The sequence below is a fragment of the Paucisalibacillus globulus DSM 18846 genome, from assembly GCF_000482485.1.
Taxonomy (GTDB): domain Bacteria; phylum Bacillota; class Bacilli; order Bacillales; family Amphibacillaceae; genus Ornithinibacillus; species Ornithinibacillus globulus.
In genome coordinates this window covers 230,685-288,355 of sequence record NZ_AXVK01000015.1, presented here as the reverse complement: position 1 = coordinate 288,355, position 57,671 = coordinate 230,685, and the positions used below count along the sequence as shown (strand labels likewise).

56 protein-coding genes and 2 other annotated features (2 of these 58 cut by a window edge) are annotated in these 57,671 nt (G+C 34.7%); of the genes, 49 read left to right on the top strand and 7 right to left on the bottom strand.

Annotation, left to right across the window (positions count from 1 at the left end; translation table 11 throughout):
- Nucleotides 1–763 carry the 3' portion of an alanine dehydrogenase gene (ald, locus tag K332_RS0104990; protein WP_026906468.1) on the top strand. The gene continues 353 nt to the left of window position 1, outside the view, so only the last 763 of its 1,116 coding nucleotides appear in the window; its start codon lies beyond the left edge, outside the window; the stop codon is at nt 761–763.
- Between the two features lie 41 nt (nt 764–804).
- Here ald and K332_RS0104985 read toward each other — a convergent pair whose 3' ends face one another.
- Nucleotides 805–1,902: a M24 family metallopeptidase gene (locus K332_RS0104985; protein WP_026906467.1), complete on the bottom strand. Its 1,098-nt coding sequence runs from the start codon at nt 1,900–1,902 to the stop codon at nt 805–807.
- Nucleotides 1,903–2,043: 141 nt separating this feature from the next.
- On the opposite strand from K332_RS0104985, the gene K332_RS0104980 reads away from it, so the two are divergent.
- The 17 genes from K332_RS0104980 to K332_RS0104900 all read left to right on the top strand — a co-directional run bounded on the left by K332_RS0104980 (nt 2,044) and on the right by K332_RS0104900 (nt 18,097).
- Entirely contained in the window at nt 2,044–2,709 is a 666-nt protein-coding gene (locus K332_RS0104980) for a PspA/IM30 family protein (protein ID WP_026906466.1), read from the top strand.
- A gap of 205 nt (nt 2,710–2,914) precedes the next feature.
- Entirely contained in the window at nt 2,915–3,595 is a 681-nt protein-coding gene (locus tag K332_RS0104975; protein WP_026906465.1) for a metal-dependent hydrolase, read from the top strand.
- A 31-nt stretch (nt 3,596–3,626) separates the two neighbouring features.
- Nucleotides 3,627–3,833 (top strand): hypothetical protein, encoded by a 207-nt coding sequence (locus K332_RS0104970; protein WP_026906464.1) that lies wholly within the window; start codon nt 3,627–3,629, stop codon nt 3,831–3,833.
- A 201-nt stretch (nt 3,834–4,034) separates the two neighbouring features.
- Entirely contained in the window at nt 4,035–4,787 is a 753-nt protein-coding gene (locus tag K332_RS0104965; RefSeq protein ID WP_026906463.1) for a prepilin peptidase, read from the top strand.
- A 226-nt stretch (nt 4,788–5,013) separates the two neighbouring features.
- Nucleotides 5,014–6,534 (top strand): G5 domain-containing protein, encoded by a 1,521-nt coding sequence (locus tag K332_RS0104960; RefSeq protein WP_026906462.1) that lies wholly within the window; start codon nt 5,014–5,016, stop codon nt 6,532–6,534.
- 22 nt (nt 6,535–6,556) lie between these two features.
- The gene (locus tag K332_RS0104955; RefSeq protein ID WP_026906461.1) at nt 6,557–8,212 is read left to right on the top strand and encodes a GspE/PulE family protein; all 1,656 of its coding nucleotides are present in this window, start codon (nt 6,557–6,559) and stop codon (nt 8,210–8,212) included.
- A gap of 11 nt (nt 8,213–8,223) precedes the next feature.
- Nucleotides 8,224–9,264, top strand: coding sequence for a type IV pilus twitching motility protein PilT (locus K332_RS0104950; protein WP_026906460.1), 1,041 nt, complete (start codon nt 8,224–8,226; stop codon nt 9,262–9,264).
- A gap of 2 nt (nt 9,265–9,266) precedes the next feature.
- Nucleotides 9,267–10,478: a type II secretion system F family protein gene (locus K332_RS0104945; protein ID WP_026906459.1), complete on the top strand. Its 1,212-nt coding sequence runs from the start codon at nt 9,267–9,269 to the stop codon at nt 10,476–10,478.
- A gap of 95 nt (nt 10,479–10,573) precedes the next feature.
- Nucleotides 10,574–11,020 carry a type II secretion system protein gene (locus K332_RS0104940; protein ID WP_026906458.1) on the top strand — a complete coding sequence of 149 codons (447 nt, stop codon included), beginning with the start codon at nt 10,574–10,576 and terminating at the stop codon, nt 11,018–11,020.
- 144 nt (nt 11,021–11,164) lie between these two features.
- Complete coding sequence (gene pilM, locus K332_RS0104935) at nt 11,165–12,139, top strand: type IV pilus biogenesis protein PilM (RefSeq protein WP_026906457.1); 975 nt, start codon at nt 11,165–11,167, stop codon at nt 12,137–12,139.
- A complete protein-coding gene (locus K332_RS0104930) occupies nt 12,140–12,733 on the top strand; it encodes a PilN domain-containing protein (RefSeq protein WP_026906456.1) in 594 nt (197 codons plus the stop codon).
- Nucleotides 12,726–13,430 (top strand): HAD family hydrolase, encoded by a 705-nt coding sequence (locus tag K332_RS0104925; protein WP_026906455.1) that lies wholly within the window; start codon nt 12,726–12,728, stop codon nt 13,428–13,430. The genes K332_RS0104930 and K332_RS0104925 overlap by 8 nt, the downstream gene beginning before the upstream one ends.
- A 99-nt stretch (nt 13,431–13,529) precedes the next feature.
- A complete protein-coding gene (locus K332_RS0104920; protein WP_026906454.1) occupies nt 13,530–13,988 on the top strand; it encodes a type IV pilus modification PilV family protein in 459 nt (152 codons plus the stop codon).
- Nucleotides 13,975–14,478 carry a PulJ/GspJ family protein gene (locus K332_RS23190; protein WP_026906453.1) on the top strand — a complete coding sequence of 168 codons (504 nt, stop codon included), beginning with the start codon at nt 13,975–13,977 and terminating at the stop codon, nt 14,476–14,478. The genes K332_RS0104920 and K332_RS23190 overlap by 14 nt, the downstream gene beginning before the upstream one ends.
- Nucleotides 14,468–16,396, top strand: a complete 1,929-nt coding sequence (locus tag K332_RS0104910; protein WP_026906452.1) for a hypothetical protein — start codon at nt 14,468–14,470, stop codon at nt 16,394–16,396. The genes K332_RS23190 and K332_RS0104910 overlap by 11 nt, the downstream gene beginning before the upstream one ends.
- Nucleotides 16,397–16,532: 136 nt before the next feature.
- On the top strand, nt 16,533–16,712 hold the full coding sequence (locus tag K332_RS0104905; protein ID WP_245604631.1) for a hypothetical protein: 180 nt from the start codon (nt 16,533–16,535) through the stop codon (nt 16,710–16,712).
- Nucleotides 16,713–16,789: 77 nt separating this feature from the next.
- Nucleotides 16,790–18,097, top strand: coding sequence for a DRTGG domain-containing protein (locus tag K332_RS0104900; RefSeq protein WP_026906450.1), 1,308 nt, complete (start codon nt 16,790–16,792; stop codon nt 18,095–18,097).
- A gap of 108 nt (nt 18,098–18,205) precedes the next feature.
- Here the strand turns inward: K332_RS0104900 and K332_RS0104895 are convergent, their stop codons facing one another.
- A complete protein-coding gene (locus K332_RS0104895) occupies nt 18,206–18,502 on the bottom strand; it encodes a YtpI family protein (protein WP_026906449.1) in 297 nt (98 codons plus the stop codon).
- A gap of 120 nt (nt 18,503–18,622) precedes the next feature.
- Here K332_RS0104895 and K332_RS0104890 point away from each other — a divergent pair, with 120 nt between their 5' ends.
- Nucleotides 18,623–19,561: a DHH family phosphoesterase gene (locus K332_RS0104890; protein ID WP_026906448.1), complete on the top strand. Its 939-nt coding sequence runs from the start codon at nt 18,623–18,625 to the stop codon at nt 19,559–19,561.
- A gap of 45 nt (nt 19,562–19,606) precedes the next feature.
- On the opposite strand, the gene K332_RS0104885 is transcribed toward K332_RS0104890, so the two are convergent.
- The 3 genes from K332_RS0104885 to ytrH all read right to left on the bottom strand — a co-directional run bounded on the left by K332_RS0104885 (nt 19,607) and on the right by ytrH (nt 20,952).
- Nucleotides 19,607–19,804 (bottom strand): YtzJ family protein, encoded by a 198-nt coding sequence (locus K332_RS0104885; RefSeq protein ID WP_026906447.1) that lies wholly within the window; start codon nt 19,802–19,804, stop codon nt 19,607–19,609.
- A 312-nt stretch (nt 19,805–20,116) separates the two neighbouring features.
- On the bottom strand, nt 20,117–20,620 hold the full coding sequence (ytrI, locus tag K332_RS0104880; protein WP_026906446.1) for a sporulation membrane protein YtrI: 504 nt from the start codon (nt 20,618–20,620) through the stop codon (nt 20,117–20,119).
- Nucleotides 20,620–20,952, bottom strand: coding sequence for a sporulation membrane protein YtrH (ytrH, locus tag K332_RS0104875; protein WP_026906445.1), 333 nt, complete (start codon nt 20,950–20,952; stop codon nt 20,620–20,622). The genes ytrI and ytrH overlap by 1 nt, the downstream gene beginning before the upstream one ends.
- A gap of 131 nt (nt 20,953–21,083) precedes the next feature.
- Here ytrH and dnaE point away from each other — a divergent pair, with 131 nt between their 5' ends.
- The 8 genes from dnaE (at nt 21,084) to K332_RS0104835 (ending at nt 32,036) form a co-directional block, all read left to right on the top strand.
- Entirely contained in the window at nt 21,084–24,437 is a 3,354-nt protein-coding gene (dnaE, locus tag K332_RS0104870; RefSeq protein WP_026906444.1) for a DNA polymerase III subunit alpha, read from the top strand.
- A gap of 120 nt (nt 24,438–24,557) precedes the next feature.
- Complete coding sequence (ystJ, locus tag K332_RS0104865; protein WP_084287741.1) at nt 24,558–25,760, top strand: NADP-dependent malic enzyme; 1,203 nt, start codon at nt 24,558–24,560, stop codon at nt 25,758–25,760.
- Nucleotides 25,761–25,817: 57 nt separating this feature from the next.
- Nucleotides 25,818–26,423 carry a FadR/GntR family transcriptional regulator gene (locus K332_RS0104860; protein ID WP_036688128.1) on the top strand — a complete coding sequence of 202 codons (606 nt, stop codon included), beginning with the start codon at nt 25,818–25,820 and terminating at the stop codon, nt 26,421–26,423.
- A gap of 165 nt (nt 26,424–26,588) precedes the next feature.
- Nucleotides 26,589–27,449 (top strand): acetyl-CoA carboxylase, carboxyltransferase subunit beta, encoded by an 861-nt coding sequence (gene accD, locus K332_RS0104855; protein ID WP_026906441.1) that lies wholly within the window; start codon nt 26,589–26,591, stop codon nt 27,447–27,449.
- Nucleotides 27,446–28,402 carry an acetyl-CoA carboxylase carboxyl transferase subunit alpha gene (accA, locus tag K332_RS0104850; protein ID WP_026906440.1) on the top strand — a complete coding sequence of 319 codons (957 nt, stop codon included), beginning with the start codon at nt 27,446–27,448 and terminating at the stop codon, nt 28,400–28,402. The genes accD and accA overlap by 4 nt, the downstream gene beginning before the upstream one ends.
- A 425-nt stretch (nt 28,403–28,827) precedes the next feature.
- Nucleotides 28,828–29,787 (top strand): 6-phosphofructokinase, encoded by a 960-nt coding sequence (pfkA, locus tag K332_RS0104845; protein ID WP_026906439.1) that lies wholly within the window; start codon nt 28,828–28,830, stop codon nt 29,785–29,787.
- Nucleotides 29,788–29,804: 17 nt separating this feature from the next.
- On the top strand, nt 29,805–31,565 hold the full coding sequence (gene pyk / locus K332_RS0104840) for a pyruvate kinase (protein WP_026906438.1): 1,761 nt from the start codon (nt 29,805–29,807) through the stop codon (nt 31,563–31,565).
- An 84-nt stretch (nt 31,566–31,649) separates the two neighbouring features.
- On the top strand, nt 31,650–32,036 hold the full coding sequence (locus tag K332_RS0104835; protein WP_026906437.1) for an FxsA family protein: 387 nt from the start codon (nt 31,650–31,652) through the stop codon (nt 32,034–32,036).
- Nucleotides 32,037–32,042: 6 nt separating this feature from the next.
- Here the strand turns inward: K332_RS0104835 and ytvI are convergent, their stop codons facing one another.
- On the bottom strand, nt 32,043–33,149 hold the full coding sequence (gene ytvI, locus K332_RS21925) for a sporulation integral membrane protein YtvI (RefSeq protein ID WP_051359346.1): 1,107 nt from the start codon (nt 33,147–33,149) through the stop codon (nt 32,043–32,045).
- Between the two features lie 379 nt (nt 33,150–33,528).
- Between ytvI and citZ the strand changes: the two genes are divergently transcribed.
- From citZ to thrS, 18 genes are all read left to right on the top strand, one after another.
- Entirely contained in the window at nt 33,529–34,644 is a 1,116-nt protein-coding gene (gene citZ / locus K332_RS0104825) for a citrate synthase (RefSeq protein WP_026906436.1), read from the top strand.
- A 77-nt stretch (nt 34,645–34,721) separates the two neighbouring features.
- A complete protein-coding gene (icd, locus tag K332_RS0104820; RefSeq protein ID WP_026906435.1) occupies nt 34,722–35,993 on the top strand; it encodes an NADP-dependent isocitrate dehydrogenase in 1,272 nt (423 codons plus the stop codon).
- A gap of 21 nt (nt 35,994–36,014) precedes the next feature.
- Nucleotides 36,015–36,953: a malate dehydrogenase gene (mdh, locus tag K332_RS0104815; RefSeq protein ID WP_026906434.1), complete on the top strand. Its 939-nt coding sequence runs from the start codon at nt 36,015–36,017 to the stop codon at nt 36,951–36,953.
- A gap of 507 nt (nt 36,954–37,460) precedes the next feature.
- Nucleotides 37,461–38,921 carry an Msr family ABC-F type ribosomal protection protein gene (locus K332_RS0104810; RefSeq protein WP_026906433.1) on the top strand — a complete coding sequence of 487 codons (1,461 nt, stop codon included), beginning with the start codon at nt 37,461–37,463 and terminating at the stop codon, nt 38,919–38,921.
- A 217-nt stretch (nt 38,922–39,138) separates the two neighbouring features.
- Entirely contained in the window at nt 39,139–39,831 is a 693-nt protein-coding gene (locus K332_RS0104805; protein WP_026906432.1) for a response regulator transcription factor, read from the top strand.
- Nucleotides 39,828–41,189, top strand: coding sequence for a two-component system histidine kinase PnpS (gene pnpS / locus K332_RS0104800; RefSeq protein ID WP_026906431.1), 1,362 nt, complete (start codon nt 39,828–39,830; stop codon nt 41,187–41,189). The genes K332_RS0104805 and pnpS overlap by 4 nt, the downstream gene beginning before the upstream one ends.
- Before the next feature lie 330 nt (nt 41,190–41,519).
- Nucleotides 41,520–44,159, top strand: coding sequence for a DNA polymerase I (polA, locus tag K332_RS0104795; protein ID WP_036688096.1), 2,640 nt, complete (start codon nt 41,520–41,522; stop codon nt 44,157–44,159).
- A gap of 12 nt (nt 44,160–44,171) precedes the next feature.
- A complete protein-coding gene (gene mutM, locus K332_RS0104790) occupies nt 44,172–44,999 on the top strand; it encodes a DNA-formamidopyrimidine glycosylase (protein WP_026906429.1) in 828 nt (275 codons plus the stop codon).
- A 12-nt stretch (nt 45,000–45,011) separates the two neighbouring features.
- A complete protein-coding gene (gene coaE / locus K332_RS0104785; RefSeq protein ID WP_026906428.1) occupies nt 45,012–45,617 on the top strand; it encodes a dephospho-CoA kinase in 606 nt (201 codons plus the stop codon).
- A gap of 129 nt (nt 45,618–45,746) precedes the next feature.
- Entirely contained in the window at nt 45,747–46,280 is a 534-nt protein-coding gene (locus tag K332_RS0104775) for a GrpB family protein (RefSeq protein ID WP_026906427.1), read from the top strand.
- A gap of 128 nt (nt 46,281–46,408) precedes the next feature.
- On the top strand, nt 46,409–47,440 hold the full coding sequence (locus K332_RS0104770) for a glyceraldehyde-3-phosphate dehydrogenase (RefSeq protein WP_026906426.1): 1,032 nt from the start codon (nt 46,409–46,411) through the stop codon (nt 47,438–47,440).
- Nucleotides 47,441–47,590: 150 nt separating this feature from the next.
- Nucleotides 47,591–47,977 carry a hypothetical protein gene (locus K332_RS0104765; protein ID WP_026906425.1) on the top strand — a complete coding sequence of 129 codons (387 nt, stop codon included), beginning with the start codon at nt 47,591–47,593 and terminating at the stop codon, nt 47,975–47,977.
- A 29-nt stretch (nt 47,978–48,006) separates the two neighbouring features.
- The gene (gene nrdR / locus K332_RS0104760) at nt 48,007–48,474 is read left to right on the top strand and encodes a transcriptional regulator NrdR (RefSeq protein WP_026906424.1); all 468 of its coding nucleotides are present in this window, start codon (nt 48,007–48,009) and stop codon (nt 48,472–48,474) included.
- A gap of 31 nt (nt 48,475–48,505) precedes the next feature.
- Complete coding sequence (locus K332_RS0104755) at nt 48,506–49,870, top strand: replication initiation and membrane attachment family protein (protein ID WP_026906423.1); 1,365 nt, start codon at nt 48,506–48,508, stop codon at nt 49,868–49,870.
- Between the two features lie 21 nt (nt 49,871–49,891).
- Nucleotides 49,892–50,824: a primosomal protein DnaI gene (gene dnaI, locus K332_RS0104750; RefSeq protein ID WP_026906422.1), complete on the top strand. Its 933-nt coding sequence runs from the start codon at nt 49,892–49,894 to the stop codon at nt 50,822–50,824.
- Nucleotides 50,825–51,212: 388 nt separating this feature from the next.
- On the top strand, nt 51,213–51,668 hold the full coding sequence (locus K332_RS0104745; protein ID WP_026906421.1) for a hypothetical protein: 456 nt from the start codon (nt 51,213–51,215) through the stop codon (nt 51,666–51,668).
- Nucleotides 51,669–52,117: 449 nt separating this feature from the next.
- On the top strand, nt 52,118–52,966 hold the full coding sequence (ytxC, locus tag K332_RS0104740; protein WP_026906420.1) for a sporulation protein YtxC: 849 nt from the start codon (nt 52,118–52,120) through the stop codon (nt 52,964–52,966).
- A 58-nt stretch (nt 52,967–53,024) separates the two neighbouring features.
- Nucleotides 53,025–53,242: a binding site (T-box leader), on the top strand.
- A gap of 65 nt (nt 53,243–53,307) precedes the next feature.
- The gene (gene thrS / locus K332_RS0104735) at nt 53,308–55,257 is read left to right on the top strand and encodes a threonine--tRNA ligase (RefSeq protein ID WP_026906419.1); all 1,950 of its coding nucleotides are present in this window, start codon (nt 53,308–53,310) and stop codon (nt 55,255–55,257) included.
- A gap of 91 nt (nt 55,258–55,348) precedes the next feature.
- On the opposite strand, the gene K332_RS0104730 is transcribed toward thrS, so the two are convergent.
- On the bottom strand, nt 55,349–56,017 hold the full coding sequence (locus tag K332_RS0104730) for a Uma2 family endonuclease (protein ID WP_245604630.1): 669 nt from the start codon (nt 56,015–56,017) through the stop codon (nt 55,349–55,351).
- 112 nt (nt 56,018–56,129) lie between these two features.
- Nucleotides 56,130–56,254, top strand: a sequence feature (ribosomal protein L20 leader region).
- 66 nt (nt 56,255–56,320) lie between these two features.
- Here K332_RS0104730 and infC point away from each other — a divergent pair.
- From infC to K332_RS0104710, 4 genes are all read left to right on the top strand, one after another.
- Nucleotides 56,321–56,827, top strand: coding sequence for a translation initiation factor IF-3 (infC, locus tag K332_RS0104725; protein WP_026906417.1), 507 nt, complete (start codon nt 56,321–56,323; stop codon nt 56,825–56,827).
- A 32-nt stretch (nt 56,828–56,859) separates the two neighbouring features.
- The gene (gene rpmI, locus K332_RS0104720) at nt 56,860–57,054 is read left to right on the top strand and encodes a 50S ribosomal protein L35 (protein WP_026906416.1); all 195 of its coding nucleotides are present in this window, start codon (nt 56,860–56,862) and stop codon (nt 57,052–57,054) included.
- A gap of 75 nt (nt 57,055–57,129) precedes the next feature.
- The gene (gene rplT, locus K332_RS0104715) at nt 57,130–57,489 is read left to right on the top strand and encodes a 50S ribosomal protein L20 (protein ID WP_026906415.1); all 360 of its coding nucleotides are present in this window, start codon (nt 57,130–57,132) and stop codon (nt 57,487–57,489) included.
- Between the two features lie 64 nt (nt 57,490–57,553).
- A protein-coding gene (locus K332_RS0104710) for a DUF1294 domain-containing protein (RefSeq protein ID WP_026906414.1) crosses the window boundary here: on the top strand, nt 57,554–57,671 show its start. It continues 143 nt past the right edge of the window; 118 of the gene's 261 nt are visible here — the first part of the coding sequence; the start codon lies at nt 57,554–57,556; its stop codon lies off the right edge, out of view.

Sequence of the window (57,671 nt, the reverse complement as noted above, 5' to 3'; positions counted from 1 at the left end):
TGTTCAGTTGGAAAATCGAACTCTTCCATTACTTACACCAATGAGTGAAGTTGCTGGTCGAATGGCCGCACAAATTGGTGCGCAATTCCTTGAGAAATCTAAGGGCGGAAAAGGGATATTGCTCGCGGCAATTCCTGGTGTTAGACGTGCAAATGTAACCGTTATTGGGGGAGGAGTAGTTGGTACTAATGCAGCAAAAATAGCTGTTGGTTTAGGAGCAAATGTAACTATATTAGATTTAAGTCCAGAAAGACTTCGTTATTTAGATGATGTCTTTGGATCTAAGGTTAATACGATGATGTCGAATCCAATGAATATTGCAGAATGTGTTGCACAATCTGATTTAGTTATTGGTGCCGTTTTAATTCCAGGGGCTAAAGCACCAAAACTTGTAACCGAGGAAATGGTTAAACAGATGTCTGAGGGTTCTGTTATTGTGGACGTTGCGATTGACCAAGGTGGTATTTTTGAAACAAGTGATCGTATCACAACACATGATAATCCAACTTTTACAAAGCATGGTGTGCTTCACTATTCTGTTGCCAATATGCCTGGTGGGGTACCACGTACCGCAACAATTGGCTTAACGAATGTAACCGTACCGTATGCACTTCAAATTGCTACTAAAGGATATGCACAAGCGTGTTTGAGTAATCCTGCATTATTAAAGGGACTTAATACATTGGATGGGTATGTAACTTATGAAGCCGTTGCATTATCACATGGATTAGAACATAGAAAGTCAGAAGAATTATTAGGCTAATAATAGAGGCAGACTTCATTAATAAGTCTGCCTCATTTATGTTATTCTACAATTTGTAATTCTTTTGGAAACTTAGTTAATACTTCCGCACCATTTTCTGTTACAAATATCATATCTTCAATCCGAACCCCAGCAATTTGTGGAACATAGATTCCTGGCTCGATTGTATAACACATCCCTTTCTCTAATGGAAGTGTGTTCTTTCCATGAAGGGAAGGATATTCATGTGTTTCAATACCCAATCCATGTCCAATTCTGTGATTAAAGTATTTTCCAAAGCCATTTGCTTCAATATGGTCACGTGCAGCTTTATCGATATTACCAACCGCTGTACCAAGCTGTGATACTTCAATTGCTTTTAATTGTCCTTCAAGTACTGTCTGATAAATTTTCTCTTGTTCATCATTTACAGATTTAAAGGCAACCGTCCTTGTAATGTCAGAACAATACCCTTCATATATTACCCCAAGGTCGAATAGCACCATATCGCCAGGCTGTAATTTAGCAGAACCTGGTGTGCCATGTGGAGATGCAGCTTTCTTCCCAAACAAGACCATTGTAGAGAACGACATGGCTTGTACTCCTTGTTTTTTGAGCTCATATTCAATCTCAGCGATAACTTCAAGTTCGGTAATTCCTTCTTTTAGTGCATTTACTCCCGTTTGAACACCAAAGTCTGCAAGCTCAGCTGCTTTTTTAAGTAATTCATATTCTTGATGATTTTTAATTACTCGTAATGATGCTAAAAGTTCTTGTGCCTGCTTTACTTCTGTTTCTGGTAGGATTCCTTTTATGCTGTTGTAGCGACTTAATGTAAGATTGTCTTCTTCTACACCGAGTGCAGCAGGTATTTTTCCTGACTTTTTCAGAAATGCTAGGAATAATTCCCAAGGATCCTCATGGTCATGATAATCAATCATAGAATAATTCCAGCCAGCTGCTTTTGCATCTTCAGTTTCCATAGCTGGTAAGATCATAATTGGATCATGATGTGTTGTAACGTAAATAGCAACAACCCGCTCGTGTGGATCAGTATAATAGTTACTTAAATAATAGATGTTTGCTGGAGAAGTAACCAATATGCTATCTAGTTGCTGTTTGTTAAGTTCGTCTAATAATGTTTTAATTCTTGTAGACATATATATCACCTCTTTTATTACTCATTATAAACTTTTCAAAAAAAATTGTACAACAAGAGAATTTTTTGAAACCATTTTGTTTTATTATCGTATTATAGGTAAACGTGTTACAAAAATTAAATTAGTTGGAGGGAACCTATTATGTTTAAGTTTTTCAAACGAATGAAGACAGTAGTTAGTTCAGAACTCAATGCAATGTTAGATAAAGCGGAAGATCCTGTTAAAATGCTGGATCAATTCTTGCGTGATATGGGAGAAGATATTAGAGAAGCCGAAGCAGCAGTAGCGAAGCAAATTGCTAATGAAAAAATCCTTAAGCGTAAAGCAGAAGATGCTCAAAGCATGGTAGATAAAAGACAGGCCCAAGCTGAAAAGGCTGTTGTAGCAGGAGAAGATGAGCTTGCAAAGCGTGCATTACAGGAAAAGAAAGAATACGAGAACCAAGCAGTATTACTACAACAATCCTATGAGCAAGCTAAAAATGACTCTGAAATTCTAAAGAGTAAGCTTGATGAAATGAAGAAAGAATACCAAGAAATGAATCTTAAGAAAGATTCTTTAAAAGCTCGTGCGGAGTCTGCGAAAACACGTACGAAGATTAACCGTAGCATGTCTTCCATAGGTGGCGATGAATCAAGACGTGGCTTTGAAAGAATGGAAGAAAAAGTTCTTCGCTTTGAAGCGGAAGCAGAAACAAGCGAGGATTTATCTACACAAAGTCGAACATTAGATGATGAATTTAGAAAATTAGATTCGGATGTTGATGATGAGTTAGCAGCTTTGAAAGAAGCAATGGGTAAAGAGTAAATCGAGGTGGAAAGACAGCATTTTAATTAGATGCTGTCTTTTTTTTAGTAGAAAGAAAAGTATATTTACATTATGCGCGTGTAGAAAAACTAATACACTCGCTAAAGAATGAGCGAATATGTTATTTTTTCTAATGATTTGAAAGGAATATTTGTGTACATGTAGAATCTATAATAATAAACTTATTTTTGGAGGGATGATTTTTATGAAGGTATCATATCATGGGCATTCTGTAGTAAAGGTTGAAACAGGAAAGTATACGATTTTAATTGATCCATTTATCACAGGTAATAGCTTATGTGATTTAAAAGCGGAGGAAGTAAAAGCAGATTACATACTGTTAACACATGGACATAATGATCATGTTGGGGATACATTTGAAATTGCGAAACGTAACAATGCGATAGTCATTGCACCAAATGAGCTTTCTGATTATATGGTATCAAAAGGTATCAAGTCGCATGGAATGCATATCGGTGGGTCTCATATGTTTGACTTTGGAAAGGTGAAGTTTACTCAAGCATTCCATGGTTCTGCATTCACGGAAGAAGATGGAACAATGGTCTATACTGGAATGCCATCGGGAATACTATTAACTGTTGAAGATAAAACAATTTACCACTTAGGTGATACCGCATTATTTACGGATTTAAAGATGTATGGCGAAATGAATGATATTGAAATTGCTTTTATTCCAATCGGGGATAATTTTACAATGGGGCCTGAAGATGCTTTAGTTGCGGCAGATTGGATTGATGCAAAAATAGTGGTACCTATACATTATAATACTTTCCCAGTTATTGAACAGAATCCTGAGGAATTTGTTCAAAAGGTACGTACAGGAAAAGGAGAGGTTATGCATCCTGGTAATGAGTTAGTATTGTAAGAAGTTACTAAGATAATAAAGGAGTGAATGAATGGATTTTCTTAGTTGGAATGATTTCATTCAACCAACCAATCCGTTAGCTTCGATATTTTTTGGGTTCATCTTTACGATTATTGTAACTGTTGCTGCATGGTTAGAGACGAAGGAGAAGAAGACTGCGATTATCTTCTTTATTACAGGGGTAATTATAGTCATTATTGGGGTATTTGCATTAAGTATATTTGGTTACTATAAGTAAAGAGATGACATAATTAATAGAAGAGTAAACTTTATACAGCCTTTAACTCTATTATAGGGTTAGGCTGTTTATTATTTTAAAGAACAATTAAAAGGTATTTTTAAAAGTGAACATAATTTTTCCCATATTGAAAATTTTAAATAGTTGTTTTTACTATTAAATGATATAATCTACTAAGTTTATGTCGAAGGAGGTAAAATTATGGAAATTTTTGCAATAGGCTTCTTATTTGTAGTCGGAATGGTATTTGGTTCATTTTTTAATGTTGTAGGATTGCGTTTGCCTAAAGGTATACCTTTTTCAAATGACCGGTCTATATGTCCAGTATGTCGCCATCAGTTGTCCTGGTATGAGTTAATACCGGTAGTTTCATATTTAATTCAGGGAGGGAAATGTCGACATTGCGCGGAAAAGATTTCATTTATTTATCCCTTTATGGAATTGTTAACTGGATTCCTATTCTCTTATAGCTATGTCCAATTAGGATTTACATTGGAATTAATCAAAGCACTACTACTTATTTCACTCTCTATGATTTTAGTTGTCTCGGATATAAAATATATGATTATTCCAAACAAAGTTCTTTTATTCTTCTTGCCCTTTTTTATTGTTTTAAATATTTTTCGTCCTATTGAACCGTGGTGGTCGCCCATTGCTGGTGCAGTAGTAGGATTTAGTATGATTGCCCTTATTATAATCGTCAGTCGAGGCGGGATGGGGGCAGGAGATATGAAACTCTTTGGATTACTGGGATTAGTATTAGGTTTGCCAAAAGTACTCCTAACCTTCTTCATAGCCTGTTTATTAGGGTCGGTATTCGGTATTTTCTTTATGTTAATCGGAATAATAAAAAGAAAGCAACCTGTGCCTTTTGGACCTTATATTATTATTGCCACTCTAATTACATACTTCTTTTCTGATCCTATCCTTCATTTTTACTTTAGTTTAATTTAATTACAGAAAAAATTCTGATAAGTTTGTAAAAAATGTAGAATTATGTTGACAGTGCTGTTTTGGTGTTGATACTATGAACATAAGACTAAAGAACCAATATTACTCTATCACTATAGTGATAGAGTAATAGATTATGCTTTTTATATAGTTATAAACTACTACGTTTGAATATCTTTAACTAGTTGAAATATACTATGTTCATCACTCGAAAAGGTGGATTTTTTCCATGATGGTGTCGAAAAAAACAGTTATTCTTAGCCTTTTATCATTGATTGTTGCTGTTTTCCTAGGATTCTTAGCTTTTCAAGGGTTAACTAAGTATCCAAAAGGCACACAAGTTGCCGGTGTTCTTGTGGAGGGCATGAGTAAGAAAGATGCAAGTGCATTGTTACATGAAAAAATTAATATCTGGAAAACAGAAGAATTTTTATTTGCACAAAGTGAACATGAAGAGGTAGCTATTCCACGTTCTATATTTCATTTTGATATTGATACAACATTAAACCAATTACAAGCTAGAACAAAGGGGTGGATTCCTCTTGTTAAAAAGTCAAATGTTGTTCAACCACTAGTCGTGGAAGTTGAAAAAAATAATACAGAACTAACCAATTTGCCAACTTATGTTGATATTCATTCAACATTAACTAGAGCAAGCACAATTGCTAGTAATTTAGATGATCATATAGTTGAAATTGAATATGCTGTGGATCGAAATCAACAACTAGCTATAGTTGCGGAAACATCCATCACTATTCCAAGTGAACTCTCAAATCCTACATTAAATAATTTAATTTCTCAGTTAAATGGATGGTCAATTAAATCAGAAGAAATATTCTCAGTTTCAGAAGCTTTGTCACCTATTACTGATACGGAACTACCTGAGATTAACTTAATTGCTTCAGGACTATATTCTGTAGTGCTACAAAGCAATTTGACGGTGTTGGAACGTTATTCACAAGGGAGTATTCCTGTTTACGCAGAGCCTGGCATTGAGGTTAGTATAAATCCAAAAGTAGATAAGGATTTTATTTTCTACAATCCAAATGTTGATTCTTACACGCTAGGGTTGGTACTGGATGCAAATCAATTACATATAAAGTTAGAGTCATTTGTGCCGGAGGATGCTCTAAGTTATCACGTTAAAAATGTAAGTGAAGTTCAGCCTAGAACGGTATATCGATATAGCAAAGGTTTAAGTCCGGGAACAAGTAGAACAATCCAAGAAGGCGTTTCTGGATTGGAAGTTGAGGTCTATCGAACAGAACAAGGCGAAGAAAAATTAGTTAGTAGAGATTTTTATCCACCGGAACCAAAAATTGTCTTACTACCAATTAGTAGTGGAATGTTAACTGAAAATGGTACTAGTATTGGTTCACTAGAAGGGGAAAACGATATTTCTGATTTTGACAATTTCCTACAAAATGAAAACCCAGGTACTAACGAAGGCAATGAATTGGATTTAGGGAATGTTTCAGAAGGTAATCAAGAAGGTTCGCTAGATTTTTATAATTTTGTCTCTGCATACTGTGCGGGTATGGAAGCGGAAAAAGGTGAATTGAATTCATATTATGTTGAAGCTGAGAACGAAGAAATTAGAAGTTGTATTGAAAGTCTAGATAACAATCAGTTGCAATTGTTACGACTAATGTGGGCTTCGAATAATCCGCCTGATACTAATGAAGGTATAAAGAATGAAGATAATCAAAATCAAGATAGTGAAGAAGAGGAACAAATCTATGTAAAATAACCTTAAATTGAGGTGTTCAATCATGGTAAGGAAAAGATTAGGGGATTTACTCGTCAATGCAGAGTTATTAACAGAGGAACAATTAGCTAGAACACTTTCTGAAAAATCACCTGATGAAAAATTGGGAGATGCACTTCTAAGAGAAGGATACATTACGGAACAGCAATTGATTGAAGTACTAGAATTTCAATTAGGCATACCACATGTCAATCTCTATCAATATACAATTGACGAAGATGTTGTAAATTTAGTGCCTAAGGATCTTGCCAAACGATATCTTCTTATGCCACTTCGGATAGAAGGAAATAAACTATTTGTAGCCATGGCAGATCCAATGGATTACTTTGCTATAGAAGAATTAAGAATAGCAACAGGACTTCAAATAACTCCTGGTATAGCAACGAAAGATTCTATCTATCGGACAATTACCAAGCATTATGATCTACAGGAATCCATTGAGGAATTGATGGGGGATTATGCTCCACAAGAGGCGATTGATGAAACGGGTATAACCGATGAGGATTCTCCAATTGTACGTTTGGTCAATCAAATAATTACGAACGCTGCTGCACAAAAGGCAAGTGATATCCACTTTGATCCACAAGAAGGAGAACTTAGGGTTCGCTACCGGGTTGATGGTGTGTTACGAACGGAGCGTACGTTACCGAAATATATGCAAAGCATGTTGATTGCTAGGATTAAGATTATTAGTAATCTTAATATTACCGAAAGTAGAATGCCACAGGATGGTCGGGTAAAACTGGAAATCAACCATCGACAAGTAGATATACGTGTTTCCACACTCCCGTCTATTTTTGGTGAAAAAGTGGTGATGCGGATACTTGATATTGGTAATGCACTAAACGATATAACGAGATTAGGATTTACAGATTCTAATTTGGCTAGTTTCAAGCAGATGATTGAAAAGCCAAATGGAATTATCTTAATTACCGGGCCAACTGGATCTGGAAAATCTTCTACCTTATATGCAGCATTAAATCGTTTAAATCGGGAAGAGGTAAACATTATTACGATAGAGGACCCGGTTGAATATCAACTGGCTGGAATTAATCAGATCCAAGTAAAAGAAGAAATTGGAATGACCTTTGCGGCTGGTTTGCGGTCTATATTACGGCAAGACCCTGATATTATCATGATTGGTGAAATTCGTGACTTTGAAACAGCACAAATTGCAGTCCGTGCATCACTAACTGGACATCTTGTATTAAGTACACTTCATACGAATAGTGCCGTTGATGCCTTAACACGATTAATTGATATGGGAGTAGAGCCTTTCTTACTCTCTTCCTCTTTAAACGGAATAGTTGGGCAACGGTTGGTTAGAAAAATTTGCAAAGATTGTGGTGAAAAGGTTAAACCAGCAGAGCGAGAGAGGCAATTGTTTGCTAATGCAAATATGGAAGTAACAACTGTTACAAGAGGTAAAGGTTGTCCAAGCTGTGGAATGACCGGTTATAGAGGAAGACTTGCGATTCATGAAGTTCTACCAATTGATGAAGAAATCCGCCGCTTTATTTTAAACACAGGAACTCGAAGTGAAATTCTTCATTATGTGAAGGAAAACGGAATGTTATTTCTTTTAGATGATGGTCTTCAAAAAGTTGCCCAAGGGCTAACGACAACAGAGGAAGTATTACGAGTTGTTTCATCGAATTAGGAGGTTAAGCTATGCCATACGAGATTAATGAATTACTAAATAAAGCCTATTTCCATGAAGCATCTGATTTACATATTACCGTTAATTCACGTCCTATATTAAGGATTAATGGCAAATTAACACCATATGGTGAAGATGTCTTGACTAGTAACGATACGGAAGTTCTGGCGAGAGAGCTTTTATCTGAGTCAGAATGGGACAATCTTGTTAGCGTTGGTGAAATTGATAGTTCTTATAGTCTGGAGAACGTATCTCGTTTCCGGATAAATATTTTCCATCAATTAGGAAATATAAGTATTGTTGCACGGGTTATCCCGAAAGATATTCCTTCTATGGAACAGTTACAAATGCCCAAAATTCTACAACAATTGGCGATAAAGACTCACGGGTTAATACTAGTTACTGGTCCAACAGGTTCTGGGAAGTCAACTACACTTGCTTCCATGATTGATTATGTCAACCGCTATAAGGCGAAACATATTATTACATTAGAGGATCCAATTGAATTTGTGCATAACCATCAGAAATCCATTATCAACCAAAGAGAAGTAGGAAAAGACACAGAGAGTTTCGCGAATGGATTACGTGCAGCTTTAAGACAAGATCCAGATATCATTTTGGTTGGGGAAATGAGAGATCATACAACCATATCAACGGCACTAACCGCTGCTGAGACAGGCCATCTTGTTTTAGCAACACTACATACAAATAGTGCAACTCAAACAATCAATCGAATTATTGATGTATTTCCACCACATCAGCAAAGTCAGATTAGAATTCAATTAGCCTCCGTGCTAGCAGGAATAATTTCACAACGACTTCTTCCAAAAGCGGATGGTTCAGGCCGAGTAGCAGCAACAGAAATACTAGTCAATTTACCATCTGTGGCTAATTTAATTCGAAATGAAAAAGTAGATCAGGTAAATAATATAATTCAGACGTCACGTGCTGCTGGAATGCATACATTGGAGACGTCAGTCAAAAGCTTATTAGAACAAGGTATTATCAACCCTGATGATGCACAAGAAATGCTTTACATTGCAGGTGATTAATCATGCCAGTATATAAATATGTTGGACGAACTCCAAAAGGAATATTAAAAAAGGGGACGATTGAGAGTGTTTCACGTTCCCAGGCTATAACAGAAATTCGTGAAAAGGGAATTAGTCCCCGCGAAGTGACCGAAACAAAGGCAACGATATTTAATCGTGATATATCAATAGGCGTAAATAAAGTAAAAAGTCAGGACTTTGTTATTTATTGTAGACAATTTGCTACATTAATTCGAGCGGGTATTTCGATTGTGGAAGCAACGAATATTTTGGCTGAGCAAACCGAAAGCAAAGGATTAAAGAAAGCACTTTATGCCGTTGAAACTGAACTTAAAGAAGGACTAGCATTTTCGGAGGCAGCAGAAAAGCAACAGAAGGCTTTTCCATCACTATTTGTAAATATGATTCGGGCAGGAGAAGCAACAGGTAATATTGACGATACATTGGATAGACTGGCTGTTTACTTTGAAAAGCAAAATAATATTAAGAAAAAAGTAGAATCCACCATGGCTTATCCTGCTGTGTTGTCCGTAATTATTGTTGCAGTGGTTATATTCATGATGGTATCCATTGTACCAAGTATAACTTCTACTTTTGAAACTTTTGGTGGAGAATTACCACTTGTAACGAAAATGGTTATGGGAATGAGTGAATTTATTCAGCATTCCTGGTGGTTAGGTCTATTAATTATAGCGATAATCGTTATCGTCTTCATGCTTTTTTATAAGAATGACAAAAAGTTTAATTATACCGTTCATTTTTTACTATTTAAATTTCCGATTTTTGGTAAGCTACTTCAAAAATCAGCAATTGCAAGAATGACAAGGACATTGTCTTCTTTAGTCTCCAGTTCTGTCCCAATTTTGCAAGCTCTGACTATTGTAGAGAAAGTCGTTGGGAACCCAGTAATTGGGAGAGTAATACTTGCCTCTCGTGAAAGCTTAGAAAAGGGGAGACCATTATCAGAACCTCTAAAGAAAAGCTGGGTCTTTCCTCCATTAGTTACACAAATGATCGCAATTGGGGAACAGAGTGGTCAGCTTGATTTGATGCTTTCAAAAGTAGCAGACTTTTATGAGGAAGATGTGGATCGAACTGTGGACACGCTTAAGTCCCTAATTGAACCATTAATGATTGTTGTTCTAGCTGGTGTCGTTGGGTTTATTGTAATTGCGATTATGGTTCCAATGTTTTCTATTTATCAAGAAATTTAGTAAGAAAGGTATGTAAGGAGGTGGGGGTACAAACAGGACAATGGGATTTTGATTTTATAAATTATCTAATAAACATAAAAATGGAGGTAATGTGTATGTTGAAAAAATGGTTACAACTACTTAAGAAAGATGAAAGAGGTTTAACGTTAGTTGAGTTACTTGCGGTTATTGTTATTTTGGCTATTGTTGGGGCTATTGCGTTTGTTGCGATTGGGAATGTAATGGAGAATTCAAGACAAGATGCTCATATTGCTAACGCTCAACAATTAATCTCATCAGCTAAATTGTATGAAGCTTCTGGGAATGACATCCCCCTAACAGGTGGTAGCGGTACTGTTACGAGTACTGATCTGGTGAAAGGAGGATTTTTAGATGCTCTAGTAAGTCCTTGGGATGATACAGATTACTCAGGTACTGTAACTAAAACAGTCGGCGATGAGGGTGGCGTTTCATACTCAGTAACTTTAAACGGTGAAGGATGTAGTATAGATAATAGTGAAGAAGATATTAAATCAGGTGATAGGGATTCCCTTTGCGATTAACTCTATGATTACTATTCTTCCTGGTTAAGAAAGACAGGAAGAATAGTAATTCTTTTAACCATTTTATTATTTTATTATTACATAATGATTTGGTTAAAAGAATTACTACTTTTATCCTAACTTACAACAGGGTGGTGAAGTTTTATGTTTGGTAGACCGACCAAAGTAATAAATATCGATATAGAAGACTATGTTATGCGATTAATTGAAAGTAATGGATCAAATAACATTTCATCAATTAAAATAATGGAAGAAAGGGTAATCCCCTATGGTTTAATTGAAAACGGTAAAATTATAGATGAAATTGGCTTTTTTGAATACATGAAAGATTTGGTTAAGGAATTGGTAATCAAGCACCGACACGTTCGCTTTTATGTCCCGAATTCTCTTGTTATCATGAGACAGGTAGAGTTTCCCGCTGATTTAAGGGATAAAGATATCCATGATTTTTTTAAGGTGGAGATTGGGAAAAGTTTACATCTTCCTTTTAAGAATCCTGTTTTTGACGTACATTACAATGAAAACGTTAGGTTGGAAAATGATATTCGAATGGGTACTTTTTTTGCAGCTCCGAGGGAAGAATTGGTTAAGTATACAGAGATTCTAGCTGATGTCTCTCTTAAGCCTGTTGCAGCGGATGTTTTAGCTCTTGGGATTTATCGGTATTTCCACCATACTACAAAAGTAAATCGGGAAAAAGTGTATTTATTTGTAGAATTAAATGCCACTTCCATTAATTTAAGTATTTTTAGAAATCATGACATAGAATTTTTGCGTTTTCAAAATCTGGATCTCCATTTAATAAATCGCGGAGAAACAGGAGAATTAGTTTTCAAGGAAGATGCGGACTTTGTTACTGGAATTCTTGAAGATCAAATTTCTGAGTTAGAGCGGATTATGAACTTTTATCGGTTCTCTATACAAAAAGGGGAAAAAATGGTGGATGAAATTATTCTTTTAGGGGATCATCCTGAATTAAAGAGTTTTTACCAAAAAGTTAATGAACGATTTGAAATTCCTGTTCAACTATTGAAAGGTGTTTTGTTAGAGAAAAAGGACAAAGAAGTAGAGTCAAAATATATTCCTGCTCTTGGACTTGCATTAAAGGAGATACATTAGATGCTTCCAGAAATTAACCTATTACCGAAAATTGAACGACAGAGCTCTGTCCACTATATTATTTTTTTAAGCGGTTTAATAATATGCTTATTATTATTTAGTGCTCTTATTTATTTTTATTTGAATGCAAAAAGTGATTTAAATGAAGTTAATCGGAATATAAGCCAATTAGAACAAGAGAAAACAATATTAGAGCAACGAATAAATAATCTTGATACAGGTGATGAAACAGATGTATTTGAAAAAGTGGCTACATTTGTAGAACAACAAATTATTCCAACTTCAAATTTCATTGATGAGCTGCTTGTGCTTTTACCTGAGCATGGTTATTTAAGTAATTATGCTTACAATTATCAAAGCGTACAAATAGAAACGCAATTTGAAACAATGACGGCTGCCGCTGATTATGTGGAAGATTTAAATAGTTCAGATTATATTAAAAATGTACAAGTTAATACAATGAATACTTTTGAGTTGGGTGATGCGCAGGATGATAATGAGGAAATTTATAGTACCATCCCTCGTTATACAGTGAACATTACTATTGAGGTAGATGAGCAATTTATGATTCAGGAGGGAGAAGGACATGAATAACATATTCCAAGAAAACAAGAAGTCCTTCTTTCTACTACTAGGTTTATTATTCTTATTACTCATTGTGGCTTACTTTTTCTTCTTTCAACCGGCTAGTAAAGAATTAAAAACTCGGGAGCACCAATCCGGAACATTGGAAAATGATAATCAAGTTCTTCAAATAGAAATTAGTAATGCAGAGAATAATTCAGGAGAAGAATTAGATGTTGATAACTATTTATTAGAAAATAAATTACCGCTTAATCCTGAAATAGAGGATTTAATCCTTACTCTTCAAGAGATTGAATTTGTTAGTGGGAGTAGGTTTGATAATATTAGCTTTTCTTATGGTGGCTCTGCCCCGCAACGAGAGCAAGAAGCAACTGAATATGAGGCGGAGAATGGAACAGAAGCTGTAGAGGAGTCTGATAATGAATTGGAAACAGATTCAGATGTGGCTGAAACTACTCAGGAAGATACTATGATATTTGAGGAAATCCCTGGAAATCTGCAAGTAATCACGGTTAGTTTTAGTGTAACTTCCCCTGATTATGATCATTTTCAACAGTTTATTAATCAAATTGAAAAACAGGAACGATTGATGACTGTTACAAGTATGGATTTTCAAAAGCCAGCAGAGAGAGAATTAGTTATAGATGAAGAAGCTGAAACTATTACTTCTGAGGTAAGTGTAACGACTTTCTTTTTCGAGAATTAAAATCGTAGTCTATTGTTGATTACGGTTTTCTTTTTAATGAATGTATTAGTTTTACTAAGAAGTACCTCTTTTTAAAACGCAAAAGTAAGGGGCTATCAAATGTATTTGAAAACAGTGATTCGTAAAAAAGAAGAGAGTGGTTTTACACTTGTGGAAGTTATGGCATCACTTGTTATCATTTCTATTATTCTCATTGGAACATTTAACTTAATTACTTTCACAAATAAAGTAGCTGTATCTAATAATGATCGTCTTGTTGCTATTAATCTTGCTACTGCGACCATTGAACGTATCAAGGTAGATCCATTATCCTACTTCAATGTACCAGAAGATGTTAATCTTAAACAAACGTTTAGTTACGATTATTGTGAACCGGAACATTGTAATAGTCTATATAGTATTCTCTTAAATGATAAGGAGTATAGGTTAACATTATATGTGAATCAAAGTTCTGAGGAAAAAGTAATGGAGTTAGTTGAAGTAATTGTTACGATAGAACTACCTGAGGAAAATATAAGGCATAAAGTAGAAGGGTATGTCAGCTATGGGAATGGATAACGAACGCGGTGAAACTCTTGTAGAGTTATTAGCTGCTATTGTTTTAACTTCGATAATTGGTGTAATTGGTTATTCATTATTAATTAGTGGTTTTTCAACTTATGACCGTGTGAAAGACGAATCAGCTTTACGTGATGAAGCAGATTTGATTATTGCTTCCTTAATTAATGAACTATATCCTCTTAAGAATAGTGAAATCAAAAATAGTTATTTACCGGAAAATGGAACTGATAATTATTATTTTGTTTTAGAAAATGATGAAAAGATAGGTTTTATAAATAATACTGTCTTTATTAGAAATAGAAAAATTAACCTGTCGGATGCTAACATTCAACTATTATCAAATACTCAAATAGTAGAAATTAGTAAAGACCGTTACCGAATTAGGTTAGTACTTAAAATAAAAGATAGCAATCAAACATTAGAAACTATCAGTGAAATTGGGATTATAAACGACACATTGTGGGAGGTGGGGAACGATGAAACCTAAAATGAAAGTTGAACAAGGGTATACATTGTTACTTGCAGTCCTAATAGGTGTTTTGTTTAGTATTATGATTGTTTCATTAATTACTATTACGATGTCGGGTGTGTCTAAAAATGATGTAAGAGAAGATAATCAGCAAGCTACTGCATTGTCCCAAAAAGGTTTGGATCATATTGCAAATTATATCTCTACTGATTTAAAAGAGAAAATTGGGGACGGAATACCACAGGATGATTTTATAGTGGTTCTAGATGAATTGTTGGATAGTTTATCTTGTGATAACGAACCTATACTACATAATATTAATTCTGTTACAGGTAATTATGATGTTTGTGTAAATAAACATCATAAAGATATTAATGAGGCAGGGCAAGAAGTTCCAACACGGCAAAAAGTAGAATTTAAAAGTTTAGGTATAGTGGATGGTACAGAAAAGGAAATGGTTTCAACAATGATAATTGGTGCTCAAGCTGTCCCAGATGCTTTAAATTATGCTATTGGTTCACATTGTATGGATAATTGTGATGATATACCAGGGGAAGGGAATTTATTTCTTCATGGAGGCATTGAAGTTAAAGGAGATTTGAAAGTTGACGGGAATATTATTACTACGAATCAAGGTATAGCAAGGCAGGGGAGAGTAGATCAGGATAAGGATGACTGGAATGATTATTGGATTGGTTCGATTAGACCCGCAATTTATTCTGATTCTGAAAGTAGTAATGGAAAAGCAAAAGTTGTTCTAGGAAAAGAAATATATACATTTACTGGTAACAAGGATTATTCCGACCACATTAAACTTCTTAACTTTAACAGTAGTGGATATAGTAATGCTACAAATAACTTATCGAATGCCTTTAGCGTTGCACCTGAAATTGTTAACCGGGAGCCAATAAGGGATCAAATTAATGTAAAAAGTAAAATAGAGGCATCTAATGATTGGGTAAATGACGTAGATGTAAGAAAGATACAGCAATCAACTTTTACAAATACAAATTATAGTAATAGTAAAGTCTATGCGTATACTGGTAGTATTACGAATGGTAGTTGTGTAAAATGGAAGACTGAATACGAAGAACAATTTGTATGGATTGGTCCCTGGCCTTGGAATTGGGGATGGAAGACGTATGAAGTAGAAGTTTGTGCAGAGTATGAACAAATAATTAATGAAAGCAATGGTACAATAAATTTACGTGGAAATAATTCATTTAAACGATTTGCCACTAGGGAAAATCGTGATGTTAAGATTAGTGGAGATAATAAATTGAATGTTTCTGAAATCATGTATGTTGGTGGGGACTTAACTATAGGTAACGAAACGAGTAGTTATAATCCTAATGACTATGACGACATAGAACTTCAAGGCAGAGAGATATATGTGAATGGTGATTTAACAATAAAGGGTGCAAATGCAAGTGTAGACGTAATCATGTATGTAAAGGGTAAGGTTTCTATTCAAAATACAGTTATCAATGGAAAAAGTCTTCAAAATGGTGATACAGGATCTTTAATTATTTTTGCTGATAAGGCAATCGATATATCAAATAATAGTGTTAATCAGGATACCCCAAGTCGCATCCACGGATATTTTTATTCAAATGATGTTTTTGAAATGTATGGTGTAGGTTCTAACATCGAAATTACCGGAGGTATCTCAGCTCGTAGAATAGTCCTTAATGCTGTAAGAGGAAAAGTTAAGAATCCAACTAGGGGATGGGATAGATATTATTATTGTGAATCAGGATATAGCCTAGTTAATGATTCATGTTATGCACAAAGCCAGAATTTGAATTTAAACTCTCGCTTAAGTGTTATCTATAATCCAGGTATCGTTGGACGCTTTTCAGAATTAACATTTTCTGAACCGATTATCTATAATGTAGAGCCACCACAACTAATTGATCGAGATAATAATTCTTAACCAAAAACTACAAACAGTAGATATCTGTTTGTGGTTTTTTAGTGATTATTTTTATATTCCTTCATAAATTTATATAAAGGAGGGGATTATCATAAGACACTATGCATTCCTACGCCTACTACTAGCAGCATTCTTCATGTACTTCGCCTGGCCACTAATACCGCAGGCAAGTTCACAATTAGAAATGCTCTTTTGGGGCGCTTGGTTAGTATTTTTTGTATTAGTATTTGGAGCGAACTTTGCAACACTATTGAAAATGTCAGAGCCACCAGTTATGGAACAGGAGTATGCTCAAGTTAGACAGACAGATCGTTAAACATTGAGTATCAAGCGATTCAACTGTATAATATAGTTACAAAACTAGACTAGTACAGTTGGAAGTTGGTGACTTAGATGGCGACTAAACATGAACAAATTATTCAACATATCATTTCATTGTCTGTAGGGAGCAAAATCTCAGTTAGACAAATTGCGAAGGATTTAAATGTAAGTGATGGTACAGCGTATCGCGCTATTAAGGAAGCGGAGAATATTGGCTTGGTTAGTACGATTGAACGGGTTGGTACTATTCGTATAGAACGAAAGAAGAAAGAAAACTTTGAGAGACTTACTTTTGCTGAGGTCATCAATATTGTAGATGGACAAGTACTTGGAGGACGCGAGGGACTCCATAAAACGCTTAATAAATTTGTAATTGGTGCAATGCAATTAGAGGCAATGATGCGTTATACAGAAGCTGGGTCATTACTAATTATAGGTAATAGGGTAAAAGCCCATGAGTTAGCTCTTAATGAGGGGGCAGCTGTATTAATCACTGGTGGATTTGATACGGAAGATTATATTAAGAAACTTGCTGATGAAAAAGAGCTTCCGATTATTTCAACAAGTTATGATACATTTACTGTAGCGGCTATGATTAACCGGGCTATCTATGATCAGCTAATAAAGAAAGAAATTGTATTAGTTGGCGATATTTGTACACCTGCTGAAAATGCGCATTACTTACAAGTAGGTGATCAGGTTAAGGATTGGTATGAGATTAATGAAAAATCTACTCATTCTAGATTTCCTGTATTAGATGGAAAAGACCGTGTTGTTGGAATGGTAACATCTAAAGATATAATTGGAAAAGAGAAGGATTATCCAATTGATAAAGTTATGACGAAGAATCCGATTGTCGTACAATCTAAAACTTCTTTGGCATCTGTAGGACATATGATGGTATGGGAAGGAATTGAACTAGTACCTGTGGTTGATGAATCGTCGGTACTAAAAGGGATTGTTTCAAGGCAGGACGTGCTAAAAGCATTACAGCAAATCCAACGCCAACCTCAAATAGGGGAAACGATTGATGATATAGTAAAAAACAATGTGGAATCCTCTGAAAATGACAAAACCATCTATCGTGCCAAGGTTATTCCACAAATGACAAATCAGTTGGGAACTTTATCCCCAGGAGTATTTACTTCACTAATTACTGAAGCAAGCAGTCGCTTATTACTCCGATTGAAAAAAGGTGATCTAGTAGTCGAAAATATTACCGTCTACTTCATCAAACCAGTTCCAATTGACTCGAATATAATTATTAAACCGAACATCATCGAAACCGGGCGCATCTATGCTAAAATAGATGTAGAAATGTACAATGAGAAAAAATTAGTAGGAAAAGCCCTATTAATGGCACAAATTATTGATAGGTAGTAGATGATTGCGTATAACAAATGTCGTCCAATCTGGAAGTGTATGTTTAGTGTATTCATTCTGGACTTGGACTCGACTAGAAACATAAAAAAAGCTGACTAGTAAAAGCTAGTCAGCTGGATTTAATCTTTTCCATTCATTACGATAATGCTTCGTTTCTCGGGTGCCTCTTACAAGCTGCATACCACCAAGAAGGATAAAGAGAATACCAATAAATAAAGAAATCTTTGTTTGATAGAATACATATTGGTTTATTCCAAAAGTGAATAAAAATAAACCAAGGCAAATTCTAGATTTTGCATTAAAATAGCTTTGAGTTAACCCATCCTTTGTCCTGAGGATTGCAACCTTATAATATATGTACATAACAGCGGATAGGACAATAATAATTGGAAAAATAACCATAAAATCCATAAAATCTACTCCTAATCAATAAAAAAGTTGTCCAATATATATTTTAACATTTTATACATAATTTTAGCTAGTTATTGTGTGATAATAATTTGAACAATAAGGAGAACTACAATGTCTATAAAAGCAATACAACAAGCCATTAAGGAATATAACACGATTATAATTCATCGACATGTTCGACCAGACCCTGATGCACTGGGCTCTCAAGCGGGCCTAAAAGAGTTAATTAAAGCATCCTATCCTGAGAAGCGAGTGTATGTTGTTGGTGAAGACGATCCATCACTTACATTTCTAGTTGGAATGGAAACAATGGATGATTCCATTTATCAAGATGCTCTAGTGATTATTTGTGATACTGCTAATACAGCAAGAATTGATGACCAACGATATTCACTCGGTGATAAAATTATTAAAATTGATCATCATCCTGATGTTGATCAATATGGAGATATTAGATGGGTAGATACAACAGCAAGCTCAACAAGTGAAATGATTTATGAGTTTTATTTACATGCAGAAGGATTAATAATGAATGATGATGCAGCGAGATTACTGTATGGTGGAATTGTAGGGGATACGGGAAGATTTTTATTTCCTAGTACGACAAAAAAAACACTACAATATGCTGCAGAGTTAGTGACATACGATTTTGATCGTACAAAGTTATATGATGGTATTTATAATGTCAAGGACAATATCGCCAGAATGCGAGGGTACATTCTTCAAAACTTTACACTTGATAATGGTCTGAGTGTCATTAAACTAAAGAGGGATATTCTTGATGAATTTAATATTAGTCCTTTAGAGACTGGACAGCTAGTTGGTACATTAGGAGAAATTGAAGGAATTCTAGCTTGGGTGTTCTTTATTGAAGAAGAAGATCAAATCCGTGTTCGATTACGTTCAAAAGGACCAGTTATTAACGGAGTAGCTGCAAAATACAACGGTGGTGGTCATCCATTAGCCTCCGGAGCCTCTGTTTATTCATGGGATGAAGCAGAGGGTGTTGTTCGAGATTTGAAAGAAACAGTTGAACGTTATAAAATGTAAGCCGTAAACAAAAACGTGCTGATTTCTCAACAGAAATCAGCACATTTAACTACTCTTGCTAGTTGTGATAGGAATAAACCAGCAACCAGTAGGTGTTTCATCATAATATACTTGAAGTCCATATCTTTCTATGTCTCTCTTAATCAAGCGAATGACTTCTTTGGATTCTGCATAAGCTGTACGGCCATTCATTAATTGTTCAATCTTACGGTCTCGTGTAGTTCTCTCATTCATGATTAACATATGAATCCTCTCCTTTCATAATTTATTAAAGAATTATATAGTTTTACGGATAAGGTTTTTAACAGGTATTTCCACTTTTGCTATTATATGAATGATTATTCATCTATATCCATATTTTACTTGAAAATTATTGGAATTAATACCTACAAAAGAACTGTTTCATGAAATGTTCACATAATAAAAACTTAATTCTAAATATTATTGTTTTTAAAGGGATTACCAAGTTGGTAAATATTGGGGAATTCCGATAAAAAACCTTTCCCAGTAAACATATGTTAAAGGAAAGGTTTAGGTGTTTGTTTACAAGTGAAGTTAATTAGAAATCTTTGCTTTAACAACAATTCTAACGGTAGGAGCAATGACTAATCTTTCTATTTCAAAATAGTAGGTGAAATCATCCACTTTAAAGGTTTTATTTTCTATGGCGGAGAATATTAGGGTATCACTTTCCCCAATTGACTGAATTTCTCTTCCGATAATGTCTTCGATTTCTTCTTTAACAAGGCTTTCTAACTGGTGTTGTAGTAAAGTATCTATTTTTAAATCGGTTGCATTCAAAATCTCTAAATCAATTTCTTCCACGGTAATTTTTTGTTTGGATAATTCATTTAAATCTGCTTTATCCTTTTCTAGTGCCAGGACTTTTTTTTCAGCGTTTTCCAACTTTCCTTGGATTTCACTGTTTTCTTCTAATAAACGCTCATACATTGTTCCGTACATAAATAATACAACCCAATAGGAAAAAAGTGCACCAAAGAAGATTCCAACTAAAAATCGTTGCCATCCAGGTTTTCGATAATACCTAGGGATATGCATTATGTAATTTCCTCCTGAACGAGCCATTCAAGAATAATCATCGCTGTTTTTGCGCCCCCCATAGCTGACAGTATCAGCAGTCCTTGTTTTAAAATTTCTATAGAAGTTCCCTCAAGAAAACCATCCTGGAATTTTTCAATGGCATCAAATGTTCCGCCAATTGCTGCAACGATTGCCCAGATTCCTAGTTTCTTTCCAATTCGGAGTACCTCAGTTAATGGTGCATCCCCTGTTGCAAATGCACCGATACTTCCTATTAGTGATCCACCTATAATTACACCAAAGGCAATAAAAAAACAATGGATAAATTGTGCGAAAAATCGTTCTTCCATTATGAATACCCCTTAACTAATAGTTGTGTTCCCTTCATTCTATGAAGATTAGGGACAAGTTATGTTTGTTGATATACAGATAGCGTCAAATTTGGCTATAATAGAATAAGAGAAAGAAGAGGCGGGATAGTATGTCATTTACTCATTTGCAAGTTAAAACAGCTTATAGCTTTTTAAATAGTACAATCACAATTGAAAAGTTAATAAATCAGGCCAAACAGTTAGGATTTAGTGGTTTGAGTATCACAGATGAGAATGTGTTATACGGGGTAATTCCCTTTTATAAGGCATGTATGAAGAGTGGAATAAAGCCTATTATTGGAATGACAGTAACCGTGTTAGACGATGAGGAGAATTCAGAAGAAATCATTTTACTAGCTAAAAATAATAAGGGCTATAAGAACTTAACTAAATTAAGTACAGATATTCAAAGAAGTCAGCAACATGGAATTGAAAAAGTTCAATTAGCTGATTATATTAATCACTTAGTTATGATTCTCCCAGTGGGTAAAAGTAGAGTATATCATTTAATACAAAACTCCTCCTATGAGCAAATTGAAAACTACCTCTCATTCTGGAAATCACTTGTTGGAAAAGACGATTTTTATTTAGGAGTTGTCGACTTTGGTTCTGAAAACGACAAACTGTTTAATAAAGGAATAAAGGCCTATCAGGATATATACCAGACAAAAGCTGTTGCAATTAATGATGTTTCTTACTTACGGGAAAAGGATGTCTATGCATATGATTGTCTACAAGCAATGAAGCATGGTAAAAATTGGTCCATACAGCATGCAAAACTGAATAATAAACAACATCATTTGCGACCTATATATGAGATGGAGCAATTATTTCATGATTGGCCAGAAGTTATAAAAGAAACTACAAATATCCAGGATAAATGTACGGTTACATTAGATTTTGATGCGAGAATGCTTCCGACATATCCAGTTCCAAATGGGTTTTCTGCACATGAATACTTGGAGAAAATTTGTTGGGATAATATTAAAAATCGTTATCTTCATGTTACAGAGCAGATTAAAGCAAGACTGGAACATGAACTTTCCATTATTAAATCAATGAACTTTAGTGATTATTTTCTTATCGTTTGGGATTTTATTAAATATGCGAAAGAACAACGTATTATGGTTGGTCCCGGTCGTGGTTCTTCAGCAGGATCTATCGTTGCCTATTCATTAGGAATAACGGACGTGGATCCTATTAAATATAATCTATTGTTTGAACGATTTTTGAATCCAGAACGAATTACCATGCCTGATATTGATATAGATTTTTCCGATATTAGACGGGATGAGGTGATTGCATATGTTCGGGATAGATACGGGCCCGAGCATGTTGCGCAAATTATTACCTTTGGTACATTTGCTCCTCGTTCCTTAATTAGGGAATTGGGAAAAACGATGGACATTAACCAACAGGATATATACTTTATTCTAAACCATATTCCGAACCAAACTTCCGGTACATTAGCAAGCATATTAAATTCATCTAATGAGTTAACAAATTACGTACAGCAATCTGAGAGTTTGAAAGGTCTATTTAAAATTGCAACTATATTAGAAGGTATACCGAGACATGTTTCCACCCATGCTGCAGGGGTTGTAATTAGTGAGAAACCACTTGTTGAACATGTTCCATTAACGATAGGAGCAACTAGTACAGCTTTAACGCAGTATCCTATGAATGACCTTGAGTCATTAGGTTTACTTAAAATGGACTTTTTAGGGTTGCGAAACTTAACACTTATTGAGCGGATTGTAGATTCTATTCGTTATAAAGAAATGAAGGATTTTCAGCTAGATGAAATTCCCGAACACGATGACTTAACTTTTGATTTATTAAAAAAAGGAAAGACTAATGGTGTTTTCCAATTGGAATCTGATGGAATGAAGCAAGTATTGGAACAATTACAGCCGAGTTCTTTTGATGATATTGTAGCAGTAAATGCTTTATATAGGCCCGGTCCTATGGATTTTATCCCGACATACATTGAGAGAAAACATGGTAGGAAAAAGGTAACTTATCCACATCCAGATTTAGAACCTATTCTGAACAGTACGTATGGTGTTTTAATTTATCAGGAACAGATTATGCAAATTGCCCATCACATTGCAGGTTATACACTGGGAGAGGCAGATGTCTTAAGACGTGCAGTAAGTAAAAAAAAGCAAGACATTATGGACCAGCAAGAAGAAGACTTTATCCAAGGGTGTATGAAGAATGGGTACGAAAGAAAAGTTGGAGAAGAGATTTTTGCATGGATTGTGAAGTTTTCTAATTATGGATTTCCAAAAAGTCATGCAGTTGCCTATAGTAAAATATCCTATCGATTGGCCTACTTAAAGATTCATTTTCCAAAGCATTTTTATGCGGAACTCTTAACATCCATTGGTAATCAGCATGACAAAATTCATATGTATATCAAAGAAATGAAGGACTTATCCATTAAAATTAGTTCACCTTCTATCAACAGAAGTTATGGTCGTTTTACGGTAGAGAATGATTGTATTCGAATGGGATTACAATCCATTAAAGGTGTTGGGAAACAGGCTGTTCAGGAGATTATCGGTGTCAGAAAACATGGCCCATTTAAAAACTTATTTGATTTTTGTCTACGTATTTCACCTAAAATCGTCAATCGTGCAACGATGGAGTCATTAATAATGGCTGGGGCATTTGATGACACTTACGATAATAGAGCGAGTCTTTTAGCTTCTATAGATCAAGCGGTTGAATCAGGTGAGTTGTTTAGAGAATTTACAGATCAACCAAGTTTATTCCAAGACCAAATAGATCTTGTACCTAATTATGTAGATATTGAGGACTTCACCCAAATTAAAAAGCTTTCTGATGAAAAAGAGTTACTTGGCATCTATATATCTAGTCACCCACTTCTGCAGTATCGAAACCAGTTAAGAGAGAATGGTTACATTTCCTTAAACCATGCTGAAAGTATTGAGGAAAGTAAAAGTTTCAAAAGTGCCGTAATTATCCAAGGAATTAAAACGATTCGTACAAAACGAGGCGAACCGATGGCTTTTCTAATCCTTAGTGATGAGACGGAAGATATGGATGCGGTAGTATTTCCTGAACTTTATCGTAAGGAAGGTCGTTTTATTGAAGAGGAAACGTTAATATTTATCTCTGGGAAAATAGAGAAGCGAAATGGCAAGAAACAATGGTTACTTTCAATGATTGAACCATTTGATGAAAAGAAATTGGTTAATAAAGTTAATCAGAGGTTGTTTATTAAGACAACAGAGCAAACTAGTAAGGATGCTCTGCCTGTAATTTTAAATATTGCAAAAGCAAATCCTGGATCAACTCCGGTTATTGTTTATCATGAAGAACAAAAGAAGACCTATCGGTTGGCAAAAGAATATTTTATTCATGTGAATAAAGAAACATTGAACACCTTGACAGACTTTTTTGGAAAACCAAATGTGGTTTATGAACGAACGTAAAATAAACGAAACTTTACAGAGTACAACATTTTGATATAATGTAATAGTTAAGTGGTCAGACCACTTCAACTCGCAAAAAGGAGCTAAATAGAAGTGAATTTAAAAGATGAAGCATTGCATATGCACAAACAAAATAAGGGAAAACTGGAAACCGTAACAAAGGTGCCAGTAACAAATGCAAAGGAACTAAGTCTAGCTTATTCTCCCGGAGTTGCTGAACCTTGTAAGGTGATTCATGACCGTAAAGAAACGGTTTATGACTATACGATGAAAGGGAATATGGTTGCCGTTGTAAGTGACGGTTCCGCAGTTCTTGGTTTGGGTAATATTGGTCCAGAGGCCGCACTTCCAGTTATGGAAGGGAAGGCAGTATTATTTAAGACATTTGCTGGAGTGGACTCCTTCCCAATTTGTTTAGATACACATGATGTGGATGAGATTGTGAAAACTGTAAAATTGATGGAACCTACATTTGGTGGGGTTAATTTAGAAGATATAGCGGCTCCTAACTGCTTTATTATCGAAGAACGATTAAAAAAGGAAACGAATATTCCTATTTTTCATGATGACCAACATGGAACAGCTATCGTTACAGTGGCTGGTTTAATCAATGCATTAAAGTTAGTTGGAAAGACTTTTTCAGAAATAAAAGTTGTTGCAAATGGTGCAGGTGCGGCAGGAATTGCAATCGTTAAATTGCTGTATCATTTTGGAGTACGTGATGTTATTATGTGCGATTCTCGAGGTGCGATTTTTGAGGGACGTTCTTATGGGATGAATGATGTAAAGGACTCTATATCTAAAATAACAAACCGTGATAAAAAAGAAGGTTCATTGGAAGAAGTGTTAGATGGTGCTGATGTATTCATCGGTGTATCAGTAGCAGGTGCATTAACAAAAGATATGGTTAGAAAAATGAATGCCGATCCAATTATTTTTGCGATGGCTAACCCAGATCCTGAAATACTACCAGAGGACGCAAAAGAAGCAGGGGCAAAAGTGATTGGCACAGGTCGATCAGATTTTCCAAACCAAGTAAATAATGTACTTGCATTTCCAGGGATTTTCCGAGGTGCACTAGATGTACGAGCTACTCGTATTAATGAAAAGATGAAAGTTGCAGCAGCAGAAGCAATTGCATCATTGATATCTGAGAATGAATTGAATGAGGATTATGTTATCCCTGCCCCTTTTGACCCAAGAGTAGCCCCATTAGTGGCTTCGGAAGTGGCAAAAGCAGCAATGGAATCAGGTGTTGCACGCATCCAGGTGGACCCTGAAGAAATTATAGAAAAGACAAGAAAGCTTGCAAATATTAAGTAATTACATTTCCTTTCAAGAAAAGGGTTTTTACTTAAAGGAGTGAAACATGGGGTGTCCATGTCACCTAAACAAAAAGTATATCAAGGGGTATTAGAAGAAATTCGCAAGTTTATCGAGGTTAATGATTTAAGGCCTGGAGATAAACTTCCTTCTGAAAGGGAATTGTCGGAAAAGTTAGGTGCTGGCAGATCATCTATACGAGAGGCATTAAGGGCGATGGAGTTAATTGGAGTGATAGAGACAAGACACGGTGGTGGCACGTATTTAAGTAAGTATCGCCCATATCATACGGTTGAGCTATTATCTACATTCATACTTAGTCAAACTACTAAAGATGAATTGCATATCGTGAAGCGTCTTTTAGAGAAAGAGGCAGCTAAACTTATTTGTCATCAGATGGATCAAGTGAAACTGGAACAATTAGAGAATAAGTTGAATAATTCCTCTACCACTATAAAAGAACAACATTATTCGTTCTTTAAATATGTTTTAGAGTTGACTGAAAATCAATTATTAGCACGTATGTGGGGGTTAATTGATGAATATTCAAAAAGTTTTTCGAATCACTACTCAAGTGAATTTTATACTAATTTAATTGAAATCTATAAAACCCAAAACTATCCATCTATTGAAGGTCTATTTAACGAAGAAAAACTATATTAAGTTTTGAAATTATAATCTATTATTTTTTTCTTTTTCTTCGACTATTAATGACAACTTTTTTGTATAGACTTCTGTATAGTTAAATAATCAGGTTTTAAGAGTGATGTTAGACCGAATGGAAATCTGTTATGTATAGTGGTTGGTTAATAAAGGGGGACTCATATCTTGCTTAAGGATCTTTTTAATAATAAGAAGAAATACGCCTCTATCCCTACCGAAGGATCAAAGGTTGATATTCCACAAGGATTAATGAAAAAATGTGATAACTGTAGTAAGATTATTTATCGTAAAGAATTGAGCACTAATTTAAATGTATGTCCAAACTGTGGTCACCATCATCAATTAAATGCTTGGGAACGAATTGATAGTCTGTTTGATAAGGGTACTTTTAAAGAATGGGATAGTAACTTAATCACCTCCAATCCATTGGATTTTCCGGATTACGATGAAAAAATGCAAAAAGACCGGGAAAAGACCGGGCTAAATGAAGGTGTGGTCACTGGTAAAGGTTTAATAGACGGGCAAGAAACAGCATTTGCCGTAATGGATTCAAGATATCGTATGGGAAGTATGGGCTCTGTAATGGGTGAAAAGATTGCTAGAGCAATTGAAAATGCTAGAAAAGAATCTATACCGTTTATTATTTTTACCGCATCTGGAGGAGCTAGAATGCAAGAAGGTGTACTAAGTTTAATGCAGATGTCTAAAACATCAGTGGCAATTAAACGATTTTCAGATGCTGGAGGACTGATGATTTCTGTTATGACTCATCCTACAACTGGTGGGGTTTCTGCTAGTTTTGCCTCTTTAGGAGACTATAACTTTGCCGAACCAGGTGCATTAATCGGTTTTGCTGGAAGACGTATCATTGAGCAAACGACCAGGGAAAAGTTACCAGATGACTTTCAAACTGCAGAATTCTTATTAAAGCATGGCCAGCTAGACAAAGTAATCCATCGCCATGACTTAAACAATATTTTAGGAATGCTGCTTAAGATGCATCAGAAGGGGGCTCGTCCTGAATGAAGCAAATACTTGAATTTGAAAAGCCAATTGTTAACTTAAAAGAAAAAATTGCCGAATTAAAGAAGTTCACTGGTGAAAGTGAAATAGATTTGTCTGAAGAGATTGCTACTCTTGAAAAGCGTTTAGAAGATTTAGAGGAAAATATTTATGGTAACTTGAAACCTTGGCAACGTGTTCAGATGGCTAGACATCAAGAAAGACCAACTACTTTAGATTATATTGGGGAGTTGTTCACAGATTTCCTTGAGTTCCATGGGGATAGAAATTTTGGTGATGATGAGGCAATCGTTTCAGGTGTAGCGTATTACAAAGACATTCCTGTAACTGTTATTGGACATCAACGTGGAAAAAACACGAAAGAAAATATTCGTAGGAACTTTGGTATGCCACACCCTGAAGGGTATAGAAAAGCCTTAAGACATATGAAACAGGCAGATAAGTTTAATCGACCAATTATTTGTTTTATTGATACAAAAGGGGCAGACCCTGGTAAGGAATCTGAGGAACGTGGTCAAAGTGAAGCAATTGCTAGAAACCTAATGGAGATGGCAGGTCTAAAGGTTCCGGTCGTATGTATTGTAATTGGTGAAGGTGGAAGTGGTGGTGCACTAGCTCTAGGTGTTGGTGATCGCATCTTTATGTTAGAGAACTCTACCTACTCTGTAATATCTCCAGAGGGTGCGGCAGCACTTTTATGGAAAGATTCTGGACTGGCTCAAAGAGCTGCTGAATCCATGAGAATTACTGCTCCAGACTTGTTTGAACTTGGAATTGTAGATGAAATCATTCCAGAACCAAAAGGTGGAGCCCATCGTGATATTAAACAACAAGCGACTAATATCGATGCTGTATTAGAAAAATCACTGAAAGAGTTAAATATCTTTTCTGTTGAGGAATTATTAGAGAAAAGATGGGAAAAGTATAAACAAATTGGAGAATATAAGGAAATATAAAAAAGGCTGTTACAGTTTTGGGGATTCATCCCTAAAACTGTGACAACTTTTTTATTTTTGTGTCATGGTTCTATTTTAACGACGAAATTAAAATAGAACCATGATGAAATAGTTATGGAAAAAGATGTAGTTTTTCAAGTCTGTGGATGTTATATCTAACACTAATTTTATAGATAGTTAAAGTATAACTTAATTCCAATATGTTCTACTTATTCAATCAAATCATTCGATAAAGTAAAACACATATCAATAAACTGGGTTTTTCCAGTGTTTTTAATTGATATTTTAAGTTTTAAGTCTTATCTTTTAATGAGAAGGATGAATTAGAAGTACTAGCCTTTGAGAAATGTACCACTACTAATCGTAGTAAATCAATTCATCAAGTACATACTAAAAATGATAATATTAATTGAGGTGGTAAGTGTATGAAGAGACTAGGAGTATTAACAAGTGGTGGAGATGCACCCGGCATGAATGCAGCTATTCGTGCAGTTGTTCGTAAGTGTGTTTTTCATGAAGTTGAAATATACGGTATTAAAAATGGCTATCAAGGTCTAATTGATGGAAATATTGAAAAAATGGATGTGGGCTCTGTCGGTGACATCATTCAACGTGGTGGTACAAAGCTATATACGGCAAGAAGTGATGAATTTAAAACAGAAGATGGCCAACGAAAAGGAATAGAACAGTTAAAGAAATTCGGAATCGAAGGACTAATCGTTATTGGTGGGGATGGTAGTTTCCGAGGAGCACAAAAACTAACTGAAAAAGGATTTCCTTGTATTGGTATCCCGGGTACAATTGATAATGATATCGCTGGAACAGATTTTACTATTGGATTTGATACAGCTCTAAATACAATTATTGAAGCTATTGACAAAATCCGTGATACAGCAACTTCTCATGAACGTACGTATGTTATTGAGGTAATGGGAAGAAATGCAGGAGACCTTGCTTTATGGGCGGGACTTGCAGATGGTGCTGAAAGTATCTTAATCCCAGAGAAACCAGATGATTTAAACGAAGTAATATCACGTTTAAAACGTGGGGTTGAACGCGGTAAGAAGCATAGTATCATCATTTTAGCTGAAGGTGTTGGAAGTGCGATTGATTATGGTGAACAGATTCAAAAAGAGACTAATCTAGAAACACGTGTGACTGTTCTAGGTCATATTCAACGCGGTGGTTCACCAACTGCTAACGATCGTGTTCTTGCAAGTCGTTTAGGAGCAAAAGCTGTAGAATTATTATTACAAGGTAAAGCTGGAAGAATGGTTGGTATTCAAAGTAATCGTTTAGTTGATCATGATATTTCGGATATTCTCGGCCAAAAGCATACGATTGATGAAGAAATGTACCAATTATCTAAGGAATTATCGATATAATTAGGAGGAATTTATTCATGAGAAGAACAAAAATTGTCTGTACAATCGGACCCGCTTCCGAATCAGTGGAAACATTGGTGAATTTAATGGAGGCTGGAATGAATGTCGCCCGCTTGAATTTTTCCCATGGGGATTACGAAGAGCATGGAGCACGTATTAAAAACATTCGAGAGGCTGCTGAAAAAACTGGGAAGACTGTTGCTATCTTACTTGACACAAAAGGTCCAGAGATTCGTACAGGCAATTTCATAGAAGGACAAGCAGAACTTATTCAAGGTAATACAGTGTATATAGCTATGAAGGAAGTAGAAGGTACTGCGGAACGCTTTTCTATCACATACCCTGGTTTAATTGATGATGTTCATGTTGGATCAAGAATTTTACTAGATGACGGTCTAATTGAACTAGAAGTAGTGGAAATCGATCAAGCTAATAAAGAATTAAAAACAGTAGCACTAAACTCTGGACTAATTAAAAACAAAAAAGGTGTTAACGTTCCAAACGTATCCGTTAATCTACCAGGTATTACAGAAAAGGATGCAAACGATATTAAGTTTGGTATTGAACAAGATTTGGACTTTATCGCTGCTTCATTTGTACGTAGACCTTCCGATATTCTAGAAATTAAAGAATTACTAGAACAACATAATGCAGCACATATTCAACTTATACCAAAGATTGAGAACCAAGAGGGTGTTGATAATATAGATAGCATCCTAGAGGTTAGTGATGGATTAATGGTTGCTCGTGGGGACTTAGGAGTAGAAATACCTGCAGAAGATGTTCCACTAGTTCAAAAAATGTTGATTCAAAAGTGTAATACAGCTGGTAAACCAGTTATAACAGCAACTCAAATGCTTGATTCCATGCAAAGAAATCCACGTCCAACAAGAGCTGAAGCATCGGATGTGGCAAATGCTATTTTTGATGGTACAGATGCTATTATGCTTTCTGGAGAAACTGCAGCTGGAAATTATCCAGTTGAGTCAGTAAGAACGATGAATAATATTGCTGAAAAAACAGAAACAGCTCTTGATCATTCTTCTATTTTAAAAAATCGTAGTCAATCTGTTGATATGACAATTACAGATGCTATTAGTCAATCGGTAACACATACAGCAATGAACCTATCCGTAAGTGCAATTGTTACACCTACAGAGAGTGGACATACGGCTAGAATGATTTCTAAATATAGACCAAAAGCACCAATTGTAGCTATTACACATAATCAGCGTGTAAACCGACAGCTATCTTTAGTTTGGGGTGTTCATGCTATTTCAGGTGACAGAGCAAACTCAACCGATGAAATGCTAGATAATGCTATAGAGCTTGGGCTTTCAAACAACCTATTAAAACGTGGCGATCGAGTAGTTATTACTGCTGGTGTTCCAGTTGGAGAAACTGGTGCAACGAACATCATGAAAATTCATATCATTGGTGATGTCATTGCAAAAGGCCAAGGTATCGGTAAACGAAGTGCATACGGAAGAGCAGTCATTGTAAAGAATGCAGAAGAAGCACTAAGTAAAGTTAAGCAAGGAGATATCATTGTAACTTATGGAACTGACCGTGATATGATGCCGGCAATTGAAAAGTCTGCTGGTATTGTAACGCTTGAAGGGGGATTAACTTCTCATGCAGGCGTAGTAGGGTTGAGTTTAGGAATTCCTGTTGTGGTTGGTGTTGAAAATGCATTTGAACTAATAAAAGACGGTGAAGATATTACAATCGACAGCACAAAAGGTGACATTTACAAAGGTCACGCAGGGGTACTATAGGACTTTACTTTTTATAAATCTACATTTCTAAATTATAAAAGAAGGGAAATCTCCCTTCTTTTTCCTTAAAAGGGGAGATATCCAGTGAAATGGTTATTATTTTTTCTTGCTTTATCTGCAGCTGAAATTGGTTTATTTATTTGGGCTGGTGGAATTATTGGTCCATGGTGGATAGTAATTATCATATTATTAACCGGATTCATCGGAGTCAATTTGGCTAAGAAAGAAGGATTAGAGACCTGGAAACGTGCACAAAGCGCTATTCAATATGGTCAAGTTCCTGCTAGAGAAATAATAGATGGAATTTGTATATTTATTGGTGGAGTCTTATTATTTAGCCCAGGATTCATAACAGATCTTACAGGTTTTATACTTATCCTACCTTTTACAAGGAATTTTGTGAAACCTTTCCTTGGTATTTTAATTAAAAAAATGATAGATAAAAATAGAATCATTATTCACCGAAGATAAATACGATTAACCTTTAATAAATTTGAACATCTTTATGAAAATACCAGATTGAAATAATACATAGAAGAATATCAGAATAAGTGGTGCAAGAATAACACCAGCAATCCCCCATACTTGAATAGTAACGAACAATATAATTAAACTAACTAAAGGATTTACTCCGATGCTTGCAGATAATATCTTTGGTTCTATCATCTGCCGAACAATGATAACGATCATATAAAGAATGCTTAATCCAATGGTTAAAGAAAAACCCCCAGTAACAAATGAATATAGAATCCATGGAACAAAAATGATCCCTGTACCAACAACTGGTAGTAAGTCTACGAGGGCAGCTATAGCGGCGATGGTTAAGGCATGGTCTACTTTTAAAATAACCAGTCCTATATAAATCATCGATGCAGAAATTAATATTAAAATGAATTGTGCTCGTAAATATCCTGAGAATGCTTTCTTTATTCCTTTATGAAGATCACTTACAAAGGATAGTAGATTTTTAGGTAGTATTTGATGTAATTTCCCATTTAGTAGTTGCCAATCATTTGTCATCATGAAGGTAGCAAGTAAAATAAAGATAAAAATCGTGATGGAGTTTGGAAAGAAAACAACTATTTCAGGTAATTGACCAATTGCTGTATGAATCATATTTGTACCAGTCTCGGTTAGTTTTTCAAGATAGTTTTCCAGGTTTTCTTGAATGGCATTTTGCTGTGAAGGATCTAAGGACTGAAATAATGCAATAATATTTTGATAGAGTGGGATGATTTGTTCATTCGCTAGATACTCCACCATTTTTACAAAAGATTGAAAGTAGTCTGGTAGTTTTTCTAGAAGTGATAACAAACCTTGAATGATTTCATTAAATAAGAAAACCATGATGATGAAAAACAACAGAAGTAGTAATGATATTACAGAAATAGTTGCCACAATACGGGGAAACTTCCATTTCCGCTCGAAATAAGAAACAGAAGGATTTAACATCGCTGCAATAATAAAAGCAATAATAAAAGGATAAATATAACCAATAGTAAACTTAACGATAAAGAATACTAAAGTTAGAATAAGAATTAATAAAAATCCCCTGGCAACCGTATCAATATATTGCTTGTACAAAATAACAACCCCATTTATAAAGTATTTCCTTGAGTTATTGTAAAAAGTAATCATTACGTTTAAAACTTTTAATTTATCCTCTGAATAGTCGAAATTCATGGAGGCTCACAGAACGAGTTTACATAAAAGTTCATTAAAAATGATCTATATCTATAAAACTATATGTTTATATGAAATGAAATATTAATAGACAATAACTTGCCAGAAAAATTAAAACATAAACTATTTAAACGGTTTCATTTCACTTTAAACTAAAAATACATTATAATTAGTTTGGGGTTGACAATATCCGATTAAATCACTAGGGAATTGTCGAAATTATTTAACATTATTCAATGCTTAATGTTAGAACAATATAGAAAAAGGAGAGGGTTTTATCATGACAGCAACGAAAGGTCTTGAAGGGGTAGTTGCAACACAATCATCAGTTAGTTCTATCATTGATGACCAACTAACTTATGTAGGATATAGAATTGATGATCTTGCAGAAAATTCAAGTTTTGAAGAAGTTGTTTACTTACTATGGAATCTTAAATTACCAAACAAAGCTGAATTGAAAGCCTTTAAACAAGAATTGCTTGAGAATATGGAAGTTCCTGAACCAGTCATTGAACAATTACGTTCATATGACTTAACTAGTGTTCATCCTATGTCAGCATTAAGAACATCTATTTCTCTATTAGGGCTGTATGATGAGGAATCAGATGTTATGGAAGAAGAAGCTAATAGACGAAAGGCAGTTCGCTTACAAGCTAAAATTGCTACTATCGTTGCAGCATTTTCTCGTATTAGACAAGGTAAGGATCCAGTTAAACCACTAAAAGATGTTAGTTATGCAGAAAACTTTTTATATATGTTAAAAGGTGAAAAACCTAGTCCGATTGAAGTAGAAGCAATTGATAAAGCCTTGGTATTACATGCTGATCATGAATTAAATGCATCTACTTTTACTGCTAGAGTGTGTGTTGCAACATTATCAGATATGTATTCTGGTGTTACTGCAGCAATTGGAGCACTAAAAGGGCCTCTTCATGGTGGTGCTAATGAGCGCGTTATGAAGATGCTGACTGAAATTGGTACAGAAGAAAATGCTATCCCGTATATTAAAGAAAAACTAGCAAACAAAGAGAAAATTATGGGTATGGGGCACCGTGTATACAGAAGTGGTGATCCAAGAGCAAAACATCTTCAGAAAATGTCTAAAGAATTAACAGAACTAACTGGCCAAACAAAATGGTATAATATGTCAGTTGAAATAGAGGATTACATTAAAGCAGAGAAAGGTCTACCAGCAAACGTAGATTTCTATTCCGCATCTGTATATCATAGTATCGGAATTGGTCATGATTTATTTACACCAATCTTTGCAATGAGTCGTGTATCCGGTTGGATTGCTCATATTCTAGAGCAATATACTAACAACCGATTAATCCGCCCTCGTGCAGAGTATGTGGGTCCAAATACACAAGAATATGTACCATTAGAAAAACGCTAATAAAATTTTGTTAGTTTTAGTAGCCGGTTCTTCCGGCTATTATTACGATAAGCTTACTAGTACAGGAGGAATTATTAATGTCACAAGGTGAAAAAATTATTGTAGAAAATGGTAAAATGAATGTTCCAAATAACCCGGTTATTCCATTTATCGAAGGGGATGGAACAGGTCCAGATATTTGGGCAGCTGCAAGTAAAGTACTTGAAGCAGCAGTTGAAAAAGCATATAACGGAACAAAGAAAATTGAATGGTTAGAAGTTTATGCTGGTCAAAAAGCATTCGATAAAACTGGTGAATGGTTACCACAGGATACATTAGATAAGATTGATGATTATAAAATTGCTATAAAAGGACCTCTTACAACGCCAATTGGTGGTGGAATTCGTTCATTAAATGTTGCATTACGTCAAGAGCTAGATTTATTTACTTGTCTACGTCCAGTTCGTTACTTTGAAGGTGTTCCTTCTCCAGTAAAACGCCCTGAAGATGTGGATATGGTTATTTTCCGTGAAAATACAGAAGATATCTATGCTGGTATAGAGTGGCAAAAAGGCTCTGATGAAGTGAAAAAAGTTATCGAATTCCTTAAAAATGAAATGGGAGTACATAAAATTCGCTTTCCTGAAACTTCTGGTATTGGTATTAAACCAGTATCTGAAGAAGGAACAAAACGCTTAGTTCGTTCTGCAATTGAGTATGCAATTAACGAAGGACGTAAGAGTGTTACATTAGTTCATAAAGGTAATATTATGAAATTTACAGAAGGTGCTTTCAAAGGTTGGGGATATGAAGTTGCTGAGGAAGAATTTGGTGACAAAGTATTTACTTGGGCACAGTATGACCGCATCGCAGAAAAAGACGGTAAGGATGCAGCTAATAAAGCACAAGATGAAGCGGTAGCAGCAGGTAAAATCCTTGTAAAAGATGCGATTGCTGATATCTTCTTACAACAAATTCTTACTCGTCCAAATGAGTTTGATGTCGTTGCTACAATGAACTTAAATGGAGATTATATTTCTGACGCACTTGCAGCACAAGTAGGTGGTATCGGTATTGCTCCAGGAGCAAATATTAACTATAATACTGGCCATGCTATTTTCGAAGCTACGCACGGCACAGCTCCTAAATATGCTGGCTTAGATAAAGTTAACCCATCATCTGTTATTCTTTCTGGTGTATTAATGCTTGAACACCTTGGATGGAGAGAAGCTGGTGACTTAATTACAAAAGCAATGGATAAGACGATTGCATCTAAGGTTGTAACATATGACTTTGCACGTTTAATGGATGGTGCAACTGAAGTTAAATGTTCTGAGTTTGCTGATGAATTAATTAAGAATATGGACTAATTTTCTAAAGGAGAATGCCTTTTGAGAAACAAGCGAAAAAAGATTTCCGTAATAGGGTCAGGTTTCACGGGAGCAACTACAGCATTAATGTTAGCTCAAAAAGAGCTTGGGGATGTTATTTTAGTAGACATTCCTTCCATGGAAAATCCAACTAAAGGAAAAGCACTTGATATGTTAGAGGCGAGTCCAGTTCAGGGATTTGATGCTAATATTATTGGGACAGCTAACTACGAAGAAACAAGAGATTCTGATTTAGTAATTATCACTGCAGGTATTGCAAGAAAGCCTGGCATGAGTCGGGATGATTTGGTAACTACAAATGCTAAAATCATGAAGTCTGTCACACAAGAAGTTGTAAAGTACTCTCCAGAAACAATAATTGTTGTATTAACAAATCCTGTTGATGCGATGACTTATACAGTCTTTAATGAATCTGGATTCCCGAAAGAACGTGTAATCGGTCAATCAGGAGTTTTAGATACTGCTCGTTTCCGAACCTTTATTGCACAGGAGTTAAATATATCCGTAAAAGACATTACTGGATTCGTTTTAGGTGGCCATGGTGATGATATGGTCCCATTAATTCGCTACTCTTATGCAGGTGGTATTCCTTTAGATAATTTACTTACTAAGGACCGCCTTGAAGAAATTGTGGCAAGAACACGTACAGGTGGAGGAGAAATTGTTAACTTATTAGGTAACGGAAGTGCCTATTATGCACCTGCAGCATCACTTGTTGTAATGGCTGAAGCAATTATCAAGGATCAACGTAGAGTATTACCTTCCATTGCCTATCTTGAAGGTGAATATGGGTATAACAATATCTACCTTGGTGTACCAACAATTTTGGGTGGTAATGGTATTGAAAAGATTATTGAATTAGAATTAACAGATGATGAAAAGGCAGCACTTGATAAATCTGCTGAGTCTGTTAAGAATGTGTTGGATATATTGCAATAACTTGGAGCTTCATTCTACTTTGTTGTAGAATGAAGCTCTTTTTGTTGGTGGCTATTTGTTTAAGTGGTAAGAGGAAAGGAGGTTCTAACACCAAATTCAAGTAAACCTTGACTTTTATGGAAAGCATAAGTTACGATGTATGTAATTAAAATGTTAGGAGGACTGTTAATCGTGAGACTACGTATTTCCACTTTGAATTCGTAATTTTATACGGTCAAAGTCTCTGTCTGTAGACAGGGTAACGGGAATAGTCTGTCCACTTTTAATAAGTCCATCTATATCGGAAGTAATGGTGAAGAAAGACGTGATTATTGGCGTCTTTCTTTTTTTGTTTCCAAATACGTAGGTTTGCTTCTCGTTCTTCTCACAGACAGTGGCTTCTTTTAATTGAAAAATAGTGGGAGTGAATTTTATGACGTTATTATTCTATTGATACGAGCTTTGTTTTCTAAACAGCTTGTATCGATCCTAGCTATCGATACGAATAAATTTCGGGAGGTAGCATTTATGGAAAATATTATATTTGAATTACAAAATGTTAGCATGAATTATTTAGATAAAAGGATTCTGGAAATTGATAGATTGGCAGTTCATCAATTTGATCGTATTGGTATTGTAGGAAAAAATGGTGCAGGGAAAAGTACGCTCCTTAAACTACTTGCAGGAATTGTTCAACCAACAACTGGGAAAGTAAATAAATTTGTGGAATTCGAGTATTTTGAGCAGGTATCTAAACCAGGAAAAAATGATACGAATGGTGCAATTCTATCCAAATTAGGAATATCTGATGTTGATGGTGTGGGAAGTGGAGGCGAGCAAACAAAATTAAAATTGGCCAACGTTTTCTCTTATTACCATGAAGCCTTATTATTGGATGAACCTACTACTCATCTAGATCAAGCAGGTACATCTTTTCTAATCGAACAATTAGAATATTATTATGGAGCATTAATTCTTGTTAGTCATGATAGGAGTCTATTAGATAGGTTAGTTACAACAATTTGGGAAGTGGATGATGGAAAAATAAAAGTGTTCAAGGGGAATTATTCTGATTATTCATCTACCAAACAACAAGAAATCAAGCAACAGATGCAGGCTTATGACTTGTTTATAAAGGAAAAGAATAGACTGGAAAATGCAGCACTTGAAAAGATAAAAAAGGCAGATAATATATTACGATCTGACAAAAGGTCTAAGGAAAAGGCGAAAGAAAAGCCGAGTCGCTTGGGTAAGACTAAGTCAAAAGGGACAAGTCAGAAAGCAATACACCGGGCTGGGAAGTCTATCGAAGGTCGTATTGAGAAAATGGTGGAGATTGAAGCTGTTAAATATGAAAACAGCATTATTTTCCACCAGTCGAAGGTACTAACACTTTATAATAAATTTCCGATTATGGCAGATCGTCTAAAGTTAATTACTCATAAAAAAGTACTTCTAGAAAACGCTAATTTTCAATTTCCACTCGGTAAAAAAATTGCAATAACTGGTCCAAACGGTGCTGGGAAAAGTACATTATTGCACTATATTGCAGAAGCTGGGGAAAGTTTAATCCTTTCACCTAAAGTAAAAATAGGATTTTTCAAGCAAACAGCCTATAGATTTTCAACCGATGAAACAGTTTTATCATTTTTGAAAAATAGATCACAGCATAATGAAGGATTTCTTAGAATAGTATTAACTAAAATGCAGTTTCTTGGGACTGACCAGCAAAAGAATGTGAAGGATTTAAGTGGAGGTGAATCAGTACGCCTTCAGCTTTGTCGGTTATTTTTGGGAGAAAATAATATATTGTTGTTAGATGAACCAACTAATTTTCTAGATATTCAAGCTTTAGAAGCATTAGAATTATTTATAGAAGGATATAATGGAACTATAATATTTGTGTCACATGATAGGGCTTTTATAGAAAATGTATCTGATATTCAATTTGAAATTGACCCGATTACTAGGACAATAAAGCAAGTTTGATGATAAAGGATATTGTGAAACTTGAATGAATTTCTGTAACTTTTTAGTCCCGAATTTAACTTAGGATGGAATATTAGATTCGGGACTAAATAAAGGTAACCCAATTCATTGTAAAGATTTGTTTACAATAGCTTTCTACCATTTTATTTATTTCGATTTCATTGTAAGATTAAAGTAGAGTTATTACGTAGCATATTAGAAATGGGGAAATGATAGCATGAATGAAAAAGTACTTATTGTAGATGATGAACAGTCTATTGTAACATTATTAAAATACAACTTAGAAAAGGCAAATTTTATAACTGATGTTGCTTTTGACGGTTTAGAGGCTATCCGAAAAGCGGATAGTAATAGCTATGATTTTATTATTCTTGACTTAATGCTCCCTGAAATGGATGGAATAGAAGTATGTAAGCATCTAAGAAGAAATCAAATAGATACACCAGTTTTGATGCTGACTGCGAGAGATGAAGAGTTTGATAAAGTACTAGGACTAGAAATAGGGGCAGATGACTATTTAACAAAGCCTTTTAGCCCAAAAGAAGTAATAGCAAGGATTAAGGCAATTCTAAGAAGAACAAATACTACTGAATCTAATAAAACTAAAAAACTCAAAGTTGGGGAAATTACCATTTTTCCAGAGCGATATGAAGCAGAAAAAAATGATGAAGTACTCACATTTACTCGTAAGGAATTTGAATTGTTACATTATCTAGCTACACATAAAGATAAAGTTCTCTCAAGAGATCAATTATTAAGTGCAGTTTGGGATTATGACTTTGTTGGTGATACTAGAATAGTGGATGTGCATGTAAGTCATCTACGTGAGAAAATTGAACCAAATACGAAAAAACCAATTTATATTAAGACAGTTCGTGGACTAGGTTATAAAATGGAGGATCCAATGTGAGGTTTTTTTCATCAAAACCAATTATTCAATTTGCATTAATTATACTGCTCATCATCATTTTAACTGGTGCTGTATTTAGTCAGTTTACTTCTAATATTTTTGTTTTAATTATCGTACTGTTAACAGAATACATTATCCTTATGATGTTGCTGCATTATGTGTTTGATAAATATGTACTACCAATTAAGAAGGCTACAGCCACATTAGGTGAATTAGCAAAAGGGAATTTTCGTGCTAGAATGCATCATCCTGTTTCCGGTGGGATGGCATCTTTATTGATGAAAATTAATGAGCTTGCACGAAATCTTAGTGAATTATCCATTCATGACAAAATCCAAGCAGAGCAACTATCAACGGTTATTGAAAATATTCAAAGTGGATTAATATTAATTGATGGAAAAGGTTATATACATCTTGTAAATAAAAACTTTCTTTCCATATTTGGAAATACAGAAAAGGATTATATAGGATATTTATATTATGATGTACTAGAGAATGAATCCATTCATAAAATAATTCAACAAACATTTTTATATGAAGCAAATGTCAAAGAATCAATTATAGTAGAAAATGGACTAGATAATTATTTTGAGATTGTTGGAGCACCGATATTTGATGAGCGTAACATGCTGAAAGGTGCTGTAATTGTTTTATATAATATAACGGAATTAAAAAAATTAGAAACGATGCGAAAAGACTTTGTAGCGAATGTATCGCATGAGTTAAGAACACCTATTACATCGATTAGAGGATTCTCAGAAACGTTACTTGATGAAGATTTTAATGATAAGGATGCAACAAGACATTTCTTAGGAATTATCAATGAAGAAAGCAAACGTCTACAGACCTTAATTCAAGATTTGTTAAATTTATCAAAACTAGAAAAAGAAGAGTCTCGTATAATACTTTCGACACTTGATTTATCGGAAGTTATAAATGAAGTCATTCCAGTTCTATGCCAACATGCAAAGCAAAAAGATATTTCATTACATGTAGAAACTGATAGTAACCTAAAGTTCAATGCGGACTTAACTGGGATAAAACAAATCCTTATTAACCTAGTAGAAAATGCTATTAACTACACCCCAAAAGGTGGGGAGGTTACACTTTTAACGGAAGAGCAGGAAGATACTATTCATATCATGATCAAAGATACTGGTATCGGAATTCCCCAGAGTGCATTGCCTAGAGTGTTTGAACGATTTTACCGAGTCGATAAAGCGAGAAGTAGAAATACTGGTGGAACTGGTTTAGGTCTTGCCATAGTTAAACATATTGTTGAACTTCATAAAGGAAAAATAGAAATAGAAAGTGAAGTTAATGTTGGAAGTACATTCCATATTTATTTTCCAAAATAATAAGAGACTAGGACACAAGTGTTTTAGAAAAGAAAAATCCGAACTACGATGCAAATTCTTACTTTAGAATTCGCATCAGTTCGGATTTTTATTATGGGACTTTTGGTAAGTATTATTACATAATGATGGAAAATGTGACATAACTAGAGCCCATTCAATCGCAGCTGCGCCCGACTCAGGAAAACATGTACCCTGATTAAGAAACTAGAGAACTTATACAAAATATACTTTAATAACTTCCTTTTTTCCTTTGCACAGTCATTTTTTTTACGATAGGTTACTTAAATGGTAAAATAGATTAAAAGCGAGTTGGGTAAGGAGGAATTACTAATGGCTAAGAAGAAATTAGTTTTAATAGATGGAAATAGTATAACGTATCGTGCCTTTTTTGCACTTCCTTTATTAAATAATGATAAGGGTGTTTATACGAATGCAGTTTATGGATTTACGACAATGTTACTTCGAATTTTAGAAGAACAAAAGCCAACCCATTTATTGGTAGCATTTGATGCAGGGAAGACAACCTTTAGACATAGTACTTTTAAAGAATACAAGGGTGGACGCCAAAAAACACCACCTGAATTATCAGAGCAATTCCCACTTGTTAGGGAATTACTAGATGCCTTTAATATTCGACATTATGAACTTGAGAATTATGAAGCAGATGATATTATTGGTACCTTGTCAAAACAAGGAAATGAAAAAGAATTTGAGGTTGCTGTTATTTCCGGAGATAAAGATATGCTACAACTTATTTCCAATCAAGTAACCGTGAATGTAACAAAAAAGGGTATTTCTGAAGTGGAAGCTTACACACCTGATTATTTACTCGAGAAAATGGAAGTTACTCCTGATCAAATTATTGATTTAAAGGCCTTAATGGGAGATAGCTCTGACAATATCCCTGGGGTTCCTGGAGTTGGAGAAAAGACTGCAACAAAATTATTAAAAGAATATAAGACATTAGATAATATATATGCTCACTTAGAAGAGATAAGTGGCAAGAAACTAAAGGAAAACCTAACAAATCATAAAGATGATGCCTATATGAGTAAAGAGCTTGCAACGATAAACTGTGAATCACCTATCGAAGTATCCATCGATGATTTATCCTACGAAGGCTACACTAGCCAAGGTGTTACAAATATCTTTAAGGATTTAGGTTTCCAATCCTTGTTAAATCGTGTGGGTGCAGAAGAAGTAGTTGAAGAAATCCAGGAAGAATTGGAAGAAATAGAATTTAAGATTGTTGACCAAGTTAGCTCGGATATGTTTACAGGTGAAGAAGCATTAATTATTGAAATGCTTTCAGATAGTTATCATACAGCACCAATTGAAGGTATCGGAGTTGCCAATCGAGAAAAAGCTTATTTCATTCCAACTGAAGTGGCTATAGGATCAGAAGAGTTTAGAAAATGGGCAGAGGATCCAACGAATAAAAAAGTTGTTTTCGATGCAAAACAATCTGTAGTTTCTCTATTGAAAAAGGGAATTCATTTACAAGGAATAACTTTTGATACATTATTAGCTTCTTATTTACTTGATCCATCTGAAAACAATCATGATATTCCAGCTATTGCTCATAGAATGGGATTAAAATCGGTTCTATATGATGAAGAAGTATATGGAAAAGGCGCAAAAATGAAAGTGCCCGAACAAAAGGTACTTGCTGATCATATTGTTCGAAAAGCGAATGTACTAGAGAAACTGGAAGAAAAAATGGAAGAAGAGCTTCGTGAACATGAGCTATATACGTTATTGAAGGAACTAGAAATGCCACTTGCGTTAATATTAGCTGAGATGGAGCATACTGGTGTAGTTGTAGATGTTGCACGTTTAGAAGAAATGGGAACGGAACTAAAACGACGTCTTGAAGAAATAGAGAAAGAGATATATGAATTAGCAGGTGAAGAATTTAACTTAAATTCACCTAAACAATTGGGACCAATTCTATTTGAGAGACTTGGACTTCGAGTTATTAAGAAAACGAAAACAGGTTATTCTACTGCCGCGGATGTTTTGGAACAACTTGAAAATGATCATGAAATTATCCCGAAAATTTTAATGTACCGACAATTAGGAAAGCTTCAATCGACGTATATTGAAGGATTATTAAAAGTGGTCGATAAGGAAACAAGTAAAATTCATACACGCTATAACCAAGCATTGACGCAAACGGGAAGATTAAGTTCAATTGCCCCTAACTTGCAAAACATACCAATTCGTATCGAGGAAGGACGTAAAATTAGACAGGCATTTGTACCTTCCCAAAAGGATTGGATTTTATTTGCAGCAGATTATTCACAGATTGAATTAAGAGTTTTAGCCCACATAGCTAAAGATGAGAAATTAATTACCGCTTTTAAAACTGGTCAAGACATCCATACTCAGACTGCAATGGAAGTTTTCCACGTGGAAGAAGATGAAGTTACCTCAAACATGAGAAGGCAGGCTAAAGCGGTAAACTTTGGTATTGTGTATGGTATTAGTGATTTCGGTCTATCACAGAGCCTTGGTATTACTCGTAAGGATGCAAAACAATTTATTGAACGTTATCTTGACAGTTATCCAGGTGTTAAGGATTATATGGAGATAATCGTTCAAGAGGCAAAACACAAAGGTTATGTGACAACATTAATGAATCGTAGAAGATATTTACCAGAGATCACTAGCAGAAACTTTAATTTAAGAAGCTTTGCAGAAAGAACAGCCATGAACACCCCAATTCAAGGTACAGCAGCAGATATTATCAAAAAAGCGATGATTGATTTAAGGGAAAAGCTAATAGATGAAAAAATGCAAGCACGTATGCTTCTCCAAGTACATGATGAACTAATCTTAGAAGCACCGAAAGAGGAGCTTGAAAAGTTGAAAGAAATTGTTCCAGCAATGATGGAAAATACTGTCGAGCTTAATGTACCGCTAAAGGCTGAATATGCCTATGGAGAAAGCTGGTATGATGCAAAATAAGGAGAAATAGAAATGCCCGAATTACCAGAAGTAGAAACAATACGAAATACATTGAAACGATTTGTATTAAATCGTACGATTAAAAATGTCCAAGTATATTGGGGAAAAATTATTAAGAATCCTGATGACGTAGAAGAGTTTAAACAGCTTCTAATGGGACAAACCATTCATGATATAAAAAGAAAAGGTAAATTTCTTTTATTTGAGTTGGACGATATAACATTAATTTCTCACCTTCGGATGGAGGGAAAGTATAGTGTTCATTATAAGGATGAACCGGTTAAGAAGCATACTCATGTTATCTTTGAGTTTACTACTGATGACGAACTTCGTTATAACGATGTACGTAAATTCGGAACGATGCACATCGTGAAAAAGGGCGAAGAATATACACAAAAGCCATTGATTCAACTGGGCCCTGATCCGTTTGATAAGGAGTTTACGTTAGATTATTTTTACAAAAAACTAAAAAGCACAAACCGTTCTATAAAAGCTGTTCTTCTTGACCAAACTGTTGTTGCTGGATTAGGTAATATTTATGTTGATGAAACATTGTTTAAATCAAGTGTGCATCCTTTGAAAAAAGCAAATAAACTAACTAAAAAAGAAGTTGGGGAAATTCGTAAGCAGGCAATATTAACCTTAGAAGAAGCGGTAAAACAAGGTGGAACCACCATTCGATCTTACGTTAATAGCCAAGGAGAAATGGGCATGTTCCAACAGGAATTATCGGTTTACGGTCAAGAAAATAAGGAGTGTCCGAACTGCGGTAAACCCATTACAAAAATGAAGGTCGGTGGACGTGGAACCCATGTTTGCTTAAATTGTCAAAAGCTTTAAAGGAGAATAATTATGGCTTTAGTTATTGGATTGACTGGAAGTATAGCGAGTGGAAAAAGCACTGTTTCATCTATGTTTAAAAAACTCCATATCCCAGTTATCGATGCGGATCAAGTCGCTAAAGATGTAGTAGAACCTGGGGAAGTTACTTTACGGGAAATTGTACAGGAATTTGGAAAAGACCTATTATTTACAGACGGAAGTCTCAATCGGAAAAAACTAGGTTCAATCATCTTTGGTGATGGTGAAAAACGAAAGAAATTGAATTCTATTATCCACCCAGCAATAAGACAAAGAATGCTAGAACAAAAAAAGGTTTTATTGGAAGGTGGGGAAGAATGTATTGTGATGGATATTCCGTTGCTCTTTGAAAGTAAACTAACCCATATGGTTGACAAAATTCTAGTTGTATATGTCGATGAACATGTCCAATTAGAGCGTTTAATGGATCGTGATCGCTCAACTAAAGAAGAAGCTCAATCTAGAATTCAGTCTCAAATCCCTGTTAAAGAAAAAATAAAACTTGCTGATGAGGTAATTAATAACAATGGTTCCATAGAAGACTCTTTTAAACAATTGAAGGAAATACTTCAAAAATGGGAAGTGGATGTGGAATAATTTTTTTGAGTGGCTATCATTGAAGAATACGATAGCCACTTTTTATGTAAATTATATCCTGAATATTATTGTTAAACTAATGGAATATTCGACAGTCCAACAATATTTACTTAAGAAATGGGTGATAAAGTGAAACTAGGATTAAAGCGTGATGAAGTAATGTTAGTTCCTTATACTGATGAATGGGAAAAGGAGTTTCAGAGGGTTAAAAAAGAAATTCAAGAGAATGTAAATTTAGACGAAACTAGAATTGAACATATAGGAAGCACATCGATAGTAAATATGGATGCAAAGCCAATATTGGATATCGTTGTGGGTCTGGATGATATTACTAACTTTGATAATACAATAATCATTGGGCTACAGAAAGTAGGATTTTTAAGGTTAAAGGTAGAACGCCCTAATGAAATCGTATTTGCAAAATTTGTGGATGATACATATGAAGAGAAGACACACTACATACATTTAGTCGACTTTGGTAATGAACTATGGAATAATTTAATCTTTTTTAGGGACTATCTTAATTCAAATGAAAGTGCTCGAGAAGAATATAAAAATCTTAAGGCGGATTTTATACGCAATAAACAAGGTGGTATAAAGGAATATACGGATAATAAGGAGAAATTTGTAAATGAAATTTATGGGAAGCGGAAGAATGTTTAATCTATTCCCGTTAGATGCGTAAGATCAAATTGGTTTTTTATACATTAATGCTTACTTCTTGTGTTTAATGTGTTATACTATATGTAAATTTTGATAAAATAGTATATCATAATTCAGGAGGACTTTTCATGAGTAAAACTCGAGTTGCTATTAGTGGATTTGGACGGATTGGGAGAATGGTTTTTAGGCAAGCAATTACTGATCCTAATTTAGAGGTTGTAGCGGTGAATGCTAGCTATCCTCCAGAAACGTTAGCCCACCTTATCAAATATGACAGTGTACACGGTATTTTTCACCGCAAAGTGGAAGCGCTTCAAAATGAATTGGTGGTCGATGGAAAAAAAGTGGAACTAGTAAACTGTAGAGAGCCGGATAAGTTACCATGGAATAGACTTGGGATTGATGTTGTAATTGATGCAACAGGGAAATTTAAAACAAAAGAAACTGCTGGATTACATTTAAAAGCAGGAGCAAAAAAAGTTGTTATTACTGCACCTGGAAAAGAAGTAGATAAGACAATTGTAATGGGTGTAAACCACGATTCATACGATGAAGCAAATGACGATGTTATTTCTAATGCTTCTTGTACAACAAATTGTCTAGCACCTGTAGTAAAAGTATTAGATGAAAACTTTAAAATAAAGAATGGTCTAATGACTACAGTTCATGCTTTTACAAATGATCAAAAGAACTTAGATAACCCACATAAGGATTTGCGCCGTGCACGAGGATGTACGCAATCAATTATCCCAACATCAACTGGGGCTGCAAAGGCTTTGGGAGAAGTGTTACCACATCTAAATGGAAAATTACATGGAATGGCTTTACGTGTACCAACTCCTAATGTTTCTTTAGTTGATTTAGTAGTTGATGTGGAAGAACCTGTTACAGCAGAAATAGTTAATAATGCATTTATAACTGCAGCTAAAAATGAATTATTTGGAATCGTTCAATACAGTGATGAACCATTAGTTTCCATCGATTATACAACTTCTGAGTACTCTGCCATTGTGGATGGGTTATCCACCATGGTAATGGCTGATAATAAAATTAAAGTATTAGCATGGTACGATAATGAATGGGGCTATTCCACTAGAGTAGTTGATTTGGTAAAATATGTTGGTAGTTTTCTTGAGGCAAAAAAAGTATCGGTTTCTTAGGCTAATAGTATGATAGAATAATAGAGAGTTGAGCCAAACAGTATGCTCAACTCTCTTTGCTTTTTAATTTTTACTAGGGTAAATGTAAAAAACATGTTAAAATATATAGAGTTATAGTAATCGGAATGAAATGAAACGGGAGTGGAATCGATGTCTTTTGGCAAGAAACTATCTAGTTTTTTTTATAATCAGGCTGAAACTTCAGAGAAGCATTGGGATAAGGATTTGGAAACCCATTATTATAAAACAACGAAGGACAAAGGACTGCGGAAGCTAGAGGAAATCATTAAAGGATCACCTAACTATAAAATTAATTCTATTTCTTTAGAACATGGCGAGATAAGCTTCCGTGTAATAAAAGGTAAAAAGGCCTTTGTTATCGCAACGGTAATAATGGTGCGGCCATATCAAACTGCAATTGATTTTACGGTTACAAGTGAATCTGCTCTTCCATTTGATTTTGGAAAAAGTTCCAAGTTTATCAAACAGTTTTATGCGAAATTAGATAAGGAATTACCGATAATTGATAAAAATTAGTAATTGTTTAGTAAATGGGGTTATTTAGGATGAGATGTTCAAATTGCCAAAATAAAAATACAAAGGTCTTAGATTCAAGACCAATTGAAGAAGGGCGCTCTATTCGCAGAAGACGTGAATGCGAGAAATGTGGATACCGTTTTACTACATTTGAACGTATGGAAGAAGTACCGTTAATTGTAGTTAAAAAGGGCGGGACTAGACAAGAATTTAGCCGTGAAAAATTAGTTCGCGGATTAATTAAAGCTAGTGAGAAGAGACCAGTGTCCATCGAACAGATTGAATCGATTGCTTTTAATGTAGAAAAAGAGTTACGAAATACTGGCGCATCTGAAATTGATAGTAAAGAAGTTGGCGAAATGGTTATGGAGTTTCTATCTAAAGTTGATGATGTCGCTTATGTACGTTTTGCATCAGTTTATCGTCAATTTAAGGATATTAATGTATTTCTAGATGAATTAAAAGATCTAATACAGATAGACAAGAAGAACCCCTAAGATATACTAATACCTAGAAAGAAGGGTTATGATGAATTTTATTGGAAAAATATTACCGATTGATGGTTATACAGTGGTTTTACATGGTAATTTACCAGTGGATTATTCAAAGTCATTAACCCATTTATACCAGCCATTACTTGGGATTAAAGCAGTTATGCTCTACCAAACATTACTACATGAAATAGACTTTCAAAAAGAAGTACCGATTCAAACACATCATACATTGATGAACTATTTAAATGTCTCCTTGGTTGAAATATATGAGGCCAGGTTAAAGCTAGAAGGAATTGGTTTATTAAAGACATATGAGGAAAAGACGACGGAGGAAACGGTCTATCACTATGTATTACAAAGCCCGTTTTCGCCGTACGATTTTTTTAGGGATGCAATGCTTTCTCAACTTCTATACCATCATGTTGGTGAAGATAAATATGTCTTACTTAATTCCCATTATATAGGACGACCTGAACAGCATCAGGGTCACAATATTACTGCTTCATTTGGGGATGTTTTTGAAACCATTCAATCAGACTTTATGCCAATACAAAATGTTAATCGGATACCAGAGAGCAATGGACCTCAATTAGAGACAATTGACTTTTCGTGGATGGAACATGTGCTGAAATCGCGTATGATTCCACTTAAGAGGGTTTTAACTACGGAAAATAAACGAATTATTAATCAAATGGTGCAACTTTATGGACTAGCAGAATATGAGGTTGAGAAATGTGTTTTGTGGGCTTTAACGGATGAGAACAAGTTGGATATTGAAGAATTTAAAGAAGCTTGCCACGATATTTTTAAGACTTCACGTAAAGAGACAACTATTCAACTTGTTACGAAACAGACGGAACCTAGGGAAGAAATAAAGCAGCCTAAACTAAATCAAGAAATGACAAAAGAAGAGCAGCTTATTCATGAATTGGAAACAATCTCACCTAAGCAATTATTAGAAGATTTATCGAGTGGTAATCATGCTTCTGAGCAAGATTTAAAGGTGATAAGAGAAATCATGACTACTCAAGGACTACCATCTCCTGTAATGAATGTATTAATTCATTATGTCTTGTTGCAAACTAATATGAAGTTATCGAAGGCATATTTGGAGAAAATCGCTAGTCATTGGTCGAGAGCAAATTTACAAACAGCAAGAGAAGCAATGGTGTTTGCTAAAAAAGAAAAAGAAAACTATCGAGCTGCTACGGAGAAAAAACAGCAAAATTATCGTAATTATAGACAGCAAGGTACACGTTCGGAAGTTGTACCAGAGTGGTTTAAGGAACGTAAAAGTAAATCCACTGAAACTAAATCAAGGACTACGACTGATTTAGAACGTGAAAAAGAAGAACTATCTTCTTTATTAAAACAATACTCTAGTAATACAAAAAATTAACGAGTATCAAGGATGATGGACATGAAACCAGTACAATCCACACTGAAACAATGGATGGAAAAGAATAAGAATTTTCAAGAAAACTATATAAAGATTAAAAATGAAGTATTGAATGATCCTGAAATCAAAGAATTTTTATCTTTACATCCTGATTTACCGAAACATGAAATTGAGAGAAGTCTTATCAAATTATATGAATATAAATCGCAATCAAAACAATGTGACCAATGTGGTTCTTATGAATCATGTAAAAATATTGTTCCAGGATATTCACCAATTCTTCGTGTGGAAAATAACGAAATTAGTTTAACCTATGAAAAGTGCCATAGTCGTATTTTACAAGAAAAAGAACAACAGCAGCATAAGTTAATTCAAAGCTTATATATGCCGAAAGAAATTTTAGAAGCGACGATTCAAGGAATTGATAATGATCCAAATCGAAGTAAAGCAATACGGGAAATCCTCCATTTCTTAGGAGAAGTCAAAAATGGCCTTCCAAAAAGGGGACTTTATTTTTACGGTCCTTTTGGTGTAGGAAAAACATACTTCCTTGGAGCAGTTGCTAATGAATTAAAGAAATATAATCTGTCTTCGATGCTAATTTATATGCCAGAATTTGTCCGTGAAATGAAATCTTCTATTAAAGATGATTCTATCAATGAAAAGATAGACTTTTTCAAAAAGGCTGATGTATTAATGTTGGATGATATTGGCGCAGAAACACAATCTGCTTGGTTCCGGGATGAAGTGCTTGGAACAATTCTACAATATCGAATGATGGAACGATTACCAGTATTTTTCACATCCAACTATAGCATGGATCAATTAGAAGATCATTTAGCTAAGTCAAATCGTGGTGACATAGAAGCGGTAAAAGCAGGAAGAATTATGGAGCGAATCAAGCAAGTGACAACTGAAGTTCCCATCTTTGCAGATAATAGACGGGATCGTTAGATGCAAGAGCTAATTTTATTATTAGCTCTTTTTTGGTAGGTAGGAAAGTATAAGAAACTTTCTGCAAATATGGTAAATGCTACTAGATGTTTCTGTTGAATGTATGATGAAAATAAATATTGCAATATATACTATAGTTCCTGCTAATAACTCAATTTTGAAAAGAATGTTGCTAATTACACAATTTGTAAGACTACACAGTATCCAGGTTACAAACATAAGATGGAGTTTGGGTAACACTTATTAGTAAATGGCTTCTAACCCCCATAGGTTTATCTTTTTTTATTGCAAAATTACAATTGCATTATAAAATTAATTGTAATAGCATAAATAATAAATCGATTTAATCACTAGATTAATGCTTTTCTAAATTGGGGGATTTATCATCTTGAAAAAAATTATATTCATTATAATCGGCTTGTTATTATTACTAATCGGGGTAATATGGTTTTTTAATATTTCTTTAACATCATTACCTACTACATTTTCTAATATGATTGAAAAGGAACTTCCCGAACTAGATTACGATAAAATTCAGAATCTAGAAATTAAAAAATCACCCTCAGGAGACCAAAGTATTATAATTGAGAATAAAGCTGAGATTAAATCTATACTTAATAATCTATTTAATAACGAACTACGTATTTATAATGGTGGCAGGTTAGATATGAGTGGTAGTGAGTACGAGTTATCTATAAATTTATATGGCTCAAGATATAGATATATTATTGGTGAAGGATATATTATGAGTCGTAAAGTTGATCTATACAAAGTTTTAGATGATAAAAATAGTGTTTTTGAATATCTTGAATCCTTGTATGAGGAGAAACAAAATACATTTTAATTGGAAATCCTACTCTTTAATTAAGGAGTAGGATTTTTTTAGTAGATAGGAAAGTATAAAAACTTTCCGCCGACATAAGAAAAACTACCACATTCGTTAAAGGACGAACGAATGTGAGTTTTTCTAATGAGAAAGTATAAATTTTGGCTTTGTTACGTACTTGTGCAGAAATAGCCACGATAATTTCCTTGTTGTTAATATCGTATGTTTGTTTGCCCAGATACTTAACATCTAAATGGTAGTTGGAATACATTTCTTATTTAGATTCAATAACGTCGCTATTAAATCATTCAACTAGATTTTATTTTAATGTGCCTAGAGACTTAATAGTGATAGTTCGGTTCTTCAACAATAACTAAAGTTACTAGTTTTACTGGATTTATCATTTTTTAAAAAGTATGTCCATATAATGTAACAGTTTGTTTTTTGATGAGGGTGAGTGAAGCTAAATGAATGTTTATTTTTATTCGAATAAGGAAGTCATAAGTTTTTGTGAGCAATTATTTCATTATAACAAGAAAATTGAACTACACTGGAAAACAAGTGAAGAATGGGGGAATCATTTACAAATTGATTATCATCAACCGGATAACGAATTAGTTGAATCCATTGTCAAATCAATGGTTGATGTTTTTGTCGCACATAGGTTATCTACCATGATAAATGGAATTACAGAGGAATATTACTATTATTCTGATCCAGATGAAATTGAAAAGATTCTTGATATTACAAATTGGCTAATTGCAGGTGAAGATGAGGATAGCTTGCAAGTGAGGAAGGATAAGGACGATCCATTGCAATTGCTTTATTCCTTATTTGTATCTAATGTAAAAAACACAACAACGATACATTTTGATTCAATTGTTAACTTTCGCTTAAAAGTATTCAAAGACTATTTATTAAATATGGTAGGGTTAGCTATCGATGAATATAAGCGAGAGGAAGACCATCAGGAATTTGTGAATATGTTACGGGAATATATAGCAAAGAAAGAACCTATATACAATGTTGTTCATATATTACAAGGAAACTCATTTTCCTTTTTTAAAGCCGATGGTAAACGATTTACAAGAATGGAACTTAGAGTATTAATGCAAAGGGAACCACTATACATTGTTGGTCTAGATGAGGATGAATTGAATCTAGCTCCATTAGTTGCACTTGCACCTAAGAAAATTAAAATTTATGGGGAAGATCCTTCTGAACCTAAAACATTAACTGTGATTAATATATTTCAGGAAAGAGTTGATTTTGAATCAATAAATAAGTTTCCTTTTCCTATTTATTTAAAAAGTTAACCCCAGGACTTGATTATCCTTGAAAGTAGCGCTATAATGTGGATTATATTTAATATATTTATCTGTAACGATAAGGACATGATTATTTGAATCCTGTTATGTATAGAGAGGGAAGCCTAGTGGTGAAAGCTTCCACGAACAGTCAAATGATTACCACCTTTGAACTCTACTTTCGAATTTTTCAGTAGATGGTAGCGTATATCTGCGTTAAAGATTAGAGCCGTATATGTTTACGGAAATTAGGGTGGAACCACGTGACCAACGCTCGTCCCTTTGCAATGAATGCAGAGGGATGGGCGTTTTTTAATTACAGAGAAAATAATTGTTAAGGAGTGTTAGTCATGGCAGAAATCAAAATTGTTTTTCCAGATGGTGCAAGTAAGGAGTTTCCACAAGGAACTACTGGTGAAGACATTGCAGCTTCCATATCACCAGGTTTAAAGAAACAAGCATTGGCTATTAAATTAGATGGGGAATTGTATGATTTAAAGCGTGAATTAAATCAGGGCGGAGTAATTGAAATAATTACCTACAAAAATAAAGAAGGTATTGAAATTGCAAGACATTCATCAGCCCACTTGATGGCGCAAGCGATTAAACGTCTGTATAAAGATGTGAAGTTTGGTGTAGGTCCTGTAATTGAGGAAGGATTCTACTATGACTTTGATATGGAGGAAAAAATTACTCCAGAAGACCTTCCAAAAATTGAAAAAGAAATGAAACGTATTGTAGATGAAAATCTACAAATTGAACGAGTTGAAGTGTCACGCGAGGAAGCAAAGAAAATGTTTGCTGATATTGGTGACGATTTAAAACTTGAATTAATTGATGCAATCCCGGAAGAAGAGCAAGTAACTATTTATAAGCAAGGTGAATTTTTCGACCTTTGCCGAGGTATTCATGTTCCATCTACTAGTAAATTAAAAGCATTTAAACTATTAAGTATTTCTGGTGCCTATTGGAGAGGCGATAGCAATAATCAACAGCTTCAACGTATTTATGGTACTGCTTTTGAAAAGCCAGGCCAAGTGGATGAGTATCTGCAATTATTAGAAGAACGTAAAGAACGTGACCATCGTAAACTAGGAAAAGAGCTTGGAATTTTCACTGTTAACCAAAAGGTTGGTCAAGGATTACCACTTTGGTTACCAAAAGGTGCTACAATTCGTCGTCAAATCGAGCGTTATATTGTAGATCTTGAGGAACGTCTCGGTTATGATCATGTTTATACTCCAGTTCTAGCGAATGTCGAACTGTATAAAACAAGTGGACACTGGGATCATTATCAGGAGGATATGTTCCCAACGATGCAGATGGATAACGAAGAACTAGTTCTTCGACCAATGAACTGTCCACACCATATGATGATTTTCAAAAATCAACTATGGAGCTATCGTAATATGCCGGTTCGTATTGCTGAACTAGGTACTATGCATCGTTATGAAATGTCTGGTGCTTTAGCTGGTTTACAACGTGTTAGAGCAATGACTCTGAATGATGCACATATTTTTGCCCGTCCAGATCAATTAAAAGAAGAATTTATCCGTGTAGTTGAATTAATTCAGCATGTATATAAAGACTTTGGTATAGAAGACTATTATTTCCGCTTATCTTATCGCGATCCGGAAGATAAAGAAAAATATATCGATAATGATGAGATGTGGGAAAAAACTCAAGGTACGTTAAAAGAAACAATGGAAGAAATGAACCTAGAATATGTAGAAGCAGAAGGGGAAGCAGCATTCTACGGTCCAAAATTAGATGTTCAGGTTAAGACTGCATTAGGTAAGGATGAGACTTTATCAACTGTACAGATTGATGTTCTATTACCGGAGCGTTTTGAATTATCTTATATTGGAGAAGATGGAAAAGAACATCGTCCAGTCGTTATTCACCGTGGAGTTGTTTCCACAATGGAACGTTTTGTGGCCTTCTTACTAGAAGAATATAAAGGTGCATTCCCAACTTGGTTAGCACCAGTTCAGGTGAAAATTATTCCAGTTTCACCACAAGTCCATCTTGACTATGCGAAGAAAGTGGCTGAAAAGTTACAATACCAAGGTGTGCGTGTTGAAGTTGATGAACGTGATGAGAAAATCGGCTACAAGATTCGTGAAGCACAAACTGAAAAAATTCCATTTGCTCTTGTAGTGGGAGATAAAGAAGTGGAAGACAATGCAGTTAATGTAAGAAGATACGGTGAACAGAAATCAGAGACTCTATCTTATGATGATTTTGAGAAATTAGTTAAAGATGAGATTGAGAAAAAAGTATTACGTGAAAAGAAGTAAATGAATAACATAAATTAATAAATAGGACAGTCCTAATTATAGATTATGGAATCGATAATCAGGGCTGTCCATTATCTTAAGCACATATGGTTTAATCTAAAAAAGAAAAGATGGTGGCAATAGGGAACGTAACATCTGGGAAGATGGTTGAATGAAAAGATTGATTTTCACTAGAGTAAATTTCTTCTAGCTGGTAGGAGTCCTGATGCAGTATATATTTTTCGATACTTTGATTTTGATAATCGACAATTAAGTATTCTCTAACGCCCGCTTTTTCATAATAAAGTCTTTTAAGAAGACGATCATTTCGTGCGGTACTTGGTGACAATACTTCGACAACTAAATCAGGTGCACCATAACAACGATTATTCTTTAGTTTGCTTCTATCGCAAACTATGGAGATATCCGGTAAAACAGTTACATCCTCTTTACCTTTTTTCTCATCCTTAAATGGGAAAACGACTTGTAGATTACTGCCAAATAATTGATATGTATTACCCTTTAATCTACTTCTAAATTCCCCAATTAAATTGGCGATGACTCCTTCATGTTCAAATGATGCGGGAGCCATAAAAATGGGGACTCCTTCATATAATTCTGCTCTTTCTTCTTTTACAAATAGTAAAAATTCGTCTAGCGTATAGATTTTATCTTTATCTACTCCCATCGTGTTTGTATCCTCCTTTTCTAGGCTATTTATTACGATATTAGCAAGTGTTTTTGCTTCTTGCAAGTACATTCTTTGGGATAAGATTTTCAACTAGACTTCCATAATTGGGATAAGTAGTGTATACTAGGGTAGTGAACAAAGGGTTGACAATTTATTCAGTTTCATGGTAATCTATAAAAGTTGAATAAAATTGAATGATTCTGATGACAAGTAGAGGCACCCGCTTCTCACCTGTTCAACGCTTTCTAAGTAGTTGGCTGGTCTACATCTTTTATGAACGATTAAAGACGTGTGGGTGCATATATGTGCCCACATTTTTTGTTTAATAAGAACTTGTCAGGTAATGGATCAGAAACCCAAAAAATTTGGAGGTGGCTGGCTATTAGCAAAGATATGAACGTTAATGAAAAGATTCGTGCGAAAGAATTACGATTGATTGACGCAAACGGTGACCAACTTGGTGTGAAATCACGTCAAGAAGCATTAGAACTTGCACAAAAACAAAATTTAGATTTAGTTTTAGTTGCACCAACTGCAAAACCACCAGTTGCTAGAATCATGAATTACGGTAAATTCCGTTACGAGCAACAAAAGAAAGAAAAAGAAGCTCGCAAAAATCAAAAGATTATTAACGTTAAAGAAGTACGCTTTACTCCAGGAATAGGCCAACATGATTTCGATACGAAATTAAAGAACGCTCGTAAATTCCTAGAAAAAGGCGACAAAGTAAAAGCTGCAGTTCGTTTCCGCGGACGTGCAATTACACACAAGGGGCTTGGCCAAGAGGTTTTAGACCGCTTTGCAGAAGAAGTAAAAGATATTGCAACAGTGGAATCAAAGCCGAAGATGGAAGGCCGCAACATGTTTATGATGCTTGCTCCAATCAATGAAAATAAGTAATTAGTATTTAAGCTTTCGAGGAGGAAATCAACATGCCAAAAATGAAAACTCATAGAGGTTCTGCTAAACGTTTCAAAAAAACTGGTAGCGGAAAAGTTAAAAGATCACATGCTTTCACAAGTCATATGTTCGCTCATAAGTCTCAAAAGCAAAAACGTAAACTACGTAAAGGTACACTAGTTTCTTCTGGTGACTATAAGCGTATCAAAGCAATGCTTCCTAAATAAGAAGTATTGAAAAAAGTATTTATGACTACTAAACTAAAATGACATATACGAAGGTCCAATTAGGAGGGAATTACTATGCCACGTGTTAAAGGTGGAACAGTTACGCGCGCACGTCGTAAACGCGTACTTAAATTAGCTAAAGGTTACTACGGTTCTAAGAGAACATTATTTAAAACAGCAAAACAACAAGTAATGAAGTCAGGTCAATATGCTTATCGTGACCGTAAAAATAGAAAACGTGAATTCCGTAAGCTTTGGATCGCACGAATCAATGCTGCAGCACGTATGAATGATCTTTCTTATAACAAATTAATGCACGGTTTGAAATTAGCTGGTATCGAAATTAACCGTAAAATGCTTTCTGAGCTTGCTATCAATGACTCACAAGCATTTGCTCAGTTAGCTGAAAAAGCTAAAACTGCATTAAACAACTAAGATGAGGTGATGAGGGGCTATCCCCTCATGCCTCATTTTTATTTTTAATAGAGGAGTGTGTAAAATGGAATTACTGTACTACATAGGATTTGCTAATCTACTGGGATTCGTATTAATGGGAATCGATAAGAAAAAAGCGCGAAACAGAGAAAGAAGAATACCCGAAAGGACGTTATGGGGTG

Coding starts and splice junctions, on each gene's coding strand:
- K332_RS0104985 (WP_026906467.1), bottom strand. CDS start 1,902: ATGTCTACAAGAATTAAAACATTATTAGACGAACTTAACAAACAGCAA.
- K332_RS0104980 (WP_026906466.1), top strand. CDS start 2,044: ATGTTTAAGTTTTTCAAACGAATGAAGACAGTAGTTAGTTCAGAACTC.
- K332_RS0104975 (WP_026906465.1), top strand. CDS start 2,915: ATGAAGGTATCATATCATGGGCATTCTGTAGTAAAGGTTGAAACAGGA.
- K332_RS0104970 (WP_026906464.1), top strand. CDS start 3,627: ATGGATTTTCTTAGTTGGAATGATTTCATTCAACCAACCAATCCGTTA.
- K332_RS0104965 (WP_026906463.1), top strand. CDS start 4,035: ATGGAAATTTTTGCAATAGGCTTCTTATTTGTAGTCGGAATGGTATTT.
- K332_RS0104960 (WP_026906462.1), top strand. CDS start 5,014: ATGATGGTGTCGAAAAAAACAGTTATTCTTAGCCTTTTATCATTGATT.
- K332_RS0104955 (WP_026906461.1), top strand. CDS start 6,557: ATGGTAAGGAAAAGATTAGGGGATTTACTCGTCAATGCAGAGTTATTA.
- K332_RS0104950 (WP_026906460.1), top strand. CDS start 8,224: ATGCCATACGAGATTAATGAATTACTAAATAAAGCCTATTTCCATGAA.
- K332_RS0104945 (WP_026906459.1), top strand. CDS start 9,267: ATGCCAGTATATAAATATGTTGGACGAACTCCAAAAGGAATATTAAAA.
- K332_RS0104940 (WP_026906458.1), top strand. CDS start 10,574: ATGTTGAAAAAATGGTTACAACTACTTAAGAAAGATGAAAGAGGTTTA.
- pilM (WP_026906457.1), top strand. CDS start 11,165: ATGTTTGGTAGACCGACCAAAGTAATAAATATCGATATAGAAGACTAT.
- K332_RS0104930 (WP_026906456.1), top strand. CDS start 12,140: ATGCTTCCAGAAATTAACCTATTACCGAAAATTGAACGACAGAGCTCT.
- K332_RS0104925 (WP_026906455.1), top strand. CDS start 12,726: ATGAATAACATATTCCAAGAAAACAAGAAGTCCTTCTTTCTACTACTA.
- K332_RS0104920 (WP_026906454.1), top strand. CDS start 13,530: ATGTATTTGAAAACAGTGATTCGTAAAAAAGAAGAGAGTGGTTTTACA.
- K332_RS23190 (WP_026906453.1), top strand. CDS start 13,975: ATGGGAATGGATAACGAACGCGGTGAAACTCTTGTAGAGTTATTAGCT.
- K332_RS0104910 (WP_026906452.1), top strand. CDS start 14,468: ATGAAACCTAAAATGAAAGTTGAACAAGGGTATACATTGTTACTTGCA.
- K332_RS0104905 (WP_245604631.1), top strand. CDS start 16,533: ATGTACTTCGCCTGGCCACTAATACCGCAGGCAAGTTCACAATTAGAA.
- K332_RS0104900 (WP_026906450.1), top strand. CDS start 16,790: ATGGCGACTAAACATGAACAAATTATTCAACATATCATTTCATTGTCT.
- K332_RS0104895 (WP_026906449.1), bottom strand. CDS start 18,502: ATGGTTATTTTTCCAATTATTATTGTCCTATCCGCTGTTATGTACATA.
- K332_RS0104890 (WP_026906448.1), top strand. CDS start 18,623: ATGTCTATAAAAGCAATACAACAAGCCATTAAGGAATATAACACGATT.
- K332_RS0104885 (WP_026906447.1), bottom strand. CDS start 19,804: ATGTTAATCATGAATGAGAGAACTACACGAGACCGTAAGATTGAACAA.
- ytrI (WP_026906446.1), bottom strand. CDS start 20,620: ATGCATATCCCTAGGTATTATCGAAAACCTGGATGGCAACGATTTTTA.
- ytrH (WP_026906445.1), bottom strand. CDS start 20,952: ATGGAAGAACGATTTTTCGCACAATTTATCCATTGTTTTTTTATTGCC.
- dnaE (WP_026906444.1), top strand. CDS start 21,084: ATGTCATTTACTCATTTGCAAGTTAAAACAGCTTATAGCTTTTTAAAT.
- ystJ (WP_084287741.1), top strand. CDS start 24,558: ATGCACAAACAAAATAAGGGAAAACTGGAAACCGTAACAAAGGTGCCA.
- K332_RS0104860 (WP_036688128.1), top strand. CDS start 25,818: ATGTCACCTAAACAAAAAGTATATCAAGGGGTATTAGAAGAAATTCGC.
- accA (WP_026906440.1), top strand. CDS start 27,446: ATGAAGCAAATACTTGAATTTGAAAAGCCAATTGTTAACTTAAAAGAA.
- pfkA (WP_026906439.1), top strand. CDS start 28,828: ATGAAGAGACTAGGAGTATTAACAAGTGGTGGAGATGCACCCGGCATG.
- pyk (WP_026906438.1), top strand. CDS start 29,805: ATGAGAAGAACAAAAATTGTCTGTACAATCGGACCCGCTTCCGAATCA.
- citZ (WP_026906436.1), top strand. CDS start 33,529: ATGACAGCAACGAAAGGTCTTGAAGGGGTAGTTGCAACACAATCATCA.
- icd (WP_026906435.1), top strand. CDS start 34,722: ATGTCACAAGGTGAAAAAATTATTGTAGAAAATGGTAAAATGAATGTT.
- K332_RS0104810 (WP_026906433.1), top strand. CDS start 37,461: ATGGAAAATATTATATTTGAATTACAAAATGTTAGCATGAATTATTTA.
- K332_RS0104805 (WP_026906432.1), top strand. CDS start 39,139: ATGAATGAAAAAGTACTTATTGTAGATGATGAACAGTCTATTGTAACA.
- polA (WP_036688096.1), top strand. CDS start 41,520: ATGGCTAAGAAGAAATTAGTTTTAATAGATGGAAATAGTATAACGTAT.
- mutM (WP_026906429.1), top strand. CDS start 44,172: ATGCCCGAATTACCAGAAGTAGAAACAATACGAAATACATTGAAACGA.
- coaE (WP_026906428.1), top strand. CDS start 45,012: ATGGCTTTAGTTATTGGATTGACTGGAAGTATAGCGAGTGGAAAAAGC.
- K332_RS0104770 (WP_026906426.1), top strand. CDS start 46,409: ATGAGTAAAACTCGAGTTGCTATTAGTGGATTTGGACGGATTGGGAGA.
- K332_RS0104765 (WP_026906425.1), top strand. CDS start 47,591: ATGTCTTTTGGCAAGAAACTATCTAGTTTTTTTTATAATCAGGCTGAA.
- nrdR (WP_026906424.1), top strand. CDS start 48,007: ATGAGATGTTCAAATTGCCAAAATAAAAATACAAAGGTCTTAGATTCA.
- K332_RS0104755 (WP_026906423.1), top strand. CDS start 48,506: ATGAATTTTATTGGAAAAATATTACCGATTGATGGTTATACAGTGGTT.
- dnaI (WP_026906422.1), top strand. CDS start 49,892: ATGAAACCAGTACAATCCACACTGAAACAATGGATGGAAAAGAATAAG.
- ytxC (WP_026906420.1), top strand. CDS start 52,118: ATGAATGTTTATTTTTATTCGAATAAGGAAGTCATAAGTTTTTGTGAG.
- thrS (WP_026906419.1), top strand. CDS start 53,308: ATGGCAGAAATCAAAATTGTTTTTCCAGATGGTGCAAGTAAGGAGTTT.
- infC (WP_026906417.1), top strand. CDS start 56,321: ATGAACGTTAATGAAAAGATTCGTGCGAAAGAATTACGATTGATTGAC.
- rpmI (WP_026906416.1), top strand. CDS start 56,860: ATGCCAAAAATGAAAACTCATAGAGGTTCTGCTAAACGTTTCAAAAAA.
- rplT (WP_026906415.1), top strand. CDS start 57,130: ATGCCACGTGTTAAAGGTGGAACAGTTACGCGCGCACGTCGTAAACGC.